Raw genomic sequence first — 42,458 nt, forward strand, 5'->3', positions numbered from 1 at the left:
CGCGCGTGCGCGAGCCGCGCTCGGCGGCGACGCTGCAATTGCTGACGTCGAGTCTCGGCGCGGGCTGAGCGCGCGCCATCAAGGAGAGAGTCAGGGCAGCGCGAACGCCGCCGCGCCTTGTTCGCGCGCCGCCTGGGTCGAAACCGACCAGTTGCGCAGCGACAGCGCCTCGACCATCGTGAGACGTCCTTCGGCGATATAGGCGCCCGTGTCGATGAACATCTGCGAGCCGATCTGGCGCGGCTCGCGCATCGGCGTGTGGCCGCAGTAGGTCAGCGAGAGCGCGTGGCTCGCGGGCGTGCCCGCGTTGAAGGCCAGTTCGCGGCCCCACAGCATGCGCTCGCGCACGTGGTCGTTGAACTGGCCGGCATCGAGTTCGGTGTCGTCGCCGAAAAATTCCGCGTGCAGCACGTTGAAGCGCGCGCCGCCCTGCCCGACCGTGCGCACCAGCGGCAACTGGCGCAGGCGTTTCGCGTACTGCGCGAGCGCGCGTTCCGGCACGTACTGCGCCCAGCCGCCGCCGATGCCGTACCACTGATGCCGCGGCAGCCGCCCTTCGACGACTGCGCACAGCGCGTCTTCGTGATTGCCGAGCACGGCGTGGAACCACGGCTTGTCGAGTAGCGTGAGCGCTTCCTCGCACTGCTCGCCGCGATCGATCAGGTCGCCGACCGAGAACAGCCGGTCGGCCGCAGCGTCGAAGCTCACCTCGCGCAGCAGGAAGCGCAAAGCATCCACGCAGCCGTGCAGGTCGCCCACGACAAAGTCGCGGCCGGCCTCGTTGCTGGCGTGATGCTGAACTTCAGGGGCGAGAGTGGGTGTCATCGTTTCATGATAGCGCCCGCCGGGCACTCTGTATGCGCGCCAATTATCGTTTCATGGCGCTTTTTTACGCGCGCTTTCAAATCGCCTGACGTGCGTCCCGCGTGGCGCGCCACGCCACGGCCGTGGGTAAAATCGCTGCAATCCGCGCGCGCCTGCGCGGTCCCCGCGTGTCTTCACCCGTCGAGAGCGTCGATGCCATGAAGGTCTATCCGCAAGTCCTGCGCAATCGTCCGCACATGATGATCGGCATGGTCCTCGGCGTGGTGCTCGCGGCGCTCGTGCCAGGCTCGATTCGGCCCGTGGCGCGCGTGCTGGTCGGCTGGGACATCGCGATCTGGACCTACCTCGTGCTGATCTGGATTCACATGATCCGCACCGACGAAACCAGCGTGCGCCGCCACGCGCAGCGCGAGGACCAGAACGCGGGCACGGTGCTGTTTCTGGTCTGCGCGGCGACCGTCGCGAGCATCGTCGCGATCGTGCTCGAACTCGGCACCACCAAGGATCTCAATACGGCCTCGAAGGTGCTGCATTCGCTGCTCACCGGCCTCACGCTGATCGGCGCGTGGTTTCTGATTCCCACTATCTTCACGCTCCATTACGCGCGCGTGTATTACGGCTCCGATCCCCATTCGCCGGCGCTCGCGTTCCCCGACGCCAAACTCCAGCCGGATTATTGGGACTTCCTGTATTTTTCTTTCACGATCGCCTGCGCCTCGCAAACCGCCGATGTCGGCCTGCGCGGACGCAGCGCGCGGCGCAGCGTGCTCGCGCAATCCGTCCTGTCGTTCTATTTCAACGTTTCCGTGCTCGGCCTGTGCGTGAACATCGCGGCGAGCATGGTGGGGAACTAGACCGGCATCGATTGCAATCGATGCACGCGCCGCGCGCACGCTGTGCGGCACACAGCGCGGCACGCAGCCAGGCACGCGTCACGCATGAACCCGCGTGGCCGCGAGCCGGCGCAGCGGCGCGGCGATCGCGCGGATTGGGCACATGCCTTGCTGACTTCCGCATCAAGTCGCCGTACGTCGCCGACGCTTTGGTTCCGGCCTGCTCTTGCACTACATTGAACAGGACACGCGCCAACGCCCGGCCCTGTGCGGCCCGCTCCGGCAGCCCACGGGCAACGTGATCGCATCCGGTGGTACCTCGGCCCTGCATCCACGCTGCCCGACGTATCTGGAATACGACCGATGGAACCTCCTCACGCCTATGCGCCGCGGATCTACTTCGTCCATTCCGTCCTCGCCGGGCCGCTCGACGCGTGGCCCGCGCATTGCGCGCACGCAGCGTCGCTGGGCTTCGATCATGTCCTGATCGGCGCCCTGTTCGCACCAGGCCGCTCGGGCGACGACCGCATCGTCGCCGATCATCAACATTTGCATCCCGCGTTCGGTTCGCCAGAGCCGGTGGCGGACGTCGTGCGCCTGCTCGCGACCGCCGCGCGCGAACGCGGCCTGACGCTGCTCGCCGATCTCACGCTCGACCGCGCGGCCGCCGACGGCGCGCTCTACGCCGCGCATCCCGAATGGTTTCATCCGTTCGAGCCCGAGGACGCGCGGCTCGATCCGCGCCACGGCCATCGCGACGCGAACGTGGCCTATGCCGACTTCGAACGCGCGGGCGCGCCGCTCGCGGTCTGGTGGACGCAGTTCGCCACGCGGCTCGCCGACGCGGGCCTCGGCGGCTTTCGCATCGACTCGCCGCATCGCGTGCCGGCCGCCGTGCTGCGCGCGATCTTCGACGGCGTGCGCGCGAGCCATCCGCAAACGCGCTGGCTCGCGGCCACGCCGGGCCTCGCGCGCGCCGAGATCGCGCAACTCGAACACGCGGGCTTCGACGCCGCGTTCACCTCGCTGCGCTGGTGGGACTTCTCGTCGAGCTGGATGGTCGAGGAGCACGACGTGGTGCGCCGCGTGGGCTCGCCGGTCGCGTTTCCCGAAGCGCCCTACGGCACGCGCTTCATCCGCGATCTCGACGGCGCCGCCGACGCGCGCGCGGTCGAGCGCGCCTATCGCCGCATGCTGCGCGCGGCGGCGGCCACCGGCACCGGCTGGCTGGTGCCGATGGGTTTCGAATACGGCGTCGACGAAGCAAGCGGCCACGGCGGCCCGCACGCGCACGATCGAGGTGCAACCGGCGGCGCAAACGGCGGCGCCCACGAACGGGCGCCCACGTGGGCCGAAGCGAAAGCGCGCGCGCCCTTCGATCTCTCCGCCGACATCGCGCACGCGAACGCCTTGCAGCGCGAGACCTTCATCCTCCAGACGAATGGCGAGCTGCGCGCGCTCAGCGGCCCCGCCGCGCCCGTGGCCGCGCTGCTGCGCGGCGACCGCGCCGATCTGCGCGATGCGGGCGAAGCGCTGCTCACGCTCGTCAATCCCGCGCTGGCCGCGCCGGTGCGTGTGAACATGGCGCATCTGCTCGACGGCGCGCCCGGCGGCTTCACGCGCTTCGAGCCGCTCGACGCGCAATCGCTGCGCGGCGTGCGCGAACGCTCGCCGCGCGATGCGGGCGCGATCCCGGAAACGTTTACGCTGCCCGCGGGCGCGTGCTGGATGTTCCGCGCGCTCGCCACGCCGCTCGTCGCGCTCGCGCCGCCCGAGGATCTCGCGAAGTCGCCCACGAGCGGCCACAAGAGCGTGATCGACGCAATCGCCGCGCCGCGCATCGCCATCGAAAGCGTGTGGCCGTCCGTCGATCACGGGCGCTTCGTCGCCAAGCGCGTCGTGGGCGAGCAATGCGAAGTGCGCGCCGCGATCTTCGCGGAAGGCCACGACCGCATCGACGCCGCGATCCTCTGGCGCGCCGCCGACGAAACCGCCTGGCACGAGTCGCCGATGAAACCGCTGCCGCCCGCCGGCACCGATCTCTGGAGCGGCACCTTCCCGCTCGAACGCGTGGGACGCCACGAATTCGTGGTGATTGCGTGGCGCGACGACTTCGCCTCGCTCGCCGTGCATCTGCAAAAGAAGCGCGACGCCAACCAGCCCGTCCATCTCGAACTGGAGGAAGCGAGCCGCCTGCTCGCGCTCGTGCTCGCGACCGCCGACACGTCCGACGACCACAGCGAGCAACATCTGCGCGAGCGCGCGGCGCTCGACGCGCTCGTCAAACGCTTCGTGGCCGCCGACACCGACACGCGCTGCGCGCTGCTCGCCGCGCCCGCCACGGCGGCCGCCGTGCGCGCCGCGAACCATCGGCCGTTCCTCTCGCGCGACGCCACGGTGCAGCGCGTGGACGCCGAACGCGCCGCCGCGCGCTTCGCGAGCTGGTACGAAATCTTCCCGCGTTCGATGAGCGACGACGAGTCGCGTCACGGCACCTTCGACGACGTGATCGCGAAGATGCCGCGCATCCGCGACATGGGTTTCGACGTGCTGTATTTCCCGCCGATCCATCCGATCGGACTCGCGAACCGCAAAGGCCGCAACAACTCGCTGACCGCGCAGCCCGGCGATGTCGGCAGCCCTTACGCGATCGGCGCGGCCGAAGGCGGCCACACCGCCGTGCATCCCGAACTGGGCACGCTCGAAGACTTCTGCCGCATGCTCAACGCGGCGCACGCGCACGGCCTCGAAATCGCGCTCGACTTCGCGATTCAATGCTCGCCCGACCATCCGTGGCTCAAGGCGCATCCGGGCTGGTTCGCATGGCGGCCCGACGGCACGCTGCGTTACGCGGAGAATCCGCCGAAGAAGTATCAGGACATCGTGAACCCCGAGTTCTACGCGCACGATGCGAAGCCCGAACTCTGGCTCGCATTGCGCGACGTGATCCTGTTCTGGGTCGATGCGGGCGTGCGCATTTTCCGCGTCGATAATCCGCATACGAAACCGCTGCCGTTCTGGGAATGGATGATCGCCGACGTGCGCGCGCGTCATCCGGACGTGATCTTCCTCTCGGAAGCCTTCACGCGCCCGCGCCTCATGTACCGGCTCGCGAAGATCGGCTTTTCGCAGTCATACACGTATTTCACGTGGCGCGAAACGAAGCGCGAGTTCATCGACTATCTGACCGAACTCACGCAGAGCGAAGTACGCGATTTTTATCGGCCCAATTTCTTCGTCAATACGCCCGATATCAATCCGCGTTATCTGCAAAGCGGCGCGCGCTCGATCCATTTGATTCGCGCCGCGCTCGCCGCGCTGCTCTCGGGATTGTGGGGCGTGTATAGCGGCTTCGAATTGTGCGAGGCGCGGCCGCTGCCCAACAGCGAAGAATATCTGGACTCCGAAAAGTATCAGTTGCGCGCGTGGGACTGGAACCGGCCCGGAAATATCGTGGCCGAAATAACGGCGCTCAATCGCGCGCGCCGCGCGAATCCCGCGCTGCAATCGCATCTGGGCATCACCTTCCTCGGCGCGCACAACGACAACGTGCTGTGCTTCGAAAAGGCCACGCCCGCGCGCGACAACGTGATTGTCGTGGCGATCAACCTCGACCCGTGGAACGAGCAAGGCGCCGATATCGAACTGTCGTGGGCCACCTTCCAGGCCTGGCAGATCGACGATCACGCGCGGCTTGCCGTCGTCGACGAAATGAGCGGCGAGCGCTTCGAATGGCAAAGCCGCTGGCAGCACGTGCGGCTCGATCCGCACACGCGGCCGTTCGCGATCTGGCGTCTCGCGCCCATCGACGGCCTGCCACGCGAAACGCCGCCTGACGTACCGGACGAACCGGTCGAAGGCCACCCCGAATTCGACGCGGACTTCCCTCCCGGAGGAGCCACATGAAACGCGATCCCGCTTCGCACGAAGCGCCGCCGCAACCCGACGCCGCGCCGGTCACCGACCCGACCGCGCAGCAGACCGACGACGAGCATCACACGGCGCGCGGCACGCAAAAACGCGGCAAACCCTCGCTGCTCTCCGACGACCCGCTCTGGTACAAGGACGCGGTGATTTATCAGGTGCACGTGAAGTCGTTCTTCGACGCGAACAACGACGGCGTGGGCGATTTCGCGGGCCTGCTCTCCAAGCTCGATTACATCGCCTCGCTCGGCGTGACCGCGATCTGGCTGCTGCCGTTCTATCCGTCGCCGCGTCGCGACGACGGCTACGACATCGCCGACTATCGCAACGTGCATCCCGACTACGGCCAGCTCGCCGACGTGCGCCGCTTCATTCAGGAAGCGCACGCGCGCGGCATGCGCGTGATCACCGAACTGGTCATCAATCACACCTCGGATCAGCATCCGTGGTTTCAGCGCGCGCGGCGCGCGAAGCCCGGCTCGAATCATCGCAATTACTACGTGTGGTCCGATACCGATCAGCGTTATCAGGGCACGCGCATCATCTTCATCGACACCGAGCCGTCGAACTGGACGCACGATCCCGTCGCGGGCGCGTATTACTGGCACCGCTTTTATTCGCATCAGCCCGATCTGAATTTCGATAATCCCGCCGTGCTGCGCGAAGTGTTGCAGGTGATGCGCTTCTGGCTCGACATGGGCATCGACGGATTGCGGCTGGACGCCGTGCCGTATCTCGTCGAACGCGAAGGCACGAATAACGAGAACCTGCCCGAGACGCACGCGATCCTGAAGAAGATTCGCGCGACCATCGACGAGCATTACCCCAATCGCATGCTGCTCGCCGAAGCGAATCAGTGGCCCGAGGACGTGCAGGAATATTTCGGCAATGAAGACGAATGCCATATGGCGTTCCACTTTCCGCTGATGCCGCGTCTGTATATGGCGATTGCGAGCGAGGACCGCTTTCCGATCATCGACATCATGAAGCAGACGCCGGATCTGCTGCCCAGTTGCCAATGGGCGGTTTTCTTGCGCAATCACGATGAACTGACGCTCGAAATGGTCACCGATTCCGAGCGCGATTATCTCTGGAACACCTATGCGAGCGACCGGCGCGCGCGTCTGAATCTCGGCATTCGCCGCCGTCTCGCGCCGCTCATGGAGCGCGACCGACGCCGCATCGAACTGATCAATTCGATCTTGCTCTCGATGCCCGGCACGCCGGTGATTTACTACGGCGACGAACTCGGCATGGGCGACAACATTCACCTCGGCGACCGCGACGGCGTGCGCACGCCGATGCAATGGTCGTCGGATCGCAACGGCGGATTTTCGCGCGCCGATCCCGAACAACTCGTATTGCCGCCGCTGATGGGTTCGCTCTACGGCTACGACGCGATCAACGTGGAAGCGCAAAGCCGCGACCCGCATTCGCTGCTCAACTGGACGCGCCGCATGCTCGCCACGCGCCGCGCGAAACAGGCGTTCGGACGCGGCACGATCCGCTTTCTGCGGCCCGCGAATCGCAAGATCCTCGCGTATCTGCGCGAGATGCCGGGCGAGCCGTCGATTCTGTGCGTCGCGAATCTCTCGCGCGCGCCGCAGGCCGTCGAACTCGATCTCTCCGAATTCGCGGGCACCGCGCCCGTGGAGATGACCGCCGATTCGGTGTTTCCGCCCATCGGCCAGTTGCCGTATCTGCTGACCTTCCCGCCCTACGGTTTTCTGTGGTTCCTGCTATGTCCGGGCAACGAGCGTCCTTCGTGGAGCCAGCCCGCCTCCGAGCAGTTGCCCGAATTCGTGACCGTCGTGATCCGCGAAGGACAAACCGGCGCGACGCCCGAAAACGTGCGCCTGCTCGAATCGGAAGTGCTGCCGTCGTGGCTCTCGCGGCGGCGCTGGTTCGCCTCGAAGGACAAGCCGCTGCGCGCCGTGCGGCTCGCCGCGCTCACGACGATCACGGGCGCGGGCTTCGCGTTCACCGAGATCGAAGCCGAACTCGCGGATGGCGCGACCGAGCGCTACGTGTTGCCGATCGCGATCACCTGGGGCGCGGACACCACCACGCCGCTGCACATTCAGCTCGCGCTCTCACGCGTGCGGCGCGGCCGCACGATCGGCTATCTGACCGACGCGTTCGCGCTGCCGTGGTTCGCTTATGGCGTGCTGCGCAAGCTGCGTGAACGCGCGCAGGTGCCGACCGTGCAAGGCAGCACGATCCGCTTCGAGCCGACCACGCGTATCGATGAAATCGATCTCGGCGAAGAACCCGAAATCCGCTGGCTCGCCGCCGAACAGAGCAACAGCTCGCTGATCATCGCCGAAACGCTGGTGCTCAAGCTCGTGCGCCGCCTGATGGCGGGCGTGCATCCCGAAGCGGAAATGAGCCGCCATCTGACGAAGCTCGGCTATGCGAACACGGCGCCGCTCTATGGCGAAGTCGTGCGCGTCGATCCGCAGGGCGTGCCGCATACGCTCGCGATCCTGCAAGGCTTCATCGACAATCAGGGCGACGCGTGGGAATGGGCGCTCGATTATCTGCGCCGCACGATCGACGACCTCGCGCTCGCCGCCGACGACGGCGAAACCGGCGAGCAGGATCAGGCTCACGAAGAAGAGGTGATGCAGAACTACGCCGCCGTGATCGGCGCGATCGGCAAGCGGCTCGGCGAATTGCACGCCGCGCTCGCGCAACCCGGCGAGGACGACGACGAGGGCGACGCCTTCACACCCGAGGCCGCAACGCCCGACGACGTGCGCCAGTGGGTCAGCGACGCGCGCAAGATGCTCGTGGAAGCGCTCGACATCGTGGCGCAGCGTATCGGCGACGACAACCACACGCTCGACGACGACGCGAAGGAACTCGCGCGCAGTCTGATCGAGCGGCGCGACGCGCTGCTGGCCGCCGTGGACGACCTCGTGCCGCTCGACGCCGCCGCGTGGCGCATCCGCATTCATGGCGACTTCCATCTGGGCCAGGTGCTGCTCGCGCAAGGCGACGCGTATCTGATCGACTTCGAAGGCGAGCCCGCGCGTTCGCTCGATTACCGGCGCGCGAAACAATGTTCGCTGCGCGACGTCGCGGGCCTGCTGCGCTCGCTCTCGTATGCGAACGCCGCCGCGCAATCGACCACTGAAAGCGCGCCGCAGCAGATCGCAGACCGCAAGCGCGCACTGTTCGAGCGCTTCCGCGGCCACGCCGCCGAAACCTTCCTGAGCCAGTACCGCGCGGCAGTCGTCAACGCGCCGCTCACGCTCGTCAGCGCCTCGCACGAACAGGCGCTGCTCGACCTGTTCCTGATCGAGAAGGCGGCCTACGAGATCCGCTACGAAGCCGCCAACCGGCCCTCGTGGCTCGCCCTGCCAGTGCGTGGCCTCGCGGCGCTTGCGAGCCGCCTGCTCGGCCCCACGCCGACCCACGGAGGCGGACATGCCTGAGCGCGCCCCGGACGCCGGCCTGCATCATCACGACATCGACGCGCTCGTGCATGCGCGTCATCGCGATCCGTTCGCCGTGCTCGGGCTGCACTGGGTCGACGGCGCGCCTTACGTGCGCGCCTGGCTGCCGAACGCCACGCACGTGCGCGTGCTCGCGCGCGACCGCGCGCACACGCTCGCCGAACTCACGCGCGTGCATCCCGCCGGTCTGTTCGCCGGACCGCTCGCGGAAGGCACGGCGTACCGGCTCGAAATCGACTGGCATGGCGTGGCGCAGGAAGTGGAGGATCCCTATTCGTTCGGCGCGCAGTTGCCGCAGGAAGCGCTGCATCGTCTCGCCGACGGCGACCCGTATGCGGTGCTCGAATGCCTCGGCGCACGGCCGCTCGTCTATGACGGCGTGCCGGGCGTGCGCTTCGCGCTGTGGGCGCCGAACGCGCAGCGCGTCTCCGTGGTCGGCGACTTCAACGCGTGGGACGGGCGGCGTCATCCGATGCGGCTGCGCCACGAAGCGGGCGTGTGGGAGCTGTTCATTCCGCGCGTGGCCGCGGGCGCGCGCTACAAGTTCGAGATCCTCGGCGCGCGCGGCGAAGTGTTGCCGCTGAAGGCCGATCCCTGCGCGTTCCAGACCGAGCCGCCGCCCGCCACGGCGTCGGTAGTCGCGCCGGTGGAGGCGCTCGAACATTTCGCGTGGCACGACCACGACTGGCTGCAAACGCGCGCCGAACGCCAGAACGCGCGCGCGCCGATGTCGGTGTACGAAGTGCACGCATCGTCCTGGCTGCCGACGCAAGGCGCCGATGCGCCCGCGCCCGACTGGCGCGCGCTCGCCGACCGCCTGATTCCCTACGCGCAGGGCATGGGCTTCACGCATCTGGAATTGCTGCCGGTGGCCGAGCATCCGTTCGGCGGGTCGTGGGGCTATCAGCCGCTTTCGCAGTTCGCGCCGACCGCGCGTCTCGGTTCGCCGCTCGACTTCGCGGCCTTCGTCGATCGCGCGCACGAAGCCGGTCTCGGCGTGATTCTCGACTGGGTGCCCGCGCATTTTCCGAACGACGCGCACGGCCTGATCGACTTCGACGGCACCGCGCTCTACGAGCACGCCGATCCGCGCGAGGGCTATCACCCCGACTGGAACACGATGATCTACAACCTCGGCCGCCGCGAGGTGAGTGCGTTCCTGATCGCGTCGGGGCTCGCGTGGCTGATGCGTTATCACATCGACGGGCTGCGCGTGGACGCCGTCGCGTCGATGCTCTATCGCGACTATTCGCGCGCGCAGGGCGAGTGGGTGCCAAACATCTACGGCGGGCGCGAGAATCTCGAATCGATCGCGTTTCTCAAGCGCCTCAATCACGAAACGCAATACGTGCCGCAGCGGCCCGGCGTGATCACCATCGCCGAAGAATCGACCGCGTGGCCCGGCGTGACCGCGCGCCCCGAGGACGGCGGACTCGGCTTCCAGTTCAAATGGAACATGGGCTGGATGCACGACACGCTGCACTTCATGCACGAAGACCCCGTGCATCGCCGCTATCACCATCATGAGATGACGTTCGCGATGGTCTATGCGTGGTCCGAGCGTTTCGTGCTGCCGCTCTCGCATGACGAAGTGGTGCACGGCAAGGGCTCGCTGCTCGGCAAGATGCCCGGCGACCGCTGGCAGAAGTTCGCGAACCTGCGCGCGTATTTCGGCTTCATGTGGGCGCATCCGGGCAAGAAGCTGCTGTTCATGGGCGGCGAGTTCGGGCAGATGGCGGAGTTCGATCACGACGGCACGCCGCACTGGAATCTGCTCGACGATCCGCTGCATCGCGGCGTGCAGGCGCTCGTGCGCGACCTCAACCACCTCTATGCCGACGAAACCGCGCTGCACGTGCTCGACACGGAGCCGGGCGGATTCGAATGGCTCGTCGCCGACGACAGCGACAACAGCGTGCTCGCGTGGCGGCGCGTCGACGGTTCGGGCAACGAGATCGTCGCCGTCTGCAACTTCACGCCGGTGCCGCGCCACGGCTACCGCATCGGCATGCCGCAGCCGGGGCAGTGGGAAGAAGCGCTCAACAGCGACGCCGAAGTCTACGGCGGCTCGAACATGGGCAACGGCGGCCTCGTCTCGACCGAGCCGGTGCCGAGCCACGGCCGGCCGCAATCGGCGGCGCTCGTGCTGCCGCCGCTCGGCACGCTGATACTGCGATTGCGACGTTGATATGGCAGCACGCGCGTTTCATCAGGAATCCGATGCAATACAAGAATCAGCAGAAGGAGCATCGATATGGCTAACGGCATGCCCGACCGGCTGCTGCCCGGCGCGCCCTACCCGCTCGGCGCGACGTGGGACGGGCTGGGCACCAATTTCGCGGTGTTCTCGGCGCACGCGTGGCGCATCGAGCTGTGCCTCTTCGACCCGACCGGCCGCAAGGAACGCATGCGCTACAAGCTGCCCGAATGCACCGACGAAATCTGGCACGGCTATCTGCCCGACGCGCATCCCGGCACCGTCTACGGCTTTCGCGCGCACGGCCCGTATCAGCCGCACGAAGGCCATCGCTTCAATCCGCACAAGCTGCTGCTCGATCCTTACGCGCGCCGCCTCGTCGGCCAGTTCCGCTGGTCCGACACGCTGTACGGCTATCGCGTGCATTCGAACCGCGCCGACCTCTCGCTCGAACGGCGCGACTCCGCGCCCGCGATGGCCAAGGGCGTGGTCACGCACGACACCTTCGACTGGTCGCAGGACCATCGGCCCAACACGCCGTGGAGCGAGACCGTCATCTACGAAACGCATGTGCGGGGCATCTCGATGCTGCGCCGCGATCTGCGCCATCACCAGCGCGGCACCTTCGCCGCGCTCGGCTCGCCGCATTTCATCGACCATCTGCAGAAGCTGGGCGTGACCGCCGTGGAGCTGCTGCCCGTGCACGCCTTTCTTCCCGAGCGCTTTCTCGTCGAGCGCGGGCTGCGCAATTACTGGGGCTATAACTCGGCGGCGTATTTCGCGCCCGAGCCCTCGTATCTCGCGGGCAACGACACCGACGAAATGCGCATCGCCATTCGCCAGTTGCATGCGGCCGGTATCGAAGTGATTCTCGACGTGGTCTACAACCACACCTGCGAAGGCGGCGAAATGGGCCCGACGATCTCGTGGCGCGGCCTCGACAACGCAAGCTATTACCGCTGCGTGCCCGGCGACGAACGCCATCTGATCAACGACACCGGCTGCGGCAACACGCTCAACCTCTCGCATCCGCGCGTCCTGCAGATGGTTGCCGACTCGCTGCGCTACTGGACCACCTCGTATCGCATCGACGGCTTTCGTTTCGATCTCGGCGTCACGCTCGGACGCGAGCCGCAAGGTTTCGATCCCGGCAGCGGCTTCTTCGACGTGCTGCGCCAGGACCCCGTGCTCTCGCAGGTGAAGCTGATTTCCGAGCCGTGGGACGTCGGTCCCGGCGGCTATCAGCTCGGCAATCACCCGCCCGGTTTCGCCGAATGGAACGACCGCTATCGCGACAGCGTGCGTCGCTACTGGCGCGGCGCGCCCGCGCAGCGCGCCGATCTCGCCGCGCGTCTCACCGGTTCCGCCGATCTGTTCGACAAGCGTAAACGCCACCCGTGGGCCTCGCTGAATTTCGTGACTTCGCACGACGGCTTCACGCTCGCCGATCTCGTCGCCTACGAGCGCAAGCACAATGAAGCGAACGGCGAAGAGAACCGCGACGGCCACAACGAAAACTGGAGCGCGAACTGGGGCGTCGAAGGCCCGACCGACGACCCGGCGATTCTCGACACGCGCGCACGCGTCGCGCGCTCGATGTTTGCGACGCTCTGCATCGCGCTCGGCACGCCGATGATGCTGGCCGGCGACGAAACCTGCCGCACGCAGCAAGGCAACAACAACGCGTACTGCCAGGACAACGAGATTTCGTGGCTCGACTGGGCGCTCGCCGCGACGCCGCAAGGCGAGGCGATGACGGCGTTCTGCGCGCGCGCGATCGCGCTGCGGCGGGATCATCCCTTGCTGAGAGAAACGCGTTTCCTGTTCGGCGACCGCGAGGTGCTGCCCGACGTGCACGACATCGACTGGTTTGACGAGCACGGCGAGCGGCTCACGCCCGCGGCATGGCAAGACCCCGAGGCGCGCGCATTCGCGGTGCGGCGCGCGGGCCCGGGACTCGACGGCGAAATCGAAGTATTGTTGATGATGCTGAACGCGTCCTCGCAGGCCGTGACGTTCCGCGCGCCCGCGCCGCGACTCGCGTGGAGCGTGCTGCTCGACACCGCGCATCCCGAGGACGCGCCGCACACGCTGTACGACGCCGGTTTCGAAGTCGGCGCGCACGCGCTCGCGGTGCTGTGTGCGCGGCCCGCGCGCCACGCGGCGCAAGGTGCGGGCGCCACGCACACAGGCACGCACGCGGCCGCGCAAGACGACGCCGCGTCCGCGAGGACGCCGCCGCCCGACCCGCGCCAGCCGCACGCGGCGCAGGAAGACTCAGCTGGATAGCGCAGGAATCTGCTACAGGAATCGGCCATGTCCCCGCTTTCGCAGGATTCGCTCATCCGCCACTACTCGCACTGCCTGCCGTTCGGCGCGCAGTTGACCGGCGCCGCGCCCGGCAATCCGCATACGCGCTTTCGCTTCTGGGCGCCGTCGTGCGGCTCGGTGCAGATCGTGTTCGAAAACGCCGACGGCAGCGCGGCCAGCGCGCCGCTCGACATGACGCCCTCGCATAACGGCTGGTTCGAGGCGCAGGCGCCGTGCGCGCCCGGCACGCTCTATCGTTATCGCATCGATGGACAACAACTCGTGCCCGACCCCGCTTCGCGTTTTCAGCCGCAAGGCGTGCACGGCCCGAGCGAAATCGTCGACGCGCGCGCGTTCGCCTGGCGGCACGCGTACTGGCAAGGCCGCCCGTGGGAAGAAACCGTGCTCTACGAGCTGCACGTAGGCGCGCTCGGCGGCTACGCGGGCGTGATGAACCGTCTGCCCGCGCTCGCGGAACTCGGCGTCACCGCAATCGAATTGATGCCGCTGAACGACTTCCCCGGCGAACGCGGCTGGGGCTACGACGTCGTGCTGCCCTACGCGCCGCACGCGGCCTACGGCACGCCCGACGAACTCAAGGCGCTGATCGACGCCGCGCACGGCCACGGCCTGCAGGTGCTGCTCGACGTGGTCTACAACCACTTCGGCCCGGACGGCAACTGGCTCGGCCACTACGCGAAGCCCTTTTTCAAGGCCGGAAAACGCACGCCGTGGGGCGACGCGCTCGACTTCGAGCGCCCCGAAGTCCGCGACTTCTACAGCGACAACGCGCTCTACTGGCTCAACGAATATCGCTTCGACGGACTACGTCTGGACGCCGTGCACGCGATCGAGAATCCCGACTGGCTGCGCGAACTCGCCGACCACGTGCGCGCGCGCGTGGAGCCGGGCCGGCACGTCCATCTCGTGCTCGAAAACGAGCACAACGAAGCGAATCTGCTGGAGACGCATTTCACCGCGCAATGGAACGACGACGCGCATCACACGCTGCACGTGATGCTGACCGGCGAATCGGAAGGCTATTACCGCGCGTTCGCCGACCATCCCATCGCGCAGCTCGCGCGCGTGCTCGGCGAAGGCTTCGCGTATCAGGGCGACCCATCGCCGGTACACGACGGCCAGCCGCGCGGCGAACCGAGCGCGCATCTGTCGCCCACCTCGTTCGTGATGTTCCTGCAGAACCACGATCAGATCGGCAACCGCGCATTCGGCGACCGTCTGCGCACGCTCGCCGGCAACGACGACGCGCTGCGTGCGGCCACGGCCTTGCTGCTGCTGTCGCCGCAGATTCCGCTGCTGTTCATGGAGGAGGAATACGGCTCGACGCAGCCGTTCCAGTTTTTCACGGCCTTCGAAGGCGATCTCGCCGATGCGGTCCGCGAAGGCCGCCGCCGCGAATTCAAGGCCTTCAGCGCGTTCACCGACGAAGCGCGGCGCGAGCAGATTCCCGATCCGAACGACGCGCGCACGTTTGAAAACTCCTCGCCGCCCGCCGATGCGCCGCTCGAAGGCGACCGGCTCGACTGGATGCACTTCTACAAGTCGGCGCTCGCGGTGCGCGCGCGTCTGCTGATGCCGCGCCTGCGCCACGCGCGCGCGCTCGGCGCGACCGTGCTCGCCGACGAACGCGGCGACGGCGCCACGACGGGCCGCGAGGCGCTGATCGCGCGCTGGCGTCTCGACGACGGCGAGATCTACACGATCGCGCTGAATCTCGGCCAGGAATGCGTACGTCTCGATCGTGCGCCAGAGGGCATGGTCGTGTTCGAAACGCCGCCGCGCGCGCGCGATCTCGCCGATAACGGCGTGCTGCCCGAGAACGCCTGCCTCGCCTGGCTGACCGGCGACGTGCCCGAGTACGCGCTGCATCACGACGCGCGCGCAGTCCGCCGCGAGGAGCCGCAGGCATGAGCACCGCGCGCCGCAGCGAAACGCTCGAAGCCCTCGCGCGCCGTGCGGGCTTCGAGGTCGAATGGTCCGACGCGCACGGCGTCATGCAGCGCGTGCCCGACAGCACGCTCGCCGCGCTGCTCGAATGCGCGGGCCTGCCCTGCGCGAACGCCACGCAGCTGCGCCACAGCGCCTCGCAACTGAACGCCGAACAATCGACGCGGCGTCTGCCGCCGCTCATCACCGCCGAATACGAAAGCGCGATCGAATTGCCGCCGTCGGCGGTGCGCTCGGGCAGCCACTATCGCATCGATCTGGAAAACGGCGCGCATATCGAAGGCCGCTTCACGATGCCGAAGGGCGAGCCCGCGCTGCTCGCGCCGCTCTCCGAGCCCGGCTATCACACGCTCACGGTCAACGATCATCGTCTGACGATTGCGGTCGCGCCGCCGCATTGCTGGCGCGTCGGTGACGCGTGGCGCGCGCATCGCGGCGCGGATTCGCGCGTGCCGCCGCTCTGGGGCGTCGCCGCCCAATTGTACGGACTCCGACGTAATGGCGACGGCGGCATCGGCGACTACAGCGCGCTGGCCACACTCGCGACGCAGAGCGCACAACGCGGCGCGCAGGCGGTCGCGGTCAGTCCCACGCACGCGATGTTCAGCGCCCAGGCGGGGCATTTCAGCCCGTATGCGCCGTCGTCACGGCTCTGGCTCAACGTCGCGCATATCGATCCGGCGGCCGTGTTCGGCGCGCAGGCAGCACACGACGCCATCGTCGCCGCGCAAGCGCAGGACGCCTGGCGCGAACTCGAAGCGCTGCCGCAGATCGACTGGCTAGGCGCGCAGCCGCTCAAGCTCAAGATCCTGCGCGTGCTGTTCGACCGCTTCGACGCCGACGAACGCAGCAGCGGCTCGCCGCGCGCCGCCGCCTTCGACGCGTTCTGCGCGCGCGGCGGCCAGGCGCTCGACGATCACGCGCGCTTCGAGGCGCTGCAGGCCGCGATGCTCAGCGGCCCCGAAGGCCTGCGCCACTGGCGCGACTGGCCCGAGGCGCTGCGCGATCCGCGCAGCCCGGCCGTCGCGACTTTCGCGACCGAGCATCGCCGCGAAGTGGACTTTCATTGCTTCCTGCAATGGCTCGCCGCCGAAGGGCTTTCGCGTGCGCAACGCGAGGCGCGCGAAGCGGGCATGTCGATCGGCCTCGTCGCCGATCTCGCGGTGGGTTGCGACGGCGCGGGCTCGCATGCGTGGTCGCTGCCGCAGGACATGCTGCAGCGCGTCTCGGTGGGCGCGCCGCCCGACATCTTCAATCAGGCCGGACAAAGCTGGGGCCTCACGACGTTCTCGCCGCGCGCGATGCACAACACCGGCTTTCGCGCCTTCATCGACATGCTGCGCGCCGCGTTCGCCCACGCGGGCGGCGTGCGCATCGACCACATTCTCGGCTTGCGCCGCCTGTGGCTCGTGCCCGAAGGCGAAAGCGCGAAACACGGCGCGTATCTGCGTTATCCGTTCGACGACCTCGTGCGTCTGATCGCGCTCGAATCGTGGCGGCATCGCGCGATCGTGATCGGCGAGGATCTCGGCACCGTGCCGCCGGGGCTGCGCGAACGGCTCGCGTCGCACGCGCTCTACGGCATTCGCGTGCTGTGGTTCGAGCGCGAGGGCGGCGGTTTTCTCGCGCCCGCGCGCTACGATCCGCACGGCGTGGCGACCACTACCACGCACGATCTGCCGACCGTGGCGGGCTGGTGGCGCGGCGCCGATATCGACTGGCGCAACCGCATCGGCCAGACCTTGCCGCGCGCGGACGGACGCGATCCTGTCGCGCTCGAACACGCGCAACGCGCCGCCGACCGCGACGCGCTCTGGCGCGCGCTGCAAGACACGGGCTTCACGCCGCGCGATGCCGCCACGCCGCCGTCCGACGCGCCGCTCGACGCGCTGCCGATCGCGGGCGCGCTCGGCTACGTGGCGGCGAGCGCGAGCCCGCTTGTGACCTGCCCGCTCGAAGATCTGCTCGGCCTCGTCGATCAGCCGAATCTGCCGGGCTCGATCGACGAGCATCCGAACTGGCGTCAGCGCCTGCCCTTGCCCGTCGATGCGCTTTACACCGACGCCGCCGTCGCGCAACGCGTGAGCACGATCGCGCACGCACGCGAAACGGCGCCGGTATCGGCTGAAATCGCCGACAAGATCGCCAACGAAAGCGCCAACGACGCCCCCACCGACGCCACGCTCTCCGGTCCGCCCACGCCATGACACTACCCCGCGCGACGCTGCGCCTGCAGCTCCACCACGGCTTCACTCTCGACGACGCGCTCGCGCAGCTCGACTACTTCGCCGCGCTCGGCGTGAGCCATCTCTATCTCTCGCCGATCACGACCGCGCAGCCCGGTTCGATGCACGGCTACGACACGGTCGACTATCAGACCGTGAGCGCGGAACTGGGCGGCGAAGCGGCGCTGCGGCGTCTCGCGGACGCGGCGCACACGCGCGGCATGGGCCTGATCGTCGATCTGGTGCCGAACCACATGGGCGTGGGCGGCGCGCACAACGCCTGGTGGCGCGACATCCTCGAATGGGGGCGACACAGCGCCTACGCGCGCTATTTCGACGTGGACTGGCACTCGCCCGACCCCGCGCTGCGCGGCAAGGTGCTGATGCCCTTCCTCGGCGCGCAATACGGCGACGAACTCGCGGCGGGCCGCATCGAACTGAAATTCGACGCCGCCGACGCGCGCTTCTACGTGCAGTACGGCCCGCACGTCTGCCCGATCTGCCCGACCGATTACGCCGCGATCCTGCAATCGGCCGACCGCGCCGATCTCAGCACGCTCGCCAACGCGTTCCAGGGCATCACCACGCAGCCCGACGATCAGACCCGCGCGAGCGCCGCGCGCGATGCACTGCGCGCCTTCGTCGAGCGCGAAGGCACCGATGCGATCGAATTTGCTCTGGAATCCTATGCAAGCCTCGATCCGGTGCCGCGCGACAAGCTGCATCGGCTGCTGGAGCGTCAGCATTTTCGGCTCGCGTGGTGGCGCACCGCCACCGACGAAGTGAACTGGCGGCGCTTCTTCGACGTGACCGCGCTCGCGGGCGTGCGCGTCGAGCGGCACGACGTGTTCGAAGCCGTGCACAAGCTCGTGTTTCGCCTGTACGCCGACGGCGTGATCGACGGCCTGCGCATCGACCATATCGACGGGCTCGCCGATCCGCGCGAGTATTGCGACCGGCTGCGCCAGCGGCTCGCTTCGCTGCGCGCCACGGTGCCGTATATCGTCGTCGAGAAGATTCTCGCGCGCGGCGAGGCGCTGCGCGACGACTGGCCCGTGCAGGGCACGACCGGCTACGACTTCATGAACGACGTGGGCGCGCTGCTGCACGATCCCGCGGGCGCCGCGCCGCTCGCCGAGACCTGGGCCGCGATCTCGGGCGACGACGCGCCGTTCGCACGCGTGGCGCTCGACGCGCGGCGCGAGATGCTGGCCGCGTATCTGGCCGCCGAACTCGATCACGCGGCGCGCGCGCTGCATCGGATTGCGCGCGAACAGCCGGGCACGCGCGACTTCACTTACGCGGCCGTGCATCGCGTCGCGGCGCAACTCGCGATGCACTTCCCCGTCTACCGCATCTATCCGGTCAACGGCTTGCGCGGCGCGACCGACAACCGCTACTTCGGCGTCGCGCTGGAAGCGGCGCGCGAGGCCTTGCCGAGCGCGAGCCGCCTCGCGCTCGATCAGGTCGATGCGTGGCTCGGCGCGCGCGCGCCCGATGCGGCGAGCGGCAATGGCAACAAGAGCCCGCGCCCTGAAGCCGCCAACGGCGGCTCTGCACAGAACACGCAGAACGCTCAGCACGCTCAGCACGCGAAGAACGCCGCCCGAGGCCCGCAGAAAAACACCGCGCAAAGCAGCGCGCCTGTGCCGCTCAGTCATGCGCTGATCGCGCAGCGCACCGCGCTCGCGCTGTTCTCGCAACTGACCGCGCCGCTCGCGGCCAAGGCCACGGAGGACACCGCGCTGTATCGCTACGGACGGCTGCTTTCGCGCAACGAAGTGGGCGCCGATCCCGACGACTTCTCGCTGAGCGCCGCCGACTTCCACGCGGCCAACCACCTGCGCCAGCGCCACGTGCCCTACGCGCTGCTCACGACCGCCACGCACGATCACAAGCGCGGCGAAGACGTACGCGCGCGCCTCGCCGTGCTCAGCGAGATCGCGCCGGAGTGGAGCGCGACCTTACGCGCGTGGTCGACGCTCAATCAGCCGCAGCGCCGCAACGACGCCGCGCCGCCCGCGCAATGGTCGCCCGGCCCCACGGCGGAGGCGATGCTTTATCAGACGCTGGTGGGCTGCTGGCCGCCCGATCTCGATCCCGGCGACGAAGCCGGCGTGCGCGCGCTCGCCGAACGCGTCGCGCAATGGCAGTTGAAGGCGCTGCGCGAAGCGAAGCTGCGCACCAACTGGCTCGTGCCCGACGAAGCCTATGAGTCGGACTGCCAGGCATTTCTGTTCGACATTCTCGCGCCGCAGCGCCGCGAAGGGTTTCTGCACGCGCTCGCGGCATTCGTTGCGCGCGTGGCGCCCGCCGGGGCCGTCAATACGCTGTTGCAGACCGTGCTGCGTCTGACCTCGCCGGGCGTGCCCGATCTGTATCAGGGCACCGAGTTCTGGGATTGGAGTCTCGTCGATCCCGACAACCGGCGGCCCGTCGATTACGCGCAGCGTTCGGCCGCGCTCGACGACGCCGCGCCCGCCGCGAAGCTCGCGCAGTGGCGCGACGCGCGCGTGAAGCAGGCGACGATCCAGCGCGTGCTCGCGCTACGCGCTCGCGCGCCGGGGCTGCTGCGGGAAGGGGATTATGTGCCGTTGGAAGTGCGCGGCGCGCGGGCCGCGCAGGCGATTGCGTTCGCGCGCCGCCACGGCGAGGCGTGGGCCATCGTGATCGGCACACGCCACGCGGCGGCGCTGCTCGACGGCGACACGCCGCTCGTCGCGCCCGACCGCTGGGACGACACCGCCGTGGTGCTGCCGAAAGCGTGCGCGGACATGACGCTCCACGACTGGCTCAGCGATGCGTCGCACACGGCTGCGCGCGATGCTCAGGAACCCGTGCTGTATCTGCGCGACGCGCTCGCCGCGCTGCCCGTGGCCGTGTTGTCGAATCTCACGCGCGAAGACGCTTGAGGACGCCACTCAACGACGCCGCTTAACCGCCCTCGTCTTCGAGATCCTTCGGATACACGCGCACGAGCACGATGCGCGGCCCCTTCATCTTCTTCACGACGATATCGAAGCGGTCGAACGACACGCGCTGACCTTCGGTCGGCAGATCGTTGAGCGCATGAATCACGAGGCCGCCGACCGATTCGGCGCGGCCTTCGTCGATATCGATGCCGAGCGCCTGTTCGAGCGACACCACCGGCAGGCTGCCGCGGCCCATCAGCGTGCCGTCGTCCATGCGGGTCCAGTCGGTATCGGCCTGATGGAATTCGTCGTGAATCTGGCCGACCAGCGCGCCGAGCAGATTGTCGAGCGTGAGAAAACCATTCGGCCGCTGGCCCTTGCGGCCCACCAGCGCGAAATGCGGCGCGCCCTTGCGAAAGCGCCGGAACAGCGCGAGCGCGGGCGTTTCGGGCTTCACGTACTGCACCGGACGCACGAACTTGCCGAGGTCGTCGAGCGCGTGACCGGCTTCGCGCGCGAGCAGCAGATCCTTCAGGTGAATCAGGCCGACGACCTCCTCGCCGGTCCCGTCCTCGAACAGCGGATAGCGGCTGAAGCGATGGCGCGCCACGATCTGCATGTTGTCCTTGAGCGGCACGTCGCGGCGCAGGCCCACCATTTCGTGCGTGGGACGCATGAGGTCGGAGACCGTGAGGCGCGAGAAGTCGAGCGAATGCGCGAGCGCGTTCCACTCGTCGGCGCTCCAGTTGTTCGCCGTCTGCGCGAGCGACGCCTGCGAACGGCGCGGCGATCGCGCCTGCGCGTGGGCATTCGCGTGACCGCTTGCCGGAGCGCTCTGGCCTTGCGTGTGGCCTTGCGCGTGACCGTTCGCGTGCGCGTCGGCCTCCGCTTGCGCGGCGGCGCGGCGGCTGCGCAGGATCAGCTTGAGTTCGTCGGTCGAATAATGGGCTTCGGTGCCGTGTTCCGACGACAGGCCCGCGAGCCGCAGCACGGCGTTCGCGCTCGAATTGAGGGCCCAGATCGCCGGATACATCGTCCAGTAGAAGCCGTAGAGCGGCGCGGCGCACCACAGCGAGATCTTTTCCGCCTGGCGGATCGCGAGCGACTTCGGCGCAAGCTCGCCCACCACGATGTGCAGGAACGAGATGACCGTGAACGCGAACACGAGCGAGATGCCGTGAATCAGCTCGGGCGAGCGGATGCCGACGATGTCGAACACCGGTTCGAGCAGCTGCGCGAACGCGGGCTCGCCGATCCAGCCAAGGCCGAGCGAGGCGAGCGTGATGCCGAGCTGGCACGCGGACAGATAGGCGTCGAGCTGGCCGTGGACCTTGGCGAGCAGCCGCCCGCGCATGCCGTATTGCTCGGCGAGACTTTGCACGCGCGTGGCGCGCAGCTTGACCAGACCGAATTCGGCCGCGACGAAGAAACCGTTGAGGGCAACGAGGAACAGCGCGCCGATCAGGGCGATAACCTGCATCAAGAGATAAGGCTCCAGAAAACGAAGCGATCAGTATAAGGGGTGCAAGCGGCCTGTAAGGCGATGGCGGGCGATTCGGCCATCCCGCGCGCCGGCGATCTTGATGCAGCTCCGATGCCGTTACATATGACGCGAAGCGGGCCGCGCGCGGCGGCCCTGCGGTTGAGGGAGTGTGGGGTTCAGCCGCCGTTGGCCGACACGCTGAGCGTAAGCGTCGCCGCCTCGCCCGCCACGAGCGGCTGCGCCTCGAAACGGCCGCCGTGCGCCTCCGCCACGCGCTGACACAGCGAGAGCACCCACGCGGCGCGCCCCGCTTCCTGCGGCTCGGCCGCCTGGGCGCGCGCGAATGCTTCGAGCGCGTGCGGCAGCGCGTCGTCGGTCAGCGTCTGCGGGCTTGCGGTCCACTGCACCTCGAACTGGGCCGCCGTGGCCGTCGCGCTCACGTTCAGCGCGATCTGCGCACCCTGGGCGCTGGTTTCCGCCGCGAACACCAACATCAGCCAGAGCGACTGCGCGAGGCGCTCGCGGTCGGCTTCGAAGCCCGCCGCCGCATCGGCAGGCACGCCTTGCACCGTGTAGTTCACGCCGCGTGCGTCGCCGAGCGCGATGCGTGCGTCGTTCAGGGCTTCGTCGACGAGCGGGCCGAACGCAAACGGCGCGCGCTCGATCGCGAGCTTGCGGGTTTCGGCGCGGGTCGTATCGACGAGCGTTTCAAGCAGATGAACCTGTTGCTCGACGCCCGTGCGGATGCCCGCCAGCGCGCGCTGCGCGGCGGCGTCGGCGCTGTCGATCTTGCGTTCGAGCACGTAGGCCCAGCTATGGATCGCGTTCAGTGGGCTGCGCAAATCGTGCGACACGCGCGACAGCACGTGATCGCGCATGAAGCGCGCGGCTTCGGCGCACAGGCGCGCCGTGCGTTCGGTAGGGGAGTGTGAAGTCGACGCCATCGGATTCCTCTTCTTTCGCCCGCTGCGGGGGGCCGTGTTCTGCCGGTCCGGCCAGGCCCATTATAGGCAGGCAGCAGCGCGCCGGACGGCGCGCATGCGCCATGCCCGCCACCGCCGCGCTTGCGGGCAGGTTTGCGTCCCGCTCGCCTGGGCCCTCTGCGCAACCTGCAAACCGCCTACAATACCGTTTTTACCCTTTCCGATTCAGGAGTCTTTCATGTCTATCGTGACCACCGCATCCGGCCTCAAGTACGAGGACCTGACCGAAGGCACCGGCGCAGAAGCCACCGCCGGCCAGACCGTCAGCGTGCACTACACCGGCTGGCTGACGGACGGCCAGAAGTTCGATTCGAGCAAGGACCGTAACGACCCGTTCGCCTTCGTGCTGGGCGGCGGCATGGTCATCAAGGGTTGGGACGAAGGCGTGCAGGGCATGAAGGTCGGCGGCGTGCGCAAGCTCACGATCCCGCCGCAACTCGGCTACGGCGTGCGCGGCGCGGGCGGCGTGATTCCGCCGAACGCCACGCTCGTGTTCGAAGTGGAACTGCTCGACGTCTAAGCGCGTCGGCATCGCGCGCCCACGCCTTCGCCACGATGAATCCGCATCATCATTCGCCCGTTACCGCGCCCGGCGTCGAGCTGCGCCAGTACGGGGCCATCGAGGAAACCGATCTGCACGACTTTCACCAGATCGTGCTCGGTCTCGACGGTTCGATGGAGATGACGGTGGGCGGCGTGGGCGAGCGCATCGACCAGTGCTCCGCGTGGCTGATTCCGGCCGGCGCGCGGCACGACTATGCGGGCATCGGCGAAAACCGCCAACTCGTGCTCGATTTGCCCGCGGCCTCGCTCGCGGTACCCGAGCGGCTGTTCAACGCGGCGCGCGCCGTGCGCATCGATCCCGCGTTCGCGGCGCTCGTGCGCCAGATCGCGCAGCGCGCTGTGCTTGCGGGTGCGGCTACGTCGGTTTCGTCCGCTACGTCCGCTTCGCCGCCCGCCTCGCTGCCGCAAAACGACGAGATGCGCGCGCGGCGCTTTCACTGGGACGCCTCGGCGCGCCTGTGCGCCGCGATGCTCTCGCAAACCGGCATCGCCGGCAATGATGCCTTCGACGCCGCCGCAGGTCTCGACTTCGCGCGCATCGACCGCTGGCTGCGCGCGCATCTTGCGCAGCCGCTGCGTATCGCCGATCTGGCTGCGCATTGCGGCTTCGGCATGCGGCGCTTTCATCAGTTATTTATCGAAGCGTTCGGCGAAACACCGCATCGCTATCTGCAACGGCTGCGTCTGGATACAGCCGTCACGTTGCTCGCCGATCCGCGCCATACGCTCGCCGACATCGCGCTCGAAGTCGGTTTCGGCGATCAGAGCGCCTTCACGCACGCGTTCACGCGGCGCTTCGGGCTCGCGCCAGGACAGTGGCGCGCGCTGCCGCATTGAGCGGCGCGCGCTTCGCTTACTGCCTCGCTTACTGCCTCGCTTACTGCCTCGCTTACCGCTTCAATCACATCGGCTTCACTCGAAGCGATATTCCCACTGCGCCTGCGCGCCCACCGCGAGACGCGCGCCCGCGCCCGCCACGACCATCGCGTTCTGGCCGAACGTGAGGCCGCCGTCCACGCGCGCATCCACGCGGAAGGTCTGCAAGGTGTCGAGCGGCTCGGCGGGCCACTGCGCGTCGCGCTCGCCGCTGAGCTGATCGATCGTCGTGATCGGGCAGCGCGCGCACGGCTTCACGAAACGCAGCACGACTTCTTCCGCCCCGCTCTCGCCTTCGATCGACAGCGTATCGATGAAGTCCTCGTCGAACGCCTCGCCGCCGTCGACCACGATGTTCGGACGAAAGCGGCTCATCGGCACCGCAGGCGCGCCCTTCGCCGCGAGACGCGCGTTGAGGTCCGCCAACGACGACTCGCTCGTCACGAGAATCGGGAAGCCGTCGGCGAACTGCGTGGGCACCGCTTCGTCGTTCGTCCACTTCCTGCTCGCGAGACGCGTGACGTCGTGCGCGAAACGCACGAGCCGCACCGGCACGCCGAGCGCCTGCGAGAACCAGTGCGCGGCTTCGTCGCCTTCGTCGAGCGCTTCGAAGCTGTCGCCCCAGACCGTGGCCTGCACACGCGCCTCGCCGCCGCGCGGCGCGAACGGCAGCAGCAGATCGCCCGCCACGCCGTCCATCGTGAGGCGCACGCCGTCTTGCGCGAACGCCGGCACGATGCGCGCCATCGCCGCGTATTCGCGCTGCGAAACGAAGCGGCCGTTCGCGTCGATCACCATCCAGTGGCGATCCCACTCCAGGCCCTTCGTGTCGAGCTGCGCGCGATCGAGCGCGATCGCGCCGCACGACTTCACGGGATAGACGAACAATCCGCGGATGACGGTCATGACGCGCTCACTGACCGAGGCCGCGCGCGAGATCGCTGCGCACGTCCTGCGGATCTTCGAGGCCCACGGCCAGGCGGATCAGCCCTTCGGTGATGCCCGCCGCCGCGCGCGCTTCCGGCGTAATGCGGCCGTGCGTCGTGGTGGCCGGGTGCGTGATCGTCGTGCGCGTGTCGCCGAGATTGCCGGTGATCGAGCACACCTTGGTGTTGTCGATCACGCGCCACGCGTTCGCGCGCTGTTCCTCGGGCGTGTCGCCCTTCACTTCGAACGAGACGATCGCGCCGCCCGCCTTCTGCTGGCGCATCGCCAGTTCGTGCTGCGGATGCGAGGCGAGACCCGGATAGTAGACGCGCTTGACCGACGGATGCGCCTCCAGCCAGCGCGCGATTTCGAGCGCGTTGGCCGACTGCTTTTCCACGCGCAGCGACAGCGTTTCCATGCCCTTGAGCAGCACCCACGCGTTGAACGCGGAAAGCGTCGGGCCTGCGCTGCGCACGAACGGGAACACCTTCTCCATGATGAACTGCTTCGAGCCCACGAGCGCGCCGCCGAGCACGCGGCCCTGGCCGTCGAGGAACTTGGTGGCCGAGTGCATCACCACGTCGGCGCCGAGCTTGAGCGGCTGCTGCAGCGCCGGGCTACAGAAGCAGTTGTCGACGACGAACAGCGCGCCCGCTTCCTTCGCGATCTTGCTGACGGCCGCGATGTCGGCGACTTCGGTCAGCGGATTCGACGGCGTTTCGAGGAAGAACATCTTCGTTTCAGGGCGCACGGCGTTTTTCCACGCGTCGAGATCGGTGGGATCGACGAAGGTGGTCGTGATGCCGAACTTGCTGAAGATCTGCGAGAACATGCCGAGCGTCGAGCCGAAGATGCTCTGCGAGCTGACGATGTGATCGCCCTGCTGCAACGCGGACATCACCACCGACATGATCGCGGCCATGCCCGATGCCGTGGCCATGCACGCCTCGCCGCCTTCGAGCGCGGCCAGGCGGTCCTGGAACATGGTGACGGTCGGGTTCGTGAAGCGTGCGTAGGTGTAGCCCGTTTCCGAGTTCTTGAAGCGATCGGCGGCTTCGGCGGCGCTGCCGAAACAGAAGCTCGACGTCAGATAGAGCGCTTCCGAATGTTCGTTGAACTCGCTGCGCAGCGTGCCCGAGCGAACTGCCAGCGTGTCGAAGTTGAGGTTGTCGTCCATGTTCGTGTTTTCCGTAGCCAGAACCGTGTTTCAGGCCCGCGCGCGGCGCGCGCAGGCGCAAAAAAGCCCGCTTTGCGTCGGCAGAAGCGGGCTTTTCGGGAATTCGGGGGCGCTGTAGCAAATGAGCGGCGGCCAATGCTGCACCGTTCGCTTTAGCTGTTTTGGGTTGCCCCGCGTCCGCAAGCTGAGATCAAATCGACGCAAGCCCACATGCTAACACGGGAAACGCGCAGGCGTTTCCCGTCGCACATCTCACTCGACCGACAGTTGCAGATGCAGCTGCGAGCGCGAGCCGCCGTCCTGCGCGTCGCTGGCAGCGTCGCGGTCGGATTGGGCCTGCGGCGCGAGGCGCGCCGTTTCGATCTTGTCGAGATAGGTGCTCGTGATGTCGCCGGTGATGTACTCGCCGTCGAAGCACGATGCCTCGAATTCCTCGATCGCCGGATTGATGTCGCGCACGGCCTGCTTGAGCGCTTCCACGTCCTGATACACGAGGTAATCGGCGCCGATGATGCGCGCGACTTCTTCGTCCGTGCGGCCATGCGCGACGAGTTCGCCGCGCGTGGGCATGTCGATGCCGTAGACGTTCGGGAATTTCACCGGCGGCGCCGCCGAGGCGAAGATCACCTTGGTCGCGCCCGCATCGCGCGCCATCTGCACGATTTCCTGCGAGGTCGTGCCGCGCACGATCGAGTCGTCGATGATCAGGACATTCTTGCCCTTGAACTCGATGCCCATCGCGTTGAGCTTCTGGCGCACCGACTTCTTGCGCATCGCCTGGCCCGGCATGATGAAGGTGCGGCCCACGTAGCGGTTCTTGAAGAAGCCTTCGCGGTATTCCACGCCGAGCTTGTTCGCCACCTGCATCGCAGCGGGGCGCGACGAATCGGGAATCGGCATCACGACGTCGATCTTCACGTCGGGCAGTTCGCGCTGGATCTTCTCCGCGAGATAGTCGCCCATGCGCAGACGCGCGTTGTAGACCGGCACGCCGTCGAGCACCGAGTCAGGACGCGCGAGATAAACGAGTTCGAAGATGCAGGGGTTGAGCTTCGGCTTCTCGGCGCATTGCTGCGAATGCAGGTTGCCGTCGAAGTCGATGAACACCGCTTCGCCCGGCTCCACGTCGCGCACGAATTCGAAACCGATGCCTTCGAGCGCCACCGACTCCGACGCCACCATCCATTCCGTGCCTTCCGGCGTTTCGATCTTGCCGATGCACAGCGGACGGATGCCGAACGGGTCGCGGAACGCCAGCAGACCGTAGCCCGCGATCAGCGAAACGATCGCGTACGAGCCGCGCACGCGGCGGTGCACGCCCGAGACCGCCTTGAACAGCGCGGCCGGATCGAGTTGCAGACCGGTGGTCGCGAGTTGCACTTCGTGCGCGAGCACGTTGAGCATCACTTCCGTGTCGGAGTTCGTGTTCACGTGGCGGCGGTCCACGCGGAACATCTCTTCCTTCAACTGTTGCCAGTTGGTGAGATTGCCGTTGTGGGCGAGGATGAGGCCGAACGGCGCGTTCACGTAGAACGGCTGGGCTTCTTCTTCGCTCGACGCCGAGCCGGCCGTCGGGTAACGCACCTGGCCGATGCCGCAGGTGCCGGGCAGGCTACGCATGTTGCGCGTGCGGAACACGTCGCGCACCATGCCGTTGGCCTTATGCAGGTGGAACGTGCTGCCGTTCGCGGTGGCAATGCCGGCCGCGTCCTGACCGCGATGCTGCAGGAGCAGCAGCGCGTCATAGAGGAGCTGGTTGACGGGAGAGCGGGAAACTACGCCTACGATGCCGCACATGGCAGGTCCTTCAAAAAAGCGAAATCGGTAACAGCTCGCGAACAGTCGGATCGCGGCGGCCGAACGAATCCGGCCGGTACGCCGCGAAGCAGCGCCGCCTGACAACCCGGGCCCTGTCACACACCGATCAGCAGATGATCAGACGTGAACGTAGGCCGCGAGCGTATCGGGCAACATGGGTTTCAGTTCGTGCACGCCCTGCACGGCATACGGCCGCAGCAGCGCGTTGCGCCAGAAGTCCTGCTGGGGCAGCTCGGTCAGTCCGGCAAGGACGACGAGAATCAGCACCAGCACGACGCCTCGCGCGAGGCCGAACAACAACCCGAGCGAACGGTCCACGCCGGACAATCCGCTCACCTGCACCAACCGGCCGAGCAGCGCATTCGCCACGCCGGCCACGAGCACCACGCCGATCACGATCAGCGCGAAGGCGATCAGCCACTGGGTCAGCGCATGGCCCGGCAGGTTCGCCGGAATCCAGGGCACCACGCGGTCCACGTAGCGGCACGCCACGATAAACGCCGCGATCCAGCCGATCAGGCCAAAAATTTCGCCGATGAATCCGCGCCACGCACCGCGCAGCGCGGACAAACCGATCACCGCCATTACAGCGTAGTCGAATGCCGTGAACATCGGCGGCTTATTCCGCGTTCGCGTTCGAACCGGCCGTCAGGCCCGCGCCGCGCACTTTCGCGATCGCCTCCGTGGCGGCCGCGCGGTCGGCGAACGGGCCGGCGCGCAGCAATGTGCGCGTCGTGCCGTCGGCATCCTTACGTTGTTCGGTATATGCGGGTACGCCCGCGGCTTTCAACTTCGTGACCCATTTATTCGCGGCCGCTTCGCTGCTGAACGCGCCGAGCTGCACCGCGAAACGCGCGCCAGGCGGCGCGGCGGGCGCGCCGGATTCGTCGCTGTTGGCGGCGGTTTTCGTGTCGTTCGCGGCCGGTTGCGCGGGCTTGGCCGCCGGTTTCGGCTGGGCCTGTGCTGCGGGTGCGGCTTGTGCGGTTTGCTGTTGGGCTTGCGTCGGCGCGGGCGCGGCCTTGGCCGGCGCGCTTTGTGCGGTCTGCGTGGCCGGCGCCTTCACAGCGGGCGCGGCTGCGGGCGCGGACGCCGCGGCGAGACCCGACGCGCCCGGCGCGGGCGGATTGTCGGGCGCAACGCCGGCTTGCGTGTCGTCGTCATCGCGCGCGGAGGCCGCGGGCCCCCTGGACGCGGGATGGCTCGGAATGTCGATCGCGATGTCGTCGGTGACGGGCTTCGGATGGGAGTCGAGCACCATCGGCAGGATCACGATGGCGGCCAGCACCAGCGCGATCGCACCCACCAGGCGGCGGCGCGCGCGCTGCTTCTCCGGCAGGGTGGGATCGAGGAGCATGGCTTCGGCGTCGGCGGACCGGTCCGTGCGGCGGCTGCGCCGCTCAACGCGCGTGTTCTGGCTGCTCCGTCGGCTGGAGCCGGCATCGGCGCCGCGTCGGCGGGGCGCTTCGTCTTTCTTGCCGAACGAGAAAATTCCCATGTATGGCTGCTTTTGCCTGTCTGCGTGGTGCTTGCCGTGGTGGCGTAGGTTCGCCGCGCGTTCAGTGCTGCTGTGACTTTCGCCAGGCCATGACGCCGGCGACAGTCAAGAAACTCCCGAAAACAATAATTCTATCATTTTCAGTCGCTCGTTTTAGCGCATCTTGAAATGCTGCGGCGGGCGATTCGTAATGCGTGATGCTGCTGTCGGCGCTGTCTTCCACACCGGCCTCGCGCAGCGCGTCTTCGAGCTGTTGCGCGGACGCCGCGCGCGGCAGCGGCAGATCGGTGACGCACCAGTGGTCGATTTCGCCCTTCAGGTGGCCGATCACGCCGGCGATGTCCTTGTCGCGCATGGCGCCAAATACCGCGTAAGTGTACGGAAAATAGCCCATGCTGCCGAGATTTTGCCCGAGCACGGCGGCGGCGTGCGGATTATGACCGACGTCGAAAATGATCGCGGGCTTGCCCGGCAGCACCTGGAAGCGGCCCGGCAGCTCGACGTTCGCGAGACCGAGGCGGATGTCCTGCGCCGAAACCGGCACGCGGTCGCGCATGGCTTCGAGCGCGGCCAGCGCCGCCGAGGTATTGATCAGCTGATTCGCGCCGCGCAGCGCCGGATACGCCAGCGCCGAGCGGCGTTGCGCGCGGCCCACATAGCTCCATTGCTGGCGCTCGCTGCCCGGCGAGCCTTCGAAGCGGAAATCGCGGCCAAAGAGCCACAGATCGGCGCCGATCGACTCAGCATGGTCGATGAGCGTTTGCGGCGGCAGCGGGTCCGAGCAGATCGCGGGCTTGCCCGCGCGGAAGATGCCGGCCTTTTCGAAGCCGATCTTCTCGCGCGTGTCGCCGAGATATTCGGTGTGGTCGAGGTCGATGCTCGTGACGATCGCGCAGTCGGCGTCGAGCACGTTCACCGCGTCGAGACGGCCGCCGAGACCCACTTCGAAGATCACCGCATCGAGCCCGCGCGAGGCGAACAGATGCATGATCGCGAGCGTCGTGAACTCGAAGTACGTGAGCGAGACCGGCGTGGGCAGCGCGTTGCGCGCGGCTTCCACGGCCTCGAAGTGCGGCAGCAGGTCAGCGTCGCTGGCCTGCTCGCCGTCGATGCGCGCGCGCTCGTTGAACGCGAGCAGATGCGGCGACGTGTGGCAGCCCACGTGATAACCGGCCTTGAGCAGAATCGTTTCGAGGATCGCGCAGGTCGAGCCCTTTCCGTTCGTGCCGCCGACGGTGAAGATCGGGCACTCGAACTGGAGGTTCAGCGCTTCCTTGACCTGGGTGATGCGGGCAAGACCCATGTCGATGCCGACCGGGTGCGCGGTTTCGAGATGCGTGAGCCACGCGTCGAGGGTGGGAAAAGTGCTCATGAATACGCGATGTGAAACGATTCGAATGGAAGCCGGAAAGCTGTGCGGAACAACGGTGCGCAAAAACCGCGCGAACGACAGCGGACGTGCACCGCGACGGCCTGCCCGCGCGCGCCGCAAAATCGAACATCCACCATTCGACCGCGATCTCGCGCGAACGATCCGCCACGAAAGAACGGCATTATCGCGGAAATGACAACGCGCCGCTTGCTTTCGCTCGCGGCGCGTTGGCTTGAGTGCGGATGACGGCGGTTTTTACGCCACGGCGTCGGCCGGCTGGCGCTGCATCAGCGCCATGAGCTGGGCGATTTCCTCACGCAGCTTGCGGCGGTCGACGATCATGTCGATGGCGCCCTTCGTCAGCAGGAATTCCGCGCGCTGGAAGCCTTCCGGCAGCTTTTCACGCACCGTCTGCTCGATCACGCGCGGGCCGGCGAAGCCGATCAGCGCCTTCGGTTCGGCGATCACCACGTCGCCGAGGAACGCGAAGCTCGCCGAGACGCCGCCCATGGTCGGGTCGGTCAGCACCGAGATGAACGGCAGCTTGGCTTCCGACAGCTTGGTCAGCATGGCCGTGGTCTTGGCCATCTGCATCAGCGACAGCAGGCTTTCCTGCATGCGCGCGCCGCCCGAAGCGGTGAAGCAGATGAACGGCACTTGCTGCTCGAGCGCGGTCTGCGCGCCGCGTGCGAAACGCTCGCCGACCACCGAACCCATCGAGCCGCCCATGAACGCGAACTCGAAGCAGGCGACCACGCACGGCAGCGTGTGGATCGCGCCGCCCATGACGACCATGGCGTCGGTTTCGCCCGTGTCGTCCATCGCTTCCTTGATGCGATCGGGGTACTTGCGGCTGTCCTTGAACTTCAGCGCGTCGACCGGAACGATTTCCTGGCCGATTTCATAGCGGCCTTCCGGATCGAGCAGGCCGTCCAGGCGCTCGCGCGCGTTGATGCGCATGTGGTGGTCGCACTTCGGGCAGACGTGGAGGTTCGCCTCGACGTCGTTGCGGTACAGGACCGCTTCGCACTTCGGGCACTTGATCCACAGACCTTCCGGAATGCTCTTGCGGCTTTTCGGATCGGTTTGCTTGATCTTGGGCGGCAGCAGTTTATCGAGCCAGCTCATATTTTCTTCCTTGACCTTCGTGATGCGCGGGCGCGGCGGATCGAGCTGACCCGACCGGTAAAACCGACCGGGTTCCGACCCCGACCGCGCATGGCGAAAAGTGGATTTTACAGCACTCTCATTTCGCGTTGTCCGACAGCGCGTCGAGCGCCGCGCGAATACCCGCGATGAACTGCGTGAGCGCCTCGGCCGCAGTGTCGGCGGGCGCCTGTTCGAGCAGCGTGACGATGCGGCTGCCGATCACCACGGCGTCGGACACTTCGGCCACCGCGGCGGCGGTTTGCGCGTCGCGAATGCCAAAGCCCACGCCGACCGGCAGCGGCACGCGCGCCTTGATCGCCGGGATTTTACTCGCGATGCTCGCGACGTCCAGATTGGCCGCGCCCGTCACGCCCTTGAGCGAGACGTAATAGACGTAGCCGCTGGCCGCGCGGCCCACTTCGGCGATGCGCGCGTCGGTGGACGTGGGCGCGAGCAGGAAGATCGGATCGATGTCGGCCGCCTTCATCTTCGCGGCGAACTCCACCGATTCCTCGGGCGGATAGTCGACCACCAGCACGCCGTCCACGCCCGCGTCCTTCGCGGCGGCCGCGAAGGCGTCGGCGCCCATGCGCTCGATCGGGTTGGCATAACCCATCAGCACGACGGGCGTGGCGTTGTCGGTTTCGCGGAAGCGCTTGACGTCGGCCAGCACGCTCTTGAGCGTGACGCCCTTCGCGAGCGCGCGCTCCGACGCCTGCTGGATCACCGGGCCGTCGGCCATCGGGTCCGAGAACGGCACGCCGAGTTCGATCACGTCGGCGCCGCCGGCGGCGAGCGCGTGCATGAATTCGACCGTGCGGGCCGGATCGGGGTCGCCTGCCGTCATGAACGGGATCAGGCCTTTCTTGCTGGCGGCGGCGAGCGCCTCGAACGTGGTTTTGATGCGGGACATTTCAGGGTCCTCAATCTCAATGGAGACCGCGCGTCGCAGGCCGACGGCGGCGGCGGCGCCTCAGGCGCCGGCCGCGACAGCCGTGGCGCGGGCAGCGGACGCAGGCGCGGCAGCTGCCGCGCTCACGCGTTCGCGCGCGATCGCGCAGTAACTTTCGTTGATTTCATAGCCGACGAATTCGCGCTTTTGACGCGCGCAAGCGACTGCCGTGGTGCCGCTGCCCATGAACGGGTCCAGCACGCGGCCGCCCGGCGGGCAGCTCGCGAGCACCATGCGCTCGACGATTTCCAGGGGCTTCTGGGTCGGATGATCGACACGTTCCGCGTGCTGACGATGCAGCCGCGAGACGGACCAGACGTCCTTGGGGTTGTAGCCGAGCTCCAGCCACTTGCTGCCTTCGAACAACTTGCGCGAACGCGCCTTCTTCGTGGCGGCATCGTACGGGATGCGGACGGGATCGAGATCGAAGTAGTAATCCTTCGAAACCGCGAAGAAACCGATGTTGTCGTGCACGGAAGTAAAGCGGCGGGTCGTGCCGCCCATGCTGGGTACGCGACGATCCCAGACGATCTCGTTAATCATCGTCATTTTCGACTTCAGATAAACGAAGATCTCGGGCGCGTACTGCCACGTGCAAAACACATAGAGCGAGCCGCTGGCTTTCAGCTTGGGAATCGCCAGATCGAGCCACCCGTAGGTCCAGGCGAGAAAATCCTCGCCCGAACGCATGTCGGAGTCGTTGCCGTAGTCCTTGCCGAGCCCATAAGGCGGGTCGGCGACGATCAGATCGATCGAGGCATCGGGCAAGTTCGCCGCATCGGTCAGAAAATCGCGGTTCAGGAGCCGGATGCCGTCGGGCACCACCGGTACCGTCGGCAAAGCGGCGGCATGAGCCAGCGCCGCGGCGGCTTCCTGCTCCGCCGTCTGGCTGCTCATTTCGCCCGCCTCGCCTGCGGCGGCCGGCAAGGTCGGCTCGTCGAACTCGTCACGCATCGCTGATGTCGCTCCCGGCGCTTAGAACTGGATGCCCGATCGCTCGGCGACCGTGTGCATGTCCTTGTCGCCGCGGCCCGACAGGTTCACCAGCAGAACCTTGTCCTTGGGCAGCGTGGGCGCGAGCTTCGCGGCGTACGCGAGCGCGTGGCTCGATTCGAGCGCCGGAATGATGCCTTCGATGCGGCAGCAGTCGTGGAACGCCTTGAGCGCTTCCTCGTCGTCGATCGTCACGTACTGCGCGCGGCCGCTGTCCTTGAGCCACGCGTGCTCGGGACCGACGCCCGGATAGTCGAGGCCCGCCGACACCGAATGCGTCTCGATGATCTGACCGTTCTCGTCCTGCAGCAGATAGGTGCGGTTGCCGTGCAGCACGCCCGGCGTGCCGGCCGCGAGCGAGGCCGCGTGACGGCCCGTTTCCATGCCGTCGCCGGCCGGCTCGACGCCGATCAACTGCACCGAACTATCCTCGATATACGGATAAAAGATACCCATCGCATTCGATCCGCCGCCAACGCACGCAATCACGGCGTCCGGCTGGCGACCGGTCATTTCGGGCATCTGCACGCGGCATTCGTCGCCGATCACGCGCTGGAAGTCGCGCACCATCATCGGGTACGGGTGCGGGCCCGCCACGGTGCCGATGATGTAGAAGGTGTTTTCGACGTTGGTGACCCAGTCGCGCATGGCTTCGTTGAGCGCGTCCTTGAGCGTGCGCGAGCCCGACTCGACCGGCACGACCGTCGCGCCCAGCAGCTTCATGCGGTAGACGTTGGCGGCCTGACGGCGCACGTCTTCCGCGCCCATGTAGACCACGCACTCCATGCCGAAGCGCGCCGCGATCGTGGCCGTGGCCACGCCGTGCTGGCCCGCGCCGGTTTCGGCGATCACGCGCGGCTTGCCCATGCGGCGGGCGAGCAGCGCCTGGCCGATCACGTTGTTCACCTTGTGGGCGCCGGTATGGTTGAGGTCTTCGCGCTTCAGATAGATCTGCGCGCCGCCAACCAGCTCGCTCCAACGCTGCGCGTGATAGATCGGCGACGGACGGCCGACAAAATGCTTCAACTCGCGCTCATATTCGGCGCGGAAGTCGGGATCGTCTTTGTATTTCGCGTAGGCGTCGCGCAGCTCGTCGATCGCCTGCATGAGGGTTTCGGCAGCGAACACGCCGCCATATTGGCCGAAATGGCCTCGTTCATCGGGCAAATTGTACATAAGTCACTCGCTCTGGCCGGATGGGCGCCTTGCCTTGCGCAAGGGCTTGCCGGCCCAGGAAATTATCCCGCGTCCGCTTCGCGCACTGCGCGCACGAACGCCGCCATACGGGCGTGATCCTTCACGCCCTTCGCGCCCGGTACCTCGATGCCACTGGAGACATCGACGGCGTACGGACGCACCTGGCGAATCGCATCACCGACGTTTTGCGCGTTCAAGCCACCACTCAAAACGGCCCGACGCGCGAGCCCTGCGGGGATAAGTGACCAATCGAAGACCTTCCCGCCGCCGCCGTAGCCGTCGACGTGCGTGTCGAACAGTAGGCCGCTGGCTGATGAATAACTATTCGCCGATTCTACCAAATCGGTCTGCCGAGTATCCGCCGCCACTCGCAGCGCCCGCAACCAGGGCAAACCGGCAACGGCCGCCAGCGACTCGCACTGCGCGGGCGTTTCGTCGCCGTGGAATTGCAGCAGCGTGAGCGAGACGTTGCTCGCCACTTCGCTGAGCCATTGCGGCGTGGGATTCACGAACAGGCCCACCACCGAAACGAACGGCGGAATGTCGCGCGTCAGCTCGACAGCCTGTGCGATGCTCACCGAACGCGCGCTCGGCGGATAGAACACGAGACCGATCGCGTCCGCGCCCAGGTCGATCGCGCGCTCGACCGCATCGGGCGTCGAAAGCCCGCACAGCTTGATGCGCGTGCGGTGCGCGGCGAGGTCGGCTTGAGCGACGGGATCGGCTTGCGTCATGAATTGAGACTCGTGGTTATCTCGGTGGTTGAAAGCAATTTGCGCGGATTTGAGCGATCTTGCGCGTCATGATGCGCCCCTACAGCGTCGAAACGCGTCAGGCCGGATCGTCCCAGATCGCGCTCCACGGCACGCTCGCCGTATGCGGCGCGGGTACCGCGAACTCGTCAGGATAGCCTACCTGGGCGAGATAGAGGCCGTCGGGCATGAAAGTCGGCGCGGCCTTGCCACGGTCGAGCCCCGCCAGCACCTCGGCCATCCACGACGCCGGATAGCGCCCGCGCCCCACCGCCACGAGGCAACCCATCAGGTTGCGCACCATGTGATGCAGGAAGGCGTTGGCCCGGAAGCGAAAGTGGATGAAATCGCCCTGCGGCCGGATGTCGATCTGGTACAGGTGCTTGACCGGCGTCTTCGACTGGCATTCCGACGAACGGAACGCCGAAAAGTCATGCTCGCCGATCAGGCATTGGGCCGCCTCGCGCATCGCATCGACGTCGAGCGGCGTGTGGATCCAGCCGGAGCGGCCCGCCAGCATCGGCGAGCGCACCGGATGCACGTAGAGCACGTAGTAATACGTGCGCTCGAAGGCCGCGAAACGCGCGTGAAAGTCGTCGGACATGGGCTTGGCCCACTGCACCGCGACCGTCGACGGCAGGAACGCGTTGGTGCCGCGCACCCACGAAAAATCGGTGCGGTCGAGCTCGGTGTCGAAATGCACGACCTGGCCGAGCCCGTGCACGCCCGTGTCGGTGCGGCCCGCAACCACCGTGGACAGCGGCACCGTGGCGAACTCGCGCAGCGCGCGTTCGAGCGCGTCCTGCACGGTCTTGCCGTGCGGCTGCGATTGCCAGCCGCAGAACGCGGCGCCGTCGTACTGGATACCTAAGGCGATACGCATGCGGCAGGCGTCAGGACAGCGGCGAAAGCGTCGACAGCAGCGCCTGCGCATCGGCGCGCGTGGCGGCGTCGCTCGACGCGATCACTTCGTTGATCAGCGCGCGCGCGCCCGACAGGTCGCCCAGCGCGATGTATTCGTGCGCGAGATCGAGCTTGTTACGCGCGATGCGCGCGAGCTGGTCGGGCGAAAAGACCGGCAGCGGCTCGGCGGAATCGGGCGGCAGGTTCAGGTCGAAATCGAGCGAGAGCGTGCCGAAACGCGGCGCGCCCAGGCCGGCGATCGAGCCGATGCCCGCCGTGCCGGCTTCGATGGCCTGGCCCGCGAGCGGCGCGGGCGGCTGGCCGAACGGCAGCGCCTGACCGAGGGTCGCGCCAGGCGTGGCGGACGGTTCGGTCGAGAACGGGAAATCGGGCATGGCGGGCGCGTCCGGCACTTCGACGCGCGGCGGCAACGACATTTCGATGCTGCCGAGCGCATCGACGGCGGTTTTCGGAAACTCTTGCGGGACTTCTTGGTAGGGCATTGATTCTTCTGCAGAGACTGCGGGAGCTGCGGGTTCTACGGGTTCTGCGGGCGCGACCGGCTCGGGCTGCGGATCGCCGGGCATGCGCAGTTCAAGCGGCTGCGGTTCGCGCGCGTGCGGCGCGAACGGTGCGGGTTCGGATTCGTCGACTTCGTCGGCCTGGTTGGATTCGGTCGCTGCGTGAAGCTCGGCCTCGGCGCGGCGCGCGTGCTCCTCCGTTTCACCGGCCGTGTTTGCGGCCAGCCCTTCCGGCGGCAGCGCCGATGCGCCCAGTTCCGAGGCGGCGGCGAAGCTCGCGGCGTCGGTGGCGTCGGCGAGCGTTTCCGGTTCGCCCGGCGTCACGCCTTGCTCATGCGTGCCGTGCTCCGCGCGGTCTTCGTGCAGGGCGTCGGGGCCGTTGGCCTCCGTGTGCAGCTTGTCGTGCAGCGTCGGCGGCAAGGCGTCGCCGCCGAGTTCCGCCGCGGCGGACAGGCTCGCGACGTCGGTGGCGTGATCGAGCGTCGGGGTGGGCTGGGCCGCTTCGGCTTCGGTATGGGTTTGCGCGTAGGCGGCCGCGCCTGCGGCGGCAGCGGCCACGGTGGCCGTCGGGGCGGGCACGGGCGTCAGCGGCTCGTCCAGCACGGGCATGTCGTCGACTTCGGCGTGCGCGGGCGTGCCTGCGAGCGGTGCGGCCGGAGCGACCGGCGTTTCCGTCGTCGCCTGGGCTTCGTCGGCCGCTGCGGGCTTGCGGCGCTTGCGCATCAGCAGGCGCACGAGCAGCGCGACGAACGCGAGCACGATCGCCGCCACGATGCCAAGCGTCATCGGCGATACCTCGGGCTGCTGCGCGGCCTGCACGCCGCCTGCCGGCGCGTGCGCGCCCGATGCGCCGTTCGCGCCGCCCGCCACCTGCGCGGGCTTGCCGATGCCGTGCTGCAAGGCCATCAGCACGCGATTCTTGAGCGCGAGCAGTTGCTGGAGACTCGATACCGACACCGGCGCCGACGCAGCCGAAGCCGCCGATGCGGCCTGAACCGATCCGCTGAACGAATGCTGATCGACGGCCGAAGCGCCCGAAGCGAGCGCCGCCGAGGCGCCCGACGCCGATGCCGCCGTCGCGGCCGAAGCCGTCTCGGGCGCCGAAGCGCCTGCCGGTTCACTCGCGACGGTCGCCGCGCTCGATGCCGCATTACCTGCGGTGGCTGCGGTGGCTGCGGTGGCCGCGCTCGCGCCCGCGTTCGCCGCCGCCACGGCGGAGGCCGCCGCGGCGGTCGCGCCGGTCGCAGCCGCCGTGTTCGGCGCAGAAGCCGAAGCCGCCGCGCTCGCGGGCGCGGTCACGGCAGCCGGTGCGCTGGCCGTCGCGGCCTGAGCAGGAGCAGCCGACGGCGCGGAAGCCGCCGTCACGCCCGACGCAGCACCTGCCGACGCCATATCGGGCGTACCCGGCACATTGAGCACCGCGCCCACCTTGAGGCGGCTCGGGTCATGCTTCATGAACGCGTTGGGATTCGCGTCGAACAGCGCCGAACTCGCGCGCGCGAGCACCGTCTTGTCGTGCGACTGCGTGAGATCCACGGCGACGTCGTGCAGCGACTGGCCCGGATGAACCGTGTACTGGCCGACCACGGGCAGCGCCGCCTGAGCAGCCGAGGCGCCCGACGCCGCCGTTGCCGACGCCGCCGCCGAAGCGCCAGCCGCAGCCGTCGCCGTGCCGCCTTGCGCATACGCCGCGCCGGTTGCCGCAGCCAGCGCGAACGCCGTCGCCGCGATCGCGGCGCGCAGCGTCAGGCGCCCTTGCGGAAATTGAGTGGAAACAGAGTCGAGTCGAACGGTCATCAGTTGCCCTGGCACACCGCTCGCGCGGCTGTCGATGAAACGGGATTGTGTTGCGGGTGCTCGCAATCGTCGCGCAAGCGCCGATCCGCGAAAATAAAAAAGCGCCGCGACTGGCGCGGCGCTTTTTCCACCCTCTACGCGTCATTAGCCGCGTAGTTTAAATGATTCACTTGTCGAGCAGAATGCGCAGCATGCGGCGCAGCGGCTCGGCGGCGCCCCAGAGGAGCTGATCGCCGACCGTGAACGCCGACAGATACTCGCCGCCCATCGCCAGCTTGCGCAGGCGGCCGACCGGCACGGACAGCGTGCCCGTGACCTTCGCGGGCGACAGATCCTGCATCGACGCTTCGCGCTCGTTCGGCACGACCTTCACCCAGTCGTTGGCCGAGGCGAGGATGCCGTTGATCTCGTCGAGCGGCACATCCTTCTTCAGCTTGATCGTGAGCGCCTGCGAGTGGCAGCGCATCGCGCCGATACGCACGCACAGACCGTCGACGGGGATCGACCCCGGCTGGCCCATGGCGGGCTTGCCGAGAATCTTGTTGGTTTCCGCGCCGCCCTTCCACTCTTCCTTCGACATGCCGTTGCCGAGATCCTTGTCGATCCACGGAATCAGCGAGCCTGCGAGCGGCACGCCGAACTGGCTGGTGGGCATGGCGTCGCTGTTCATGGTGGCGAGCACCTTGCGGTCGATGTCGAGAATCGCCGACGACGGGTTCGCCAGATCGGTCGCGACGGCCGCGTTCAGCGCGCCCATCTGCGAGAGCAGTTCGCGCATGTTCTGCGCGCCCGCGCCCGAAGCGGCCTGGTAGGTCATGGCCGTCATCCAGTCGACGAGGTTCTCGCGGAACAGGCCGCCGAGCGCCATCAGCATCAGGCTGACCGTGCAGTTGCCGCCGACGAAGTCCTTCTGGCCCTTGACGAGCGCGTCCTTGATGACGTTCAGGTTGACCGGGTCGAGGATGATGACCGCGTCGTCCTTCATGCGCAGCGACGAAGCCGCGTCGATCCAGTAACCGGTCCAGCCCGCCGCGCGCAGCTTCGGATACACGTCGTTCGTGTAGTCGCCGCCCTGGCAGGTGATGATGGCGTCACACTTCTTGAGCTCGTCGATGCTGTTCGCATCCTTGAGCTTTGTCTCGTTTTTGGCGAACGACGGAGCCGCGCCGCCTGCGTTGCTGGTGCTGAAAAACACCGGTTCGATCAGGTCGAAATCGCGTTCTTCCTGCATGCGCTGCATCAGCACGCTGCCGACCATGCCGCGCCAACCTACGAGACCTACGTTCATGACTAACCCTTGATTTGGACACTTCCCCGCTTCGCTCGCCCGGCGTGGCCGCGCGGGGAAGATGAGCGGGCACGACGAGCGATCAACGCGTGATGATCGTTTTCGTAATCGTTTTCGTGGTGATGGCGAGCGAAATCGCACGGGCAGTTTTATCGCCGTGGATGTTCGTAACAGTCGTGATCGGGGAGATCGTCGCCATCGGGACAATATACACGAAACAGTTAATTTGCGCGGCAAAAACCGCACTTTCCGCTATGTAGCGCGCACGTTTCAAATGCACGCCACGAAGCGATCAAACAAAAAAGGGCACGCCAGCGACGGCATGCCCTTTCGTTCTGCTTTACAGCGCTGCGAGGACCGCGTCGCCCATCTCCGCCGTGCCGACCTTCTTGCAATCCGGCGTGACGATGTCGGCGGTGCGATAGCCCTGCTCCAGCACCTTCTTGACCGCGTTTTCGATGCGGTCCGCCTGTTCTTCGCGGCCGAGCGAGTAACGCAGCATCATCGCGGCCGAGAGGATCGTGGCGAGCGGATTCGCGATGCCCTTGCCCGCGATGTCCGGCGCCGAACCGTGCGACGGCTCGTACAGACCCTTGTTGTTCTTGTCGAGCGAGGCCGAGGGCAGCATGCCGATCGAACCCGTGAGCATGGCCGCTTCGTCCGAGAGGATGTCGCCGAACATGTTGCCCGTGACCACCACGTCGAAGGCCTTCGGCGCCTTCACGAGCTGCATGGCCGCGTTGTCGACGTACATGTGCGAGAGCTCGACTTCCGGGTATTCCTTCGAGACATCGATCATGATGTCCTTCCAGAACTGCGAGGTTTCGAGCACGTTGGCCTTGTCGACCGACGTCAGCTTCTTCTGGCGCTTTTGCGCGGCCTGGAACGCGACGTGCGCGATGCGGCGCACTTCGGGTTCCGAATAACGCATCGTGTCGAAGCCTTCGCGCGCGCCCTTGAAGAGACCGTCCGGCGACTCGCGCAGACCGCGCGGCTGACCGAAGTAGATGTCGCCGTTCAGTTCGCGCACGATCAGAATATCGAGGCCCGAGACGATTTCCGGCTTCAGCGACGACGCGCCCGTGAGTTGCGGATAGCAGATGGCCGGGCGGAAATTCGCGAACAGTTCGAGGTGCTTGCGCAGGCCGAGAATAGCTTGTTCGGGGCGCAGTGCGCGTTCGAGCGAGTCGTATTTCCAGTCGCCGACGGCGCCGAACAGGATCGCATCGGCGGCCTTGGCCAGCGCGAGCGTGGCTTCGGGCAGCGGATGGCCGCTTGCTTCGTAGCCCGCGCCGCCAACCGGCGCTTCTTCCAGCTCGAACTTTTCGCCGAGCGCGTTGAGGACCTTGACGGCTTCCTTGACGATCTCGGGACCGATGCCGTCGCCCGGCAGCACTGCAATCTTCATTTTTTGATTCCTCGAAATGTTTCGTGTTGGGTTTCGGTTACGCGGTGGCGTGGGCTTTTGGTGGTGTGCCTGCTCTTGCGCGTTTCCTTGTTTTCGCGTCGGTCTGCATGCGTCGCCCCTGTGCGGGGCAGCACCTACTTTTCTTTGC

Annotated in this window: 29 protein-coding genes; 11 read left to right on the forward strand and 18 right to left on the reverse strand. The window is 67.3% G+C overall.

Going from position 1 to position 42,458, the window contains the following annotated elements; all coding sequences use genetic code 11:
* Window positions 1-90 precede the first annotated feature (90 nt).
* Window positions 91-825 (reverse strand): metallophosphoesterase, encoded by a 735-nt coding sequence (locus LDO54_RS19455; RefSeq protein WP_224012315.1) that lies wholly within the window; start codon window positions 823-825, stop codon window positions 91-93.
* A gap of 197 nt (window positions 826-1,022) precedes the next feature.
* On the opposite strand from LDO54_RS19455, the gene LDO54_RS19460 reads away from it, so the two are divergent.
* The 8 genes from LDO54_RS19460 to treY all read left to right on the forward strand — a co-directional run bounded on the left by LDO54_RS19460 (window position 1,023) and on the right by treY (window position 20,655).
* Complete coding sequence (locus LDO54_RS19460; RefSeq protein ID WP_224012354.1) at window positions 1,023-1,679, forward strand: DUF1345 domain-containing protein; 657 nt, start codon at window positions 1,023-1,025, stop codon at window positions 1,677-1,679.
* A 342-nt stretch (window positions 1,680-2,021) separates the two neighbouring features.
* The gene (locus LDO54_RS19465; protein ID WP_224012316.1) at window positions 2,022-5,564 is read left to right on the forward strand and encodes an alpha-1,4-glucan--maltose-1-phosphate maltosyltransferase; all 3,543 of its coding nucleotides are present in this window, start codon (window positions 2,022-2,024) and stop codon (window positions 5,562-5,564) included.
* A complete protein-coding gene (gene treS, locus LDO54_RS19470; RefSeq protein ID WP_224012317.1) occupies window positions 5,561-9,022 on the forward strand; it encodes a maltose alpha-D-glucosyltransferase in 3,462 nt (1,153 codons plus the stop codon). Before LDO54_RS19465 ends, treS begins: the two co-directional genes overlap by 4 nt.
* Window positions 9,015-11,231, forward strand: a complete 2,217-nt coding sequence (gene glgB / locus LDO54_RS19475; protein WP_224012318.1) for a 1,4-alpha-glucan branching protein GlgB — start codon at window positions 9,015-9,017, stop codon at window positions 11,229-11,231. The genes treS and glgB overlap by 8 nt, the downstream gene beginning before the upstream one ends.
* Window positions 11,232-11,297: 66 nt before the next feature.
* On the forward strand, window positions 11,298-13,529 hold the full coding sequence (glgX, locus tag LDO54_RS19480) for a glycogen debranching protein GlgX (protein ID WP_224012319.1): 2,232 nt from the start codon (window positions 11,298-11,300) through the stop codon (window positions 13,527-13,529).
* A gap of 27 nt (window positions 13,530-13,556) precedes the next feature.
* Window positions 13,557-15,482 (forward strand): malto-oligosyltrehalose trehalohydrolase, encoded by a 1,926-nt coding sequence (treZ, locus tag LDO54_RS19485; protein WP_224012320.1) that lies wholly within the window; start codon window positions 13,557-13,559, stop codon window positions 15,480-15,482.
* Window positions 15,479-17,725, forward strand: a complete 2,247-nt coding sequence (malQ, locus tag LDO54_RS19490) for a 4-alpha-glucanotransferase (protein WP_224012321.1) — start codon at window positions 15,479-15,481, stop codon at window positions 17,723-17,725. Before treZ ends, malQ begins: the two co-directional genes overlap by 4 nt.
* Entirely contained in the window at window positions 17,722-20,655 is a 2,934-nt protein-coding gene (gene treY / locus LDO54_RS19495) for a malto-oligosyltrehalose synthase (RefSeq protein WP_224012322.1), read from the forward strand. Before malQ ends, treY begins: the two co-directional genes overlap by 4 nt.
* Before the next feature lie 22 nt (window positions 20,656-20,677).
* On the opposite strand, the gene LDO54_RS19500 is transcribed toward treY, so the two are convergent.
* Together LDO54_RS19500 and LDO54_RS19505 are read right to left on the reverse strand one after the other, a co-directional pair.
* On the reverse strand, window positions 20,678-22,138 hold the full coding sequence (locus LDO54_RS19500) for a hemolysin family protein (protein ID WP_224012323.1): 1,461 nt from the start codon (window positions 22,136-22,138) through the stop codon (window positions 20,678-20,680).
* Window positions 22,139-22,314: 176 nt separating this feature from the next.
* Window positions 22,315-23,082, reverse strand: a complete 768-nt coding sequence (locus tag LDO54_RS19505; RefSeq protein ID WP_224012324.1) for a sensor histidine kinase — start codon at window positions 23,080-23,082, stop codon at window positions 22,315-22,317.
* 217 nt (window positions 23,083-23,299) lie between these two features.
* Between LDO54_RS19505 and LDO54_RS19510 the strand changes: the two genes are divergently transcribed.
* Window positions 23,300-23,641 carry an FKBP-type peptidyl-prolyl cis-trans isomerase gene (locus LDO54_RS19510; protein ID WP_065059993.1) on the forward strand — a complete coding sequence of 114 codons (342 nt, stop codon included), beginning with the start codon at window positions 23,300-23,302 and terminating at the stop codon, window positions 23,639-23,641.
* Window positions 23,642-23,676: 35 nt separating this feature from the next.
* The gene (locus tag LDO54_RS19515; protein ID WP_224012325.1) at window positions 23,677-24,522 is read left to right on the forward strand and encodes a helix-turn-helix domain-containing protein; all 846 of its coding nucleotides are present in this window, start codon (window positions 23,677-23,679) and stop codon (window positions 24,520-24,522) included.
* Between the two features lie 75 nt (window positions 24,523-24,597).
* Here the strand turns inward: LDO54_RS19515 and LDO54_RS19520 are convergent, their stop codons facing one another.
* From LDO54_RS19520 to folC, 6 genes are all read right to left on the reverse strand, one after another.
* Window positions 24,598-25,467 carry an MOSC domain-containing protein gene (locus tag LDO54_RS19520; RefSeq protein ID WP_224012326.1) on the reverse strand — a complete coding sequence of 290 codons (870 nt, stop codon included), beginning with the start codon at window positions 25,465-25,467 and terminating at the stop codon, window positions 24,598-24,600.
* A gap of 7 nt (window positions 25,468-25,474) precedes the next feature.
* Window positions 25,475-26,665, reverse strand: coding sequence for an O-succinylhomoserine sulfhydrylase (locus LDO54_RS19525; protein WP_224012327.1), 1,191 nt, complete (start codon window positions 26,663-26,665; stop codon window positions 25,475-25,477).
* Window positions 26,666-26,917: 252 nt separating this feature from the next.
* Window positions 26,918-28,462 carry an amidophosphoribosyltransferase gene (gene purF / locus LDO54_RS19530; RefSeq protein WP_224012328.1) on the reverse strand — a complete coding sequence of 515 codons (1,545 nt, stop codon included), beginning with the start codon at window positions 28,460-28,462 and terminating at the stop codon, window positions 26,918-26,920.
* Window positions 28,463-28,600: 138 nt separating this feature from the next.
* Window positions 28,601-29,095, reverse strand: coding sequence for a CvpA family protein (locus LDO54_RS19535; RefSeq protein ID WP_224012329.1), 495 nt, complete (start codon window positions 29,093-29,095; stop codon window positions 28,601-28,603).
* 7 nt (window positions 29,096-29,102) lie between these two features.
* Window positions 29,103-29,978, reverse strand: coding sequence for an SPOR domain-containing protein (locus tag LDO54_RS19540; protein ID WP_224012330.1), 876 nt, complete (start codon window positions 29,976-29,978; stop codon window positions 29,103-29,105).
* Window positions 29,979-30,039: 61 nt separating this feature from the next.
* Entirely contained in the window at window positions 30,040-31,350 is a 1,311-nt protein-coding gene (gene folC, locus LDO54_RS19545) for a bifunctional tetrahydrofolate synthase/dihydrofolate synthase (protein ID WP_224012331.1), read from the reverse strand.
* Between the two features lie 11 nt (window positions 31,351-31,361).
* On the opposite strand from folC, the gene LDO54_RS19550 reads away from it, so the two are divergent.
* Window positions 31,362-31,586 carry a hypothetical protein gene (locus LDO54_RS19550; RefSeq protein ID WP_224012332.1) on the forward strand — a complete coding sequence of 75 codons (225 nt, stop codon included), beginning with the start codon at window positions 31,362-31,364 and terminating at the stop codon, window positions 31,584-31,586.
* 19 nt (window positions 31,587-31,605) lie between these two features.
* Here LDO54_RS19550 and accD read toward each other — a convergent pair whose 3' ends face one another.
* The 9 genes from accD to leuB form a co-directional block, all read right to left on the reverse strand.
* On the reverse strand, window positions 31,606-32,478 hold the full coding sequence (accD, locus tag LDO54_RS19555; RefSeq protein ID WP_224012333.1) for an acetyl-CoA carboxylase, carboxyltransferase subunit beta: 873 nt from the start codon (window positions 32,476-32,478) through the stop codon (window positions 31,606-31,608).
* A gap of 118 nt (window positions 32,479-32,596) precedes the next feature.
* Window positions 32,597-33,412: a tryptophan synthase subunit alpha gene (gene trpA / locus LDO54_RS19560; RefSeq protein WP_224012334.1), complete on the reverse strand. Its 816-nt coding sequence runs from the start codon at window positions 33,410-33,412 to the stop codon at window positions 32,597-32,599.
* A gap of 60 nt (window positions 33,413-33,472) precedes the next feature.
* Entirely contained in the window at window positions 33,473-34,405 is a 933-nt protein-coding gene (locus LDO54_RS19565) for a DNA-methyltransferase (protein WP_224012335.1), read from the reverse strand.
* Window positions 34,406-34,426: 21 nt separating this feature from the next.
* A complete protein-coding gene (gene trpB / locus LDO54_RS19570; RefSeq protein ID WP_224012336.1) occupies window positions 34,427-35,620 on the reverse strand; it encodes a tryptophan synthase subunit beta in 1,194 nt (397 codons plus the stop codon).
* Between the two features lie 62 nt (window positions 35,621-35,682).
* Entirely contained in the window at window positions 35,683-36,375 is a 693-nt protein-coding gene (locus tag LDO54_RS19575) for a phosphoribosylanthranilate isomerase (RefSeq protein WP_224012337.1), read from the reverse strand.
* Between the two features lie 97 nt (window positions 36,376-36,472).
* Window positions 36,473-37,276: a tRNA pseudouridine(38-40) synthase TruA gene (gene truA, locus LDO54_RS19580; protein ID WP_224012338.1), complete on the reverse strand. Its 804-nt coding sequence runs from the start codon at window positions 37,274-37,276 to the stop codon at window positions 36,473-36,475.
* A gap of 10 nt (window positions 37,277-37,286) precedes the next feature.
* Window positions 37,287-39,614: a FimV/HubP family polar landmark protein gene (locus tag LDO54_RS19585; protein WP_224012339.1), complete on the reverse strand. Its 2,328-nt coding sequence runs from the start codon at window positions 39,612-39,614 to the stop codon at window positions 37,287-37,289.
* A gap of 166 nt (window positions 39,615-39,780) precedes the next feature.
* Window positions 39,781-40,902 carry an aspartate-semialdehyde dehydrogenase gene (asd, locus tag LDO54_RS19590; RefSeq protein ID WP_224012340.1) on the reverse strand — a complete coding sequence of 374 codons (1,122 nt, stop codon included), beginning with the start codon at window positions 40,900-40,902 and terminating at the stop codon, window positions 39,781-39,783.
* A 340-nt stretch (window positions 40,903-41,242) separates the two neighbouring features.
* Window positions 41,243-42,310 carry a 3-isopropylmalate dehydrogenase gene (leuB, locus tag LDO54_RS19595; protein ID WP_224012341.1) on the reverse strand — a complete coding sequence of 356 codons (1,068 nt, stop codon included), beginning with the start codon at window positions 42,308-42,310 and terminating at the stop codon, window positions 41,243-41,245.
* Window positions 42,311-42,458 lie beyond the last annotated feature (148 nt).

This window comes from Paraburkholderia tropica, assembly GCF_914484835.1.
Taxonomy (GTDB): domain Bacteria; phylum Pseudomonadota; class Gammaproteobacteria; order Burkholderiales; family Burkholderiaceae; genus Paraburkholderia; species Paraburkholderia tropica_A.

What these genes read in the sequence shown, in the direction of transcription:
- LDO54_RS19540 (WP_224012330.1), bottom strand. Translation starts at nt 29,978, where the DNA reads ATGGGAATTTTCTCGTTCGGCAAGAAAGACGAAGCGCCCCGCCGACGC.
- LDO54_RS19525 (WP_224012327.1), bottom strand. Translation starts at nt 26,665, where the DNA reads ATGGACGACAACCTCAACTTCGACACGCTGGCAGTTCGCTCGGGCACG.
- LDO54_RS19505 (WP_224012324.1), bottom strand. Translation starts at nt 23,082, where the DNA reads ATGGCGTCGACTTCACACTCCCCTACCGAACGCACGGCGCGCCTGTGC.
- glgX (WP_224012319.1), top strand. Translation starts at nt 11,298, where the DNA reads ATGGCTAACGGCATGCCCGACCGGCTGCTGCCCGGCGCGCCCTACCCG.
- LDO54_RS19535 (WP_224012329.1), bottom strand. Translation starts at nt 29,095, where the DNA reads ATGTTCACGGCATTCGACTACGCTGTAATGGCGGTGATCGGTTTGTCC.
- LDO54_RS19465 (WP_224012316.1), top strand. Translation starts at nt 2,022, where the DNA reads ATGGAACCTCCTCACGCCTATGCGCCGCGGATCTACTTCGTCCATTCC.
- treZ (WP_224012320.1), top strand. Translation starts at nt 13,557, where the DNA reads ATGTCCCCGCTTTCGCAGGATTCGCTCATCCGCCACTACTCGCACTGC.
- LDO54_RS19515 (WP_224012325.1), top strand. Translation starts at nt 23,677, where the DNA reads ATGAATCCGCATCATCATTCGCCCGTTACCGCGCCCGGCGTCGAGCTG.
- leuB (WP_224012341.1), bottom strand. Translation starts at nt 42,310, where the DNA reads ATGAAGATTGCAGTGCTGCCGGGCGACGGCATCGGTCCCGAGATCGTC.
- LDO54_RS19460 (WP_224012354.1), top strand. Translation starts at nt 1,023, where the DNA reads ATGAAGGTCTATCCGCAAGTCCTGCGCAATCGTCCGCACATGATGATC.
- malQ (WP_224012321.1), top strand. Translation starts at nt 15,479, where the DNA reads ATGAGCACCGCGCGCCGCAGCGAAACGCTCGAAGCCCTCGCGCGCCGT.
- LDO54_RS19520 (WP_224012326.1), bottom strand. Translation starts at nt 25,467, where the DNA reads ATGACCGTCATCCGCGGATTGTTCGTCTATCCCGTGAAGTCGTGCGGC.
- asd (WP_224012340.1), bottom strand. Translation starts at nt 40,902, where the DNA reads ATGAACGTAGGTCTCGTAGGTTGGCGCGGCATGGTCGGCAGCGTGCTG.
- treY (WP_224012322.1), top strand. Translation starts at nt 17,722, where the DNA reads ATGACACTACCCCGCGCGACGCTGCGCCTGCAGCTCCACCACGGCTTC.
- LDO54_RS19585 (WP_224012339.1), bottom strand. Translation starts at nt 39,614, where the DNA reads ATGACCGTTCGACTCGACTCTGTTTCCACTCAATTTCCGCAAGGGCGC.
- LDO54_RS19455 (WP_224012315.1), bottom strand. Translation starts at nt 825, where the DNA reads ATGACACCCACTCTCGCCCCTGAAGTTCAGCATCACGCCAGCAACGAG.
- trpA (WP_224012334.1), bottom strand. Translation starts at nt 33,412, where the DNA reads ATGTCCCGCATCAAAACCACGTTCGAGGCGCTCGCCGCCGCCAGCAAG.
- trpB (WP_224012336.1), bottom strand. Translation starts at nt 35,620, where the DNA reads ATGTACAATTTGCCCGATGAACGAGGCCATTTCGGCCAATATGGCGGC.
- glgB (WP_224012318.1), top strand. Translation starts at nt 9,015, where the DNA reads ATGCCTGAGCGCGCCCCGGACGCCGGCCTGCATCATCACGACATCGAC.
- LDO54_RS19510 (WP_065059993.1), top strand. Translation starts at nt 23,300, where the DNA reads ATGTCTATCGTGACCACCGCATCCGGCCTCAAGTACGAGGACCTGACC.
- purF (WP_224012328.1), bottom strand. Translation starts at nt 28,462, where the DNA reads ATGTGCGGCATCGTAGGCGTAGTTTCCCGCTCTCCCGTCAACCAGCTC.
- accD (WP_224012333.1), bottom strand. Translation starts at nt 32,478, where the DNA reads ATGAGCTGGCTCGATAAACTGCTGCCGCCCAAGATCAAGCAAACCGAT.
- truA (WP_224012338.1), bottom strand. Translation starts at nt 37,276, where the DNA reads ATGCGTATCGCCTTAGGTATCCAGTACGACGGCGCCGCGTTCTGCGGC.
- treS (WP_224012317.1), top strand. Translation starts at nt 5,561, where the DNA reads ATGAAACGCGATCCCGCTTCGCACGAAGCGCCGCCGCAACCCGACGCC.
- LDO54_RS19565 (WP_224012335.1), bottom strand. Translation starts at nt 34,405, where the DNA reads ATGCGTGACGAGTTCGACGAGCCGACCTTGCCGGCCGCCGCAGGCGAG.
- folC (WP_224012331.1), bottom strand. Translation starts at nt 31,350, where the DNA reads ATGAGCACTTTTCCCACCCTCGACGCGTGGCTCACGCATCTCGAAACC.
- LDO54_RS19575 (WP_224012337.1), bottom strand. Translation starts at nt 36,375, where the DNA reads ATGACGCAAGCCGATCCCGTCGCTCAAGCCGACCTCGCCGCGCACCGC.